37 protein-coding genes (1 of these 37 running past the window's edge) are annotated in these 57671 nt (G+C 35.2%); 21 read left to right on the top strand and 16 right to left on the bottom strand.

Annotated elements, in window-relative coordinates:
• The 3 genes from IC221_RS22815 to IC221_RS22805 all read left to right on the top strand — a co-directional run.
• Positions 1-610: the 3' portion of a hypothetical protein gene (locus IC221_RS22815; protein ID WP_188171162.1), read on the top strand. It extends 137 nt beyond the left edge of the window; 610 of the gene's 747 nt are visible here — the last part of the coding sequence; its start codon lies off the left edge, out of view; its stop codon occupies positions 608-610.
• Complete coding sequence (locus tag IC221_RS22810; protein ID WP_188171161.1) at positions 597-1412, top strand: hypothetical protein; 816 nt, start codon at positions 597-599, stop codon at positions 1410-1412. Before IC221_RS22815 ends, IC221_RS22810 begins: the two co-directional genes overlap by 14 nt.
• A 352-nt stretch (positions 1413-1764) precedes the next feature.
• Positions 1765-2715: a hypothetical protein gene (locus IC221_RS22805; RefSeq protein WP_188171160.1), complete on the top strand. Its 951-nt coding sequence runs from the start codon at positions 1765-1767 to the stop codon at positions 2713-2715.
• A gap of 279 nt (positions 2716-2994) precedes the next feature.
• Here IC221_RS22805 and IC221_RS22800 read toward each other — a convergent pair whose 3' ends face one another.
• Positions 2995-4335: a hypothetical protein gene (locus tag IC221_RS22800; protein WP_188171159.1), complete on the bottom strand. Its 1341-nt coding sequence runs from the start codon at positions 4333-4335 to the stop codon at positions 2995-2997.
• Between the two features lie 633 nt (positions 4336-4968).
• Here IC221_RS22800 and IC221_RS22795 point away from each other — a divergent pair.
• The 13 genes from IC221_RS22795 (at position 4969) to IC221_RS22735 (ending at position 16687) form a co-directional block, all read left to right on the top strand.
• Positions 4969-5478, top strand: a complete 510-nt coding sequence (locus IC221_RS22795) for a hypothetical protein (protein WP_188171158.1) — start codon at positions 4969-4971, stop codon at positions 5476-5478.
• 1 nt (position 5479) lies between these two features.
• Positions 5480-6403, top strand: a complete 924-nt coding sequence (locus IC221_RS22790) for an AraC family transcriptional regulator (RefSeq protein ID WP_188171157.1) — start codon at positions 5480-5482, stop codon at positions 6401-6403.
• Between the two features lie 425 nt (positions 6404-6828).
• On the top strand, positions 6829-7482 hold the full coding sequence (tenA, locus tag IC221_RS22785; protein WP_188171156.1) for a thiaminase II: 654 nt from the start codon (positions 6829-6831) through the stop codon (positions 7480-7482).
• Entirely contained in the window at positions 7470-8279 is an 810-nt protein-coding gene (gene thiD / locus IC221_RS22780; RefSeq protein ID WP_188171155.1) for a bifunctional hydroxymethylpyrimidine kinase/phosphomethylpyrimidine kinase, read from the top strand. The genes tenA and thiD overlap by 13 nt, the downstream gene beginning before the upstream one ends.
• 150 nt (positions 8280-8429) lie before the next feature.
• Entirely contained in the window at positions 8430-9149 is a 720-nt protein-coding gene (locus tag IC221_RS22775) for an MbnP family protein (RefSeq protein ID WP_188171154.1), read from the top strand.
• Complete coding sequence (locus IC221_RS22770) at positions 9142-10176, top strand: cytochrome-c peroxidase (protein WP_188171153.1); 1035 nt, start codon at positions 9142-9144, stop codon at positions 10174-10176. Before IC221_RS22775 ends, IC221_RS22770 begins: the two co-directional genes overlap by 8 nt.
• 206 nt (positions 10177-10382) lie before the next feature.
• A complete protein-coding gene (locus IC221_RS22765) occupies positions 10383-11234 on the top strand; it encodes a patatin family protein (protein WP_188171152.1) in 852 nt (283 codons plus the stop codon).
• Positions 11235-11308: 74 nt separating this feature from the next.
• Entirely contained in the window at positions 11309-11875 is a 567-nt protein-coding gene (locus IC221_RS22760; RefSeq protein WP_188171151.1) for a Crp/Fnr family transcriptional regulator, read from the top strand.
• Positions 11876-12022: 147 nt separating this feature from the next.
• Positions 12023-12337, top strand: a complete 315-nt coding sequence (locus IC221_RS22755) for a multidrug efflux SMR transporter (RefSeq protein WP_188171150.1) — start codon at positions 12023-12025, stop codon at positions 12335-12337.
• Between the two features lie 10 nt (positions 12338-12347).
• A complete protein-coding gene (locus IC221_RS22750) occupies positions 12348-13217 on the top strand; it encodes an SDR family oxidoreductase (RefSeq protein ID WP_188171149.1) in 870 nt (289 codons plus the stop codon).
• 285 nt (positions 13218-13502) lie between these two features.
• On the top strand, positions 13503-13976 hold the full coding sequence (locus IC221_RS22745) for a hypothetical protein (RefSeq protein WP_188171148.1): 474 nt from the start codon (positions 13503-13505) through the stop codon (positions 13974-13976).
• Between the two features lie 403 nt (positions 13977-14379).
• Positions 14380-15588 carry a GTP-binding protein gene (locus IC221_RS22740; protein ID WP_188171147.1) on the top strand — a complete coding sequence of 403 codons (1209 nt, stop codon included), beginning with the start codon at positions 14380-14382 and terminating at the stop codon, positions 15586-15588.
• A 496-nt stretch (positions 15589-16084) separates the two neighbouring features.
• Complete coding sequence (locus tag IC221_RS22735; RefSeq protein ID WP_188171146.1) at positions 16085-16687, top strand: HupE/UreJ family protein; 603 nt, start codon at positions 16085-16087, stop codon at positions 16685-16687.
• A gap of 106 nt (positions 16688-16793) precedes the next feature.
• Here the strand turns inward: IC221_RS22735 and IC221_RS22730 are convergent, their stop codons facing one another.
• The 10 genes from IC221_RS22730 to IC221_RS22685 form a co-directional block, all read right to left on the bottom strand.
• Positions 16794-20825, bottom strand: coding sequence for a helix-turn-helix domain-containing protein (locus IC221_RS22730; protein WP_188171145.1), 4032 nt, complete (start codon positions 20823-20825; stop codon positions 16794-16796).
• A 536-nt stretch (positions 20826-21361) separates the two neighbouring features.
• Entirely contained in the window at positions 21362-24868 is a 3507-nt protein-coding gene (locus tag IC221_RS22725) for a two-component regulator propeller domain-containing protein (RefSeq protein WP_188171144.1), read from the bottom strand.
• 183 nt (positions 24869-25051) lie between these two features.
• Positions 25052-26119, bottom strand: coding sequence for a cellulase family glycosylhydrolase (locus IC221_RS22720; protein WP_188171143.1), 1068 nt, complete (start codon positions 26117-26119; stop codon positions 25052-25054).
• Positions 26120-26458: 339 nt separating this feature from the next.
• Positions 26459-28231: an arylsulfatase gene (locus tag IC221_RS22715; RefSeq protein ID WP_188171142.1), complete on the bottom strand. Its 1773-nt coding sequence runs from the start codon at positions 28229-28231 to the stop codon at positions 26459-26461.
• On the bottom strand, positions 28231-29568 hold the full coding sequence (locus IC221_RS22710; RefSeq protein WP_188171141.1) for a cellulase family glycosylhydrolase: 1338 nt from the start codon (positions 29566-29568) through the stop codon (positions 28231-28233). Before IC221_RS22710 ends, IC221_RS22715 begins: the two co-directional genes overlap by 1 nt.
• Positions 29569-29655: 87 nt before the next feature.
• Positions 29656-30870 carry an AGE family epimerase/isomerase gene (locus IC221_RS22705; protein WP_188171140.1) on the bottom strand — a complete coding sequence of 405 codons (1215 nt, stop codon included), beginning with the start codon at positions 30868-30870 and terminating at the stop codon, positions 29656-29658.
• Between the two features lie 164 nt (positions 30871-31034).
• The gene (locus IC221_RS22700; protein WP_188171139.1) at positions 31035-32240 is read right to left on the bottom strand and encodes a glycosidase; all 1206 of its coding nucleotides are present in this window, start codon (positions 32238-32240) and stop codon (positions 31035-31037) included.
• A gap of 414 nt (positions 32241-32654) precedes the next feature.
• Positions 32655-34538 carry a sodium:solute symporter family protein gene (locus IC221_RS22695; protein ID WP_188171138.1) on the bottom strand — a complete coding sequence of 628 codons (1884 nt, stop codon included), beginning with the start codon at positions 34536-34538 and terminating at the stop codon, positions 32655-32657.
• A 15-nt stretch (positions 34539-34553) separates the two neighbouring features.
• Positions 34554-35678: a glycoside hydrolase family 26 protein gene (locus IC221_RS22690; RefSeq protein WP_188171137.1), complete on the bottom strand. Its 1125-nt coding sequence runs from the start codon at positions 35676-35678 to the stop codon at positions 34554-34556.
• Between the two features lie 158 nt (positions 35679-35836).
• The gene (locus IC221_RS22685; protein ID WP_188171136.1) at positions 35837-36865 is read right to left on the bottom strand and encodes a nucleoside hydrolase-like domain-containing protein; all 1029 of its coding nucleotides are present in this window, start codon (positions 36863-36865) and stop codon (positions 35837-35839) included.
• Positions 36866-37653: 788 nt separating this feature from the next.
• Between IC221_RS22685 and IC221_RS22680 the strand changes: the two genes are divergently transcribed.
• From IC221_RS22680 to IC221_RS22670, 3 genes are read left to right on the top strand one after another with little or no spacing between them, the layout of a single operon-like run.
• Positions 37654-40842: a TonB-dependent receptor gene (locus IC221_RS22680; protein WP_188171135.1), complete on the top strand. Its 3189-nt coding sequence runs from the start codon at positions 37654-37656 to the stop codon at positions 40840-40842.
• Between the two features lie 11 nt (positions 40843-40853).
• A complete protein-coding gene (locus tag IC221_RS22675; RefSeq protein ID WP_188171134.1) occupies positions 40854-42482 on the top strand; it encodes a RagB/SusD family nutrient uptake outer membrane protein in 1629 nt (542 codons plus the stop codon).
• Positions 42483-42503: 21 nt separating this feature from the next.
• On the top strand, positions 42504-44417 hold the full coding sequence (locus tag IC221_RS22670) for a hypothetical protein (RefSeq protein WP_188171133.1): 1914 nt from the start codon (positions 42504-42506) through the stop codon (positions 44415-44417).
• A gap of 234 nt (positions 44418-44651) precedes the next feature.
• Here the strand turns inward: IC221_RS22670 and IC221_RS22665 are convergent, their stop codons facing one another.
• From IC221_RS22665 to IC221_RS22645, 5 genes are all read right to left on the bottom strand, one after another.
• Complete coding sequence (locus IC221_RS22665) at positions 44652-46313, bottom strand: hypothetical protein (protein ID WP_188171132.1); 1662 nt, start codon at positions 46311-46313, stop codon at positions 44652-44654.
• Complete coding sequence (locus IC221_RS22660; RefSeq protein WP_188171131.1) at positions 46285-48159, bottom strand: hypothetical protein; 1875 nt, start codon at positions 48157-48159, stop codon at positions 46285-46287. The genes IC221_RS22665 and IC221_RS22660 overlap by 29 nt, the downstream gene beginning before the upstream one ends.
• A 96-nt stretch (positions 48160-48255) precedes the next feature.
• Positions 48256-52242 (bottom strand): hybrid sensor histidine kinase/response regulator transcription factor, encoded by a 3987-nt coding sequence (locus IC221_RS22655; protein ID WP_188171130.1) that lies wholly within the window; start codon positions 52240-52242, stop codon positions 48256-48258.
• A 313-nt stretch (positions 52243-52555) separates the two neighbouring features.
• A complete protein-coding gene (locus IC221_RS22650; RefSeq protein WP_188171129.1) occupies positions 52556-53623 on the bottom strand; it encodes a glycoside hydrolase family 26 protein in 1068 nt (355 codons plus the stop codon).
• 81 nt (positions 53624-53704) lie between these two features.
• Positions 53705-55249 carry a sulfatase gene (locus IC221_RS22645; protein WP_188171128.1) on the bottom strand — a complete coding sequence of 515 codons (1545 nt, stop codon included), beginning with the start codon at positions 55247-55249 and terminating at the stop codon, positions 53705-53707.
• Positions 55250-55604: 355 nt separating this feature from the next.
• On the opposite strand from IC221_RS22645, the gene IC221_RS22640 reads away from it, so the two are divergent.
• Together IC221_RS22640 and IC221_RS22635 are read left to right on the top strand one after the other, a co-directional pair.
• On the top strand, positions 55605-55751 hold the full coding sequence (locus tag IC221_RS22640; protein ID WP_188171127.1) for a hypothetical protein: 147 nt from the start codon (positions 55605-55607) through the stop codon (positions 55749-55751).
• 51 nt (positions 55752-55802) lie between these two features.
• Positions 55803-57422 (top strand): sulfatase, encoded by a 1620-nt coding sequence (locus IC221_RS22635; protein ID WP_188171126.1) that lies wholly within the window; start codon positions 55803-55805, stop codon positions 57420-57422.
• The last annotated feature ends 249 nt before the right edge of the window (positions 57423-57671 follow it).

Here is a 57671-nt window from a genome sequence, read left to right as displayed (position 1 = left end):
AGTTGTAATTGCTAAAAGTAATGTAAGTAATATTCTCCTTTCTAATTCTACATTCCCAATTGCAATACAAACTGAAACCAGAAGTCCTAAACTAGGTTTTACAATTGCAAAACATGAAAATATCAATAAAAGCATATATTATAGAGAAACATATCGACAATTAAAAATTGCTTTGGAGAAACAGGGAAACAAAAACTTAGCATTACAATTTAAAGCTAAAGAAATGTATTATCTCAGGAAAGAACTTAACTTCGGTACAGATAAGATATTATTGTATCTTAACTTCATCTCAAATAACCATGGAATTAGCTGGATTCGTGGAGTAGCCTTTACATTAATTATTAGCTTTTTATTTTTTTGTATTTACAATTCAACACTGTCTCCTCAATATTTTTATTGGGGTTTTGACTTTTCATTTGAAGAGACAAAAGAAGGTTTTTTAATTGGGTTAAATCACTTTACAAACTTTATTACCTCTTTTCCAAAATTAAGATTAGATGATAACTCAAACACATGGCAAACCAATATCACTGTTCTTTTGTCTAGGATCTTCATTGGATACGGAATCTACCAAACAATAATATCATTTAGAAAATATGGAGGCAAGTAAACTACATTTCAAACACAAAAAAATAAATGTACATATCTTCCTATACTCGCTCATCCTCCTATCATTTACGCAAAACACAAGCTATGGAACTCCTCAATTTCCAGATTATTTAATCTATCAAGAAGATACATTTGCTATTCATTGTCATCCTTTAGAAAGTTATTTTGAAGGGAAAGAAAGGCCTGAATTTGAATTCTTGTCTACAGCATGTTGGAGAGGTTATATTGCTTTTTGGGAGATTATTGATGACAAATTGTATCTCATCAAACTGGAAAATGAAATTGGGGGAGAGTTAGACTTATCTTCAGTTTTTACTGATTGGAGTTACAATGATATAATCCTTGCAGACTGGGTAAATTTTTCCATATTGGCACCTTATGGGAAACAATTATTTTATGATTACAGCAGTTATTCAACGGTCTGTGAGTACGAAAAGGAATTTTTCTTTAAAGAAGGTGTCCTATTGGAAGTAAAAGACTATGATAATTCGAAATCAAAAAGAAGTAAATACACTACCCAGCTTAACTTATTGTATCAATTCTTTGATGAAAATATAGATTACAACAATATTAATTTGGCTGTATTTGATTCAGTTTCCAAGATAAAGGTTTATGTAAGAGTCACTGATGTTTCAGAGGAGGGAAAGGTCAAAGAAGTGGAAATTCTTCATGGGACTGATTCTCTCATCAACCTTGAAGCCATAAGAGTACTTAAATCTATTCCAGAATGGGATGTTATATATCGAAGGGGAAAAGCAACTCCTCCCAATTATGTTTATCCTATTTTTTTCAAAAAGCAATGAAACTAGACTACAATTATAAATCATTGATTTAATTTTCATTTCTAATTAAAAATTAATGATGCAAACTATTACGACGAAAAGGATTTGAAAGAAATCAGTGGGGATTATATTTCACCCCTAAATACATTAATTTTTTTCTATAATGAGGAAGAAATAATTCCTTATTTGTTCATGAATTCTAAGAGGGAAAAGACTTGTTTTTTAAACCTGTCATCCGATCTTTGAGTTTTCTAATAATTTTATTTAAAGCAAACTTCATCTACATGTGATGATGAGTTGAAAAACTTGAACTAACATTCCTCTTTTATTTTCAATGAATTGCTCTAAATGTTATTAAACATCAAATTAAAAAATGTCATACCACTTACCAAAAAAAAACTTCATTTCTAATGAAAAAGTATTTAATCATTTTACTCTTTTTGCACAAGATGAAGCCATCATTGTCAACACTAAAAGAAATGATGATAATAGTGTTGAAATCAATTTTGAGAAAAACGTTCCTGGGAGTTATTATATCAGTCTAAACTTCAAGAGCTATACTAATTGTAATACCCCGCCTACAGGCAAAGTGGTAAGAGGCATGAGTGGTACTTTAGTTAGACTACGTCCTATTGATGAAAATAAATCGGTGAATTGCAGCTATTCTTACAGTTATTTTATGGGTAATCCAAATGCAAAACCTGATACTACTTTTATTTATATGCTTCCGTTTAAGAAAGGGTTTAATGTAAGATGTCAGACACTTACTCATCTTGGTGCCAAATATTTCAACCAAAAAGAGGCTAAGAATTTCACGGCATACAGTTTTAATTGTGAGAGTGCAGAGGTAGTCTACAGCATGCGTAAAGGAATAGTCGTAAAAGTAGAAAAAGATAATGAATCCGACCGAAGTAAATCTCTTTCTTATAAAAGTGAAGTCAATTCTATACTGATCGAACATGAAGACGATACCTTTGCGAACTATAAAGGCTTTGACGGTGATGAGGTTTATGTCGAGCCCGGAGATATGGTTAATCCTGATGATCAACTAGGACGTTTGACACACTATGATCGAAGCGATCGGTACCAACTTAGAATTTCAGTATTTTACCGGGAGGTATTTGAGATCATGCCTCAAGCCAAAACCTTAAAAGATCAAACTACTCCGTATGCTTATATTCATCCCTATTTCTTTACTGAAAACGGTAATGAACATTTGGTCAGAGGAAATTACTATACTACGCAAAAATCAGAAGAACTTATCACAAAAGAATTTTCAAGAAGAGAGTTGAAAAAATGGAATAAAAAGAAAAAAGATCTATAGATTAATCTCTATAATGACTTACCCCTCTTTACTATTGGTATAAGGATCAATAATAAAGAGGGGTATTTTTATTTCCATGATTCTGGTGTAAACTAAGTTTTCGTTAGCTTTCAATTCCTATTTTACTAGACTCTATAGGATATATTTCCAAGCTTCCTTCTTCTTAATTTTTGTCTTGAAACAAAAACGAAGAAAAAAAGAAATGCAGTTCTGTAGGTCACAAATGACACTAATGCTTAACATTCGCTCCATTAGCAATAAATAAGCATCATTTTCTACTTATTCAATATTTAAAGTTGACCTAGGAATTTCATATTCCATTACTACTGCAGCATTTTTTGTACGGTGTTCATCATCAAGAAAATCAGATTTCCATTTTGCCCATACTTTCCATCTATCACCTGAGGGAGCATTTTCTGCCGTCAATATCTTTTTGTCATTATTGTATTTAAAACCCTCCATCGTTACATTTTCAACAGTAACAGTATACGTCTCCGCATGATTGTTTACAGCACTTATAGATGGGCCTGTTAAGAATTTATTATCAGGCCACAACTTTAAATCATTATAATATTCCTCAGGTACATAATGAATAGACTGATTTTTAACTTGAGCATTTTTGCCAAAAATAGCGTGAATGTTTGTCACCTTCGAATCATTTGAGAAATGACCTGGTGTTTGATCCGGCGCATCATGTTTTACACCAGCTTGTCCAATGTTCACTGCATAAGTACTACTTTTACTCACTACTCCATCCACTACAACTTTTCCATTTTTAGCAGAGTGAGGTCCCATCATTAAAGCACTTCTTCCGTTTTCATTGTAAATATTTTTCCCCGTAATATTATAAACCCCTACGTGAGGATTATTCGCCCCTGTTTCTAATCTTAATGTAACACCACCCAATGAGTATAGATTTTCGAAGTGTACACCATCCGCACCATGAATCTGTACTAAACCATAGCCAGGGCTAGCATTAAAATGTCTACAGTTACGAACTGTACCTTTCGTAGCTCTTGAAATTTTCCAAGACTTCGTAGCCTCAACTGTCAATTTCTTATGCTGTTTTACAGGACTGATGACCATTCCACAATAAGTAGTAAAATTGTCTTTCACATCCATATCCTGAACTAAGAAATTTTTAACCATACTAATTATGATTGCTCTACAGCCTTCTCCTTTTTTGCGTATACGGTTGCTATAATCTACCACAAAACGACCTTTTACTCCTCTTATACTTACATTTTCTATATAAGCAGACGGTTTTTTAGCACTGAATTTTGATGTGAAATTAAATAAGCTCGCCTTTGTTCCTTCTGGCCAATAGGGTCTTAATACCGTCCCTGCCTCAACCAAAATATGGATATTGGACTTAAGGTATACATCTCCGAAAAGATATTCCCCTTTAGGTATAACCAAATTACCACCCCCCAGTTCAGCTAATGCATCAATGGCATTTTGCACAGACTGACTCTGATTTAAATCGGGTTTATTAGGCTTTACACCAAAATCTTTTGCTAGATTTTTGGTTAATCCTTTAGGGTTCATCGTTTCGGTATATTGTGCATGAACACTATATACTGACAAAAATACTAGTAGTAATAGAATAACTTTTTTCATACTTCTTTTTTCTTGTCCATAACAAATGGAACATTCTTAAATTAATCATCAAATCATTTCAATAACAAGGTTTATTTATATAAGTAGTCTAAAAAAATTGATTGATGATTTTAATTGATGTTGCAAATTATTAGAAATACTATTCTTAGTTGTAGCTATGGGTAACATTTACGTATTGACATGTCCTATTCAAAACAACTTTACAGATTCATTTGTGACGAAACTGTACTTGTGGGTACTTTGGCTCTGTAATTCAGCACAAAACATTTCATGCTATTCAGTGTTTCGGCCCATTTATTAACTTGTAAAACCCTTTAAATTAACGACTTACCAAAATGTTCACATTAGATGCCAAAATGTATAAGCGATAAAGCCCACTCATCAACGACCTTTGTATTGTAATCATTTGAATCACCTAAATAGGAATTATCATGGCTAGTCAATTTGGAAAAAAAGGATGGACTCCAGAGAAAATTAAAAAGGATCTACTGGACGGGTCCTGTCGGTGAATGTAAATTGGAACCTCACGCATTGGACAAAGAAGTGATGAGCAAACTATGAACTTTATCGGAAAAAGAGACAAATTGTAAGTGGAACTTCTAGAAAGTTAAAAACGAATTAAAATATAAAACAATGGATATATTAAAAGCAGCGACAGATTGGGGACGTGCAGAAGCATTTTCAATTTCATTTTTCATCCTCTTTGGGGTACTCTTCATTATTTTTGGAATAGGGTTTTGGCAATTAGGGAAAACTGAATTTGCGAGAGCATTTATCTACCCTGTTTCCATTGCTGGAATTTTCCTTCTAGCATCGGGGTTAGGTTTATTTTTCTCCAATAAAGCAAGAGTGGGTGGTTTTGAATCTGCTTACACACAAGATGCTCCCTCTTTTGTGGCATCAGAGATAGAACGTGTAGACAAAACTATCGCTACGTATCAAACTGCTGCTTTTAAAGTATTCCCTGCCATTGCTATATTGGGTGCTTTGATGGTGATGTTTATGCAAAAACCAGTTTGGCAAGCGACAGGCATAGCGGTAATGGCCACTATGATTGTCTTTACGGTGATTGATAGTAACGCTAAGTCAAGGTTGGAAAACTATAAAGTAACCTTAGATTCCTATACTTCTAATCAAGAATAAGATGGAAAAAATCGTTTTTAATAACATCACAGAATTCAATAAAGCTCAAAATTTACCTGCACCTGAAAACCCTCTTTTTACGGTGGGGTGTAAGGTATTGAGTGAGGAAGAAATTCAGAATTGTGTGTCTTCCCAGACTGAGATGAGTTTTACCAACCGGTTTTATATTATCAGTCTAAAGAATATTGTTTCAGGAGAATTGCTATACGGTAGAACAAAATATGATTCAGAAACAGGAACGATGTTTTTCTCTTCCCCTGACCAAACGTATACTCTAAAAGATATTACCGTCAGTTCTGAATCTTGGTTTATTGCCTTTCATGAGGATTTTATTGCAGGTACTGATATTCGAAAACGCATCAAAAATTACAACTTCTTTAATTATAATGTGAATGAGGCACTTCACCTTTCACCGAAAGAAGAAAATACCATAAAGACCATTTTTAAAACGATAGAAACAGAGTATCAAAATAATCAAGATGAGTTCAGTAAAGACATCATTTTGACTCATATGGAGGCTTTACTTCGCTACGCAGACCGTTTTTACAAACGTCAGTTCTTAAATCGGAAAGAAATCAATAAAGCATTGTTTACCCGTTTTAAAGACATTTTAGATGATTATTTCGAATCCAATCAGTTAGAAGAAAATGGCATTCCAACTGCCGAATGGATCGCCAATCAATTAGGAGTAAGTCACCGCTATATGCGTGATACTATTAAAACTGAAACTGGAAAAACGGCAGTAGATCAAATCAATTTGTATTTAGTGGAGGAAGCGAAAAATTTACTCCTTGCTCCAAATGCTTCCATTTCAGAAACTGCCTATAAATTGGGGTTTGAATACCCACAGTATTTTTCTCGATTGTTCAAGAAGAAAACGGGTTTGAGTCCTAAAGAGTATATTGAGACTGCTAATATGAATTAGTATTTCTTTAATAAAGTATCAATGCCTATCAATAATTTAAAATGTTGATAGGTATTGCTGTTTTCTGGATTATTGATTTAAATTTTCTAAAATCACACATTAAGTTTAAAACACTTTTCCTTCTTAAATGTAGATATGTGAATGGGAAATTGTATATAAAAAAATAAACTGGTTCAAGTCTTAAGCTGAAAGCGTGACTTGGACCTATCGTTGAAAAAAGTCTGTAGACTTTTAGTCACATTATGATGTTCCTATAAGTCTACAGACTTATCATAAATACCAGCACAAGTCACGCCTACGGCTTAAGACTTGCGCTAGTTAATTATTTTTTTGTGTAAAAGTCCTTTGTTAAATAATTGTTTAGATTTGTTCTTTGTAAGCCAAATACGGCTGATCTAACAAGCAACCAAAACTGAAAACATCTTATGACAAATTGGTATGAAGCAATCAGTGAAAAAACTGATTACATTTTACAAGAGATATATAAACAACCTTTCATCAAAGATTTAATGGAAGGTACACTTTCGAAGGAAGTATTTAATTTTTATATCAATCAAGACTCTATCTATTTAGCGGAATATAAAAAGATTTTAGCCGAAACGGGGATTAGATGTGAGGATGATCAAGACACTCAGTTTTTTCTAGGTTCAGCAACAGGAATCATTCATGTGGAAGATGCTTTGCATGAAAATTTTCTGAAAGGGGAAGAGAAAACAAGCGTTGCTTCTCCCACGTGTGAGCTTTATATCAGCTATTTATCTCGAATTGTACACACCAAATCATTAGAAGAAGCTCTTGCAGCAGTACTTCCATGTTTTACGATTTATAAAGAAGTGGGTGATTATATTTTAGCTAATCAGAGTAACAAAGGTGAGAATCCATATCAAGATTGGATTGACACTTATGGAGGTGAGGACTTTGCTAACTCTGTAAAACAAGCAGTGGATATTACCAATAAATTGGCGAGTGAAGCTTCTCCTGAAAGAATTGAAAAGATGAATGAAGCATTTGAAAAAGCATCGAAGTTGGAATGGATGTTTTGGGACAGTGCATACAACAAAGAAGGATGGAAAGTATAAAAACAACTTATAAAAGTGTATTGACTATTGCTGGAAGTGATTCTGGTGGTTGTGCAGGTATTCAAGCTGATATTAAAAGTATCTCTGCTTGTGGTGCTTATGCGGCAAGTGTGATTACGGCAACTACGGCCCAAAATACGCAAGGAGTAACAGATATTTACGCTCTTCCGGTTGCTCACCTTGAAAAGCAATTGGAAGCAGTCTTTAGTGATATTGATTTTAGTGCTATTAAAATCGGCATGCTTCATTCTTGCGAAGTGATTGAAACAATTGCCTCTAAACTTTCAGAATATAATGCCAAAAACATTGTACTTGATCCAGTAATGGTGGCCACTTCTGGTGATGTTTTGATTACAGAAGATGCTATTGAATGTTTAAAGAAGTTATTTCCTCAAGTCGCCATCATTACACCAAATCATAAAGAAGCGGAACTATTGATTGGTCACTCCATTAATCAGGAAAATGTTGAAGCAACAGCCAAAGAAATTGGTTCACAATTCAATACTTCCGTATTGCTGAAAGGAGGTCATTTTGGAACTTCTGAGATGCATGATGTACTATTCGAGTTGAAAACGGGAAAAACAACTGTGATCAAAAACCCGAGAGTAGATACAAATAATACGCACGGTACAGGCTGTAGCTTATCATCAAGTATTGCTACTTTTTTAGGTCTCGGTGATGACTTGGAAAATGCGGTGAAGAAAGGCTGTAGCTATGTCAATAATGCCATTGCTGAAGGGAAAGATAAGGTACTAGGAAAAGGAAATGGTCCGATTAATCATTTTGGGTTAAAGTAGATTTTCAAAAGATGGATACTGAACTGTTTGAATCACTCTTTAGACAGTTCAGTATTTCACATAATTCATTACCTCAACTTTAATCATTATTGAATGGCTTATTTTTTGTCATACAATGTGAAAAATAATAAAAGATTAGACATTCTAACTATGATTAGCCTTACAAAAATCAGGTCCTTAATTTTATTTATTTTTATAGCAAATTTAAGCACCCTTACCTCTTATGGTAAAGATCTAAAACTTGATTTCAATCTTCTTTTTGAACGACAGAAAATAGCACTAAATCAACCCTATTATTCTCAACAACATTCAGATTCTATTCATTTCAAAACCGTCAAGATCTATGTTTCAAATATTCAGATAGAGTTTGAAGATGGCTCCTATTATGATGATCCGACAACTCATCACTTGATAAATTTTGAGGATAAATTAACAACAAAAATAAGATTAGAAGACATCGGGAAGAAGGCCGTTAAAAATCTACATTTTCTAATTGGTACTGATAGAATTACCAACGAAAGTACGGCCTTTGATGGAGATCTTGACCCTGTAAACGGAATGTATTGGGCTTGGAACACTGGTTATATTAATTTTAAACTTGAGGGAGAAATAGGAAGTTCTGATCATGGAAAAAATGATTTCACTTATCACATTGGTGGCTTTTTACCCCCTTACTCTACAGTACAACGAAAAGAGTTTTCGCTTTTAAAAAATGATTCAAAACTGAATATTGGCATTGATCTTAATACTATTCTTAAACGCAAAGATTTAAAAACCACTAATGCTATTCTTATTCCAGGAAAAGAAGCCTCTGATTTTGCAAAAAATGAGTTATACAATAGTATCAAACTAATCAAAAAAGATGAATAGAATATTATTTTCGACCTTGTTGATCATTCCTATGCTATTTCTTTTCAGTTTAAAAGAAAATGACCCAGAGGATGAAAAAGTACAATTCTTTGTGCCTCAAGGTTGGCCGGCTCCTCATTATGATTTTTCTAAAAACCCTTTGACAAAAACTGGTATTCATCTTGGGCGAAAACTCTTTTATGATGAAAAATTGTCTAGGGATAGTACGATCTCTTGTGCAAGCTGTCATTTGTCGTATACAGGTTTTACACATATTGATCATTTACTTAGCCATGGCATTGAAGGACGAATTGGTTACAGAAATACTCAAACTATTGTAAACCCTGCTTGGCAGAAAACGTTTATGTGGGATGGAAGTATCAACCACCTAGATATGCAACCTTTAGCTCCGCTTCAAAATGAATCGGAAATGGATAATTCTTTGGAGAATATCATTACTTACCTTAAATCATCATCAGAATATAGAACTTTATTTGCTAAAGTCTTTCAGACAGAAGATCCTATCACTGTAACTAATATGCAAAAATCCATGTCGCAATTTATGCTTCAATTTAACTCTTACAATTCAAAATATGATCAAGTGATGAGAGGTGAAAAAGGTGCAAAGTTTACAAAAAAAGAGGAACAGGGCTTAGAGGTATTTAGAAACCAATGTGAAAGTTGTCACAAAGAACCTCTATTTACTGACTTTAGCTACAGAAATAATGGTTTAAGTGTTATACCCAAATTACAAGATTACGGAAGGTATACTGTTACTGGTCAAAGTGAAGATTCATTGATGTTCAAAGTTCCCTCATTAAGAAATGTGGAGGTGACTTTCCCATACATGCATGATGGTCGATACCTCACTTTGGATATGGCAATCCATCATTATGATTATTATATTGAAGATAACCCTACGTTATCAAAAGAGATAAAATCCATTCATCTTACTGAAAAGGATAAAAAGAGCCTTATGGCTTTTCTTAAAACATTAACGGACAAGTCATTTCTTAGAAATAGAGCATTAGCATATCCTAGAAAATAATTTTCTAGTCGTTAAATGATATTGTATTGGAACTACTGTTTCTGTATTTTGAATACAAAATACCTCTCTTTATTATTTTAATTTTGAAAGGTTTCCCTTCATTTCAATTAATACAATGGTTAAACATAAACCTTTAGATTAGCCCATTAAGAATAATGTAAATCATAAGTATATTTATGGTTTCTATAGTAATCAAAAAACTAACCATGAAAAACAAAGTAGCATTAGTTCTTGAAGGAGGTGGTTCTAGAGGGATGTTTACCGCAGGAATCCTCGAATCATTTCTGATCAATAATATAAATTTCGATTCCATATTTGGTATCTCTGCTGGTGCATTATATGGTGCTTCTTTTGCTTCCAAACAATTTGAACGTAATAAAAACTTGAACACTTATATTGAGGATAAGCGATATGGGGGATTCAAACATTTACTTCTCAATGGTTCTTACTTTTCGTGGGATTTTATTATGGGAGATATTGCTCATCGTCTGCTTCCTTATGATTATGACACACTCCGTTGTTCGCCTGATTTTTATGTTGGGGTCAGTAATTGTAATACCGGAAAGTCTGAGTTTTTTGTCATTAATAAATTAGACAAACCGGATATCGTCAGTATCCTTACAGCCAGTGGTTCCCTGCCTTTTGTATCTCCAATTGTAAAATATAAAGGGGAAGAATATTTGGATGGTGGATTAACGAATTCTATTCCATATGATGTTGCTTTTGAAAATGGTGCAGACAAAATAGTAGTTGTGCTCACAAGACCGGAAGGGTATGTAAAACCAGAGATGAAATTCACTTCCTTTTCAAAATGGTATTACAGAAAACACCCTAAAGTGCATACCAATTTGATCAATAGAGCACATCAATATAATGAGTCCATTAAAAAACTTAAAGAACTAGAACAGCAAGGAAAAGCTTATCTTATTTATCCTCAAAACGAGTTGAATGTAGGTAGAATAGAACGTAAAGTGCATAAAACTCAAGCCATTTATCATGAAGCGATTGAATTTAGTAAACGTTTTATTCCTGAGATGGTACAATGGATGAAGGAGTAAAACCTTCTATTCTTCACTAAGAAAAAAGTACCTTTTATCTTTATCACCCATTACAATAGTTGACCATTAAGAAAATGAATTCCATTAAAGAACTTTTTATCAATAGATACGGTTTATCTCCTGAAAACTTTGACCTTTTTTATTCGAATATCACTGAGGTGACAAGATCAAAAGGTGAAGAAATTATTAGTAAAGGAGAAATTCATCATTCGGTGTATTTTATAAAAAAAGGAGCAGTAAGAAGCTACTATATTAATGCTGATGGAAAAGAAATCACCTATTGGTTTGGTTTTGAAGGAGACGTCATCGCCTCATTGGGAAACTTTGTAGAGTCCAAACCTTCTCTTGAAACCATAGAGTTATTGGAAGATGTTGAACTATGGAAAATAGATCGAAGTAAATTATTAGATCTTTATAATACCAATATTGAATTAGCGAATTTCGGAAGACAACTTGCTGAAATAGGGTTACTGGAAATGGAACAGCAAATACTCTTGAATCAAGTGACGGATGCTAAGACAAGGTACCTTTCTTTGATTGAAAAGCATCCTCAAATTCTTCAAAGGGTGAAGCTAGGGCAAATTGCTTCTTATTTGGGTATAACTCAGGTGACTTTGAGCCGTATTAGGGCACAGAAATAGCTTCCTTAAACCATCTCTGAATTCATTTCATATTTTTTGTGATCCTTCGGGCAATCACATAGGATTGCCCCTACAATTTAACATATGTAAAAAGAATCCTCATTGACCTCCCCTACTTTTGTTCTGTCATCAAAAAAACACAAAACTATGGGTTGGATTTATTTATTATTATCCGGTTTGTTTGAAGTTGCATTTACAACTTCCATGAAAATGTCAGAAGGTTTTTCCAATTGGAAAGGTATAGTAGGTTTCTTCGTTTTTGGAGCACTAAGTTTTGGCTTGTTACTAAAATCAATGCAAAGCATTGAGATGGGAACCGCCTATGCTGTATGGGCTGGAATTGGAGCTAGCGGAACTATATTAATGGGTTTTCTTTTCTTCGATAATCCCTTCAATTGGAGTAAACTTCTCTTTCTCTCACTTATCGTTATCGGAATAATAGGAATTAAACTCAGTCACTAAAATTATTACTATGAAAAATATCACAATTATTGGGGCAACAGGAGCTCTTGGTTCATCTATTACTAAGGAATTAATAAAAAAAGGAGTCGAGGTTAAAGTCATTGCTAGAGATGTGGAAAAAGCAAAATCACTTTTACCGGAAAAGGCGGAAATAGTCTATGGAGATGTTTCTGACAAAGATAGCTTAAGAACCGCATTAGCGGATACAGAAACCATTTACTTGAATTTAAACACCACTTCTTGGAATGAAAATGCCACTTTCTACCCGGAGCGAGAGGGCATCATCAATGTCGTGGATGTGAGTACAGAATTAGGTGTGAAACATATCATGCAAATTGTAGGAATTGATTCTTCTAACCCAGAATTTGCTACTACAGGTATGATTTATAAAACCAACCTTATCCGAAAACCGGCCATGGATCACCTGAAAAAATCAGGTCTGAATTATACCTATTTCCATTGTTCCGTTTTCTTAGACTCTTTCCCAACATTTATTCAAGGTGAAGAGTTTGCTATTATTGGGCATCATCAATATCCTGTTTTCTTCACAAATACCATAGACTTGTCTGAAAATATCTTTAATGCAATTGGCAATGAAAATACCTACAATCAATCTTTTACCGTTCAAGGTACAGAAGGAATAAGCTTTCCTGTTGCAGCACAACGTTTCTTAAATGCCTATAACCCTAATATAAAAGTCACTGAATACCCTATGGATATTATTCAACATATTGGTTTACCAAGTAAGGAAGATGAAGACTTTATGGAACATCTACTCACCTATGTTGAGCAATTAAAAGAAGAACAGGTTTCTGAACCAACTTGGGATTTATTGGGTAAACCTCAGCTTTCTATTGAAGATTTTGTGAAAACACTATAAAAGTATAAAACTCTCGAAGCTTTGAATAAAAGACTAGGGAATTTTTCATTTATACTTCATACATATAAACTAAGCTTTTGTAACTTCCAATCGATCTTTCTAAATGATTTTTTTGGACCTACTTTAAAACTACCTTCTTCTTCTTTTATCATCATTTTTTTTTGAAAGTATTGAATTCTGCTGTACAATTTAGATATTAGAAAAAATATTTTTTTTTAATAAAGTAAACTTAAAGTGAGCACTCTAATGAAAAGCAAACATTGTCAGTTATGCGAACATAAAAATATGCATATACTTACAGGTACCACATGTAAACTAACTGAAAAGAAACCGAACTTCAATTATAAATGTAAAGACATTAAATGGGGAAAGAACTTAAAAGTCTCAATCTCGAATTTGTATATCGACCTCAAGAAAAATGAATTGCAAACCAATTTAGTGTACTTGAATTTTGTTGTTTTCTTCGTTTTATCTTTAGCTGCATTCTATTATTCCTATTACCTTTTTGTGAGAAGTTACAATAATGATTTTGTACTTTTTAGACTTCCTCTTCTTGTTTTTGTCGCAGGTACTATTTTATTAGGGTACTCTTTCAATCCTCTATTACGCTATATAAGAGATAGAAACGACCTCAAAGGAAAGAAAAAAGAATTAGATCAACTTCTTGAGCTATACAGAGTTGATTTTTCCATAGATGTAGATTATGAAAAAGATGCACATGGTAACAAGACTTTTCATTATGATTTGAAGGTCTTTTAATCGATACAGCTTTCTAGTTCAAACACACCGTCAACTAAGTTTCCGTTAATTGCAGCAATTCTTTTTATGAAGAATAAATGGTAATGTATTGTGGTCCGCGAGGTCGTTGCAATGCAACGACCCTACAGCACTGCACTTTAGAAGATTATTATCAAACACTTTTCATTTAATCTGTAATCAGATGTAAACCCCTCGGTCTTGAAAGGAAAAGATAGCTCAGTTTACATTGTATTAAATAATGATTCAAATACTTATATTCAAATTAACAAACTTGCAACCTCCTACAGATTAAAGTATCTTTGGGAATTTAATTCATCATTATTTTTTATGTATAAATACGGTAAGATAATGGTGGGTTAGAGTTGATAAGTGAAGTATTAACTATCATTCCAAAATACTATAAATGGAGACATCAAAAAAGATTCCTGCTGTTATACTTAATGGTTTCTTGGGTTCGGGTAAAACGACCCTATTTAGAAACTTATTAGGTCAATCCAATACGAAAGATATTCCTGTTTGTGCCATCGTCAATGATATGAGCGAACTGGATGTTGATGGTGAATTATTGGGTACTACAGATGCTGTAGAAGAAAATAGCAGTATTATGGAGTCTATCCACAACTGCTTATTGAGTAGTGATAAAGGGATTGAAAAATTAGATCAAGCCATCGAAAGGCTATTAGCAAAACATCAACCCAAGTTAATTATCATTGAAACATCAGGTAGTTGTCACCCAATGCCACTTGTGGAATACTTTAAGGAGCAAAATGAGGTACAATTGATTGGAGTATTTGCCCTAATTGATAGTTTAATGCTCAGTCATGATTTTAATTATGGAGAGCAACTTATTCCTAGACTTCAACAAAACTTAAGTACTGGTAAGAGAGATACTGTTAATTTGTTGGTGGAACAGGTGATGTTTTGTAGTCATCTTTTTTTAACAAAAAGTGATCGAATCGAGAAAGATAAACTCCCACATATTGCATCGTATATTCAACAAATCAACCCTTATGCTTCTACTCATTCACTTAGTTTTGGAAGGCTAGAAATTGAAGCTTTGTTTGATCTTCCAGAATACGACTACTTTAAAGTGGCTCAGCTTGTTCAAGAATTAAAACCTGTTTTGGAAGCCGAATCCAAAGATGATCGTCCCTATAATATGGCAACGAGAGTGATCAAAGATGATCGCCCTTTTCATCCTCAACGCCTTTGGAATATTTGTCATGAATACTTAGATCAAAGAATTTATAGAAGCAAAGGCTTTTTCTGGTTAGCAAGCAGAGATAAACATTCATTACTTTGGAATCAGGTTGCAGGTGGAATTAGTCTAGAAATCATTGGGTCTTGGCGATCTGGGATTTTAGAAGATCCAGATAATGGTCTTATAGAAGAAGAGATTGTAAAGCTCAAAGAAATCGTTGCCCAAGAACCAGGACGTTTTGGTGACCGTCATTGTGACCTTACAGTCATCGGCGATGAATCACAAGTGGATCGATTTACTGATGCATTAAAATCTTGTTTCCTTACAGATAAAGAAATTGAACTTTGGAAAAATGGATTTTCATTTGAAGATCCGTGGCCTAAAAATATCGTCAGAATTAAAAATGTATAAGTGCTATTCGCTTTTCAACAGCATCTTAATTTAATAGCAAAATATCATCAAATTGGGTTGCAATGCTTTTTATACTAGAATTCACTTTTTTCAGTAAAACATGGATTTATCACATATATTAAGCACTGCAATTCAATTACTTACAAAAAATAAAAACTTTCACTTTCTTCTAATAATACAATAATCGTATTTTTCACATATTAATGAAACAGTTGTACATATCTAATATTCAAGCAACTGATAATAAAAATATTACTACATTTACGTTAACAATATTTAAATACTATTTTGCTATTTTAAACTGCTCAAAAGTCAATGAGACACAAAATTATGAATGAACTTTTTTAGTAAGAAAAAGGTTAGCTGTAATATTAAAGATGTAGTTACACATTATTAAGAAAACCTGAAACAGGTCAACAATCAATTATTCTATTACTTATTACTATTTTGGTAATTGTTCTTTACACTAGAAGGGCAATATTTTAAATGTAAAATTATGTATAACAATAAATTATTCAAGAAGATTTTATTCTTATTATTAATTTTCACCCCGTTTTTTATCATTAATGCGAACGCACGTGGTGTCAATGTAAATGACATAGATGCTGATCATTACATTATTGATTTTACGCATTTCTTATTCTTCTCTACAATAGGAATTATTTTTACAAAGAAAAACTGTAGGGCAGTTTGGTTTCTACCAGCTGTATTTCTAGTCAGTGTTTTCTGTGGTTATTTTGTTTCCTTGGATCATTTGTTTCTTGTTCCATACATTGAACAACTGATCATCTTGTCATTAATCATACCGGGAGTTCTACTCTTTTTCCTCAATAAAGTTTCTGCCAATATGGTGGCTGCTGCACTCGTTTTAATCGGGTTTATTCAAGGTTATTCTGCTCCACATGTAGAATCTCCATTCTTAAATGAAACAGAATACGGTATTAGTTTCCTTGTATCGACACTTGGTATTCTGATGGTCGGATACGCACTCGGAAACATCTTTATTGAAAATGATAAGAAAAGAGGTTTCAACTTACGTCTTGGAGGTACAATTGCACTTATCATTAACTCTATCCTTTGGTTAAATGCTGTCATTTAATTAAAAGACTACTCTCCAAAATTTTAATCCCCAACTATGCGATTTAGAATCGTATAATTGGGGATTTTTTTAGTAAAACTTCACTACTGGATACACAATCTTATGATCATTTAATCGGCTTCCTATACTGCGAAGGCGTCTGCCCAAATTGTTTTTTGAATGATCTTCTGAAATATTGAGGGTCATTGAATCCAACCTCATAAGCAATTTCTGAGATGTTTAAGTCAGAGGTTTTCAGAAGTTCTAAAGCTCTTTGGAAGCGAATATTTCTTACAAATTCAACAGGAGGCATTCCCGTTTCCGTTTTTATTTTTCTGTAGAATTGAATATTACTCATGTTCATTTCCTTGGCCAATTCTGGTACTGAAAATTCGACTTCAGTGATATTCTTTTCTACAATTCTTCGGACTTGATCTTCAAAAGAAAGGTTGGCTTTTGATGTCCTTTTGGAAGGTTTTTTCGGCTCAACGTTTAATAGACTTGTTCGAGCTTTTAATAATTGATTGACCCTCACTTCTATATGTTTTGGAGCAAAAGGTTTCGCAATAAAGGAATCCGCCCCTGCCTCCAATGCTTTGATGCGCTCTTGTGTGTCAGGATTTGGTGAAAGTAAGACAATTGGAATTTGCTTGGTTTGTTCACCGGATTTAATTTTTTCTGAAAGTTGTAATCCATCGATTCCCTCCACATACATTTCCGAGATGATCAATGAAGGGAAATACTTCAAGACTTTCTCATAGGCATCTAAGCCATTTTCTGCAAAAATGATTTTATATTCTTGCTCTAAAATACTGCCTAGGTACTCACGCAATTCTCTAGACTTTTCAACGATAAGAATCAAATCATCCTTATCTGTTGTATCATCTTCTTTATTGAAGGATTGTGTTTTAGGGAACTTTAATTTTTCCGTTTCAGAGTAAAGCAGTTTAGAGATGACATCTTGTTCTTTCTCCTCTTTCTCAGACGAAGAGTAATAATCATTATCAGATGGAATAAGTACCGTGAATTTTGAACCCAAAGAAGGTGTACTTTCCACTTCGATGATGCCGTTCATTACTTCTATAATTGATTTGGTAAAGGCTAAACCTAAACCCGAACCCGTGTCTTTCTTTCCTTGAATTTTATAAAAACGGTCAAAAATGATTTCAAGGTCTTCTTTATTAATTCCAACACCTGAGTCTTTCACTTCGACTTTTAAGTAATGCTTTGATTTCTTCTGAGGCACTTTGCCCTTATAGCTCATTAGTTGTTGCTGAACATCCTCATGGGAAATGGTGGAAACATCTACCCAAACTCCTCCATTGTCTACATTATATTTGAAGGCATTTGAAAGTAAGTTATACATCACTGCCTCAAACATAAAACGATCGATAAACACACTTTTCTGAAGTTTATCATCCGTAGAAATATTATAGCTGACCTTTTTTCGTTTTGCAGTATGTTTAAATGCTTCCGTGATCTCTTTTACCACTAATTCCGTTGTCTCTTCTTTGATATTTAGTTTCAACTGACCATGCTGACTTTTGGTCAAAAACATAATCTGATCTGTTAATCTTAATAACCTTTGTGCATTTCTATACGCCACTGTTAGCGTACCTTGATACTTTTCCTCTACCACACAATTTTGGGCAATTTGCTCAATAGGACCTAACACCAAAGTAAGCGGAGTTCTTAACTCGTGAGAAAGATTGGTAAAGAAGTTGACTTTTCTTTCATATTCTATTTTCTCCTCCAAGACTTTAAGGTGCTCATATTTTTCTTGATTGGCTTTGAGGTCTTTCTTTTTCCTCCATCTCATAATAACCACCGTTACTCCTACAAAAAAGCATAAGTAAAAGAGAAAGGCGATTGGAGATTTGTACCAAACAGGAATGATCTTAATCTTCAATGTCTTCACCTGATCGCTCCACTGCCCATCCACGTTTGAAGCCATTAATGTAAACTCGTAGTTGCCGGGCATCAAACCATTATAAGTGACGACATGATTATTGTCCGTTGTTTCAATCCAATCTTTATCCAAACCATCAAGTTTGTATCTAAATATTTTCCCATCCCCTTTGGAATAATTTAAAGTGGATAAATAAAATGAAAATGTATTCTGATCATGAGCCAATTCAATGGATGATACATTTTGAATTACATCATCTAAGATCACTTTAGCATTGACTTTTTCCTTGGAGTGAATTTCCTTCTTTTTCAAATAAAATTTTGTGATAACAGGGGCCCATGCATTCGGGTTTTTCTTGAAAGAAGAAACCTCCAAAAAGTCTACTCCTTTATCACCTCCCAATAATATATCGCCTTTTGTAGTGAGTTTTTTGGAAGCATTGTAATACCTGTTATTTGACAATCCATCATCTATACTATAGGTCAAAAGTCGATCTTCATTCCATTCAAAGACGTTGGTCAAAGTGGTACCCCAAATTTCATTTTCTTTGGTTTTCACGATACTTGTGATGATCACTTTCAACAGTTTCTCGGGAATATTTTTCTGGCTGAAATGATGCTTGTTTTTGATAAATTCAAACAAACCATTTTCGGTAGAAATCAATAAGGTATTGGCATCTTTTTCTATAATGTCAGATACTAAAGAGGTGTTCATCGTAGGCGTTTGAACGTTGTATTGTTCAATTTCAATAATGGAGAAACTTTTGTCGTATACCATTTTCCAAAGTCCCTCTCCCCTTGTTCCTATCCAAAGTACACTGTCATTTTCAGGGTAGATTTTTACAATAGGAGTTTCTAACAATTTTCTTCCTTTCCCCTTATTTAAAGCTACAAATTTGTTATTCGCTTTGTCATAATACCCTATGCCTGATTCCCAAAAACCTAACCACAAACTATTATCATGAGGGTTATTGGCAATGGACATGACATGTCTATTCGGGATTTGATTCCAAAGCTCGTATTGCTCTTGAATCTTGGTAGAGGAATTATCAATTTTAAAAACGCCTTTCCCTGCCGTACTCACCCAAGTGACCCCTTCATATTCTTCGATCCCAGTGATTTGACCAAACTTATCTTTGTGTTGCACAAAACGATTTGAAGAATCTGAATCTATGGATGCATTATAATATAAATCACCTGTAATGGTACCTATCCATATCTTATCCTCAATTTTTTCTACGGAAGTGACCGCGTTAATGTCATTATCCAAAAGAGTACGAATAGGCTTTTTAAATAGATCATAGAAATAAACTCCATAATGGGTGCCTAACCATAAAACTCCTGCTCTATCTTCATAAATTGCTGAAAAACCTTTTCCTTCAAATGTTTCAATTTTTTGAGTCGAAAGGTCAATAGAATAAATCTTTTTCGCGGTCATAAACCACAATCTATTTTTATGAGATGGAGAATATTGGAGATAGGATTTATTATTACTTGTAAGCTGATCTATTATTTTTCCTTCAAGTTTATTTTTATTACTATTTACAGTAAAAACACCCTTAGTATTCGAACACCATATTTCATTATTGTCCGTTTTAACAATACTATATACACCAGAGAAAGATTTGCCTGATAGGATTGTAGCTTCTCTAGATGCGATATTCATACGACCAAGCCCCTGCATTGTCCCAAACCATATAAAACCTCTATCATCATAGTGAACTGATAAAACTAAGTCTTGCTTGTATATTTTCGAGTCAAATTCTTCTCCTAAGTCTTTGATTTTATAGGATGTAAATATCTTTTCATTTTTGTGATAAAGCACTAAACCATTTTCTTTGGTGCCTATCCAAACGTTTCCATTGCCATCTTCTGTAAAAGAGTTAATTCGACTGATATCTTGAGATCTTGCGGATTCAGACAATTGGGTTAAATGGGTAAAACTATCTTCCTTTTTATCATAAATAAAAATGCCATTATTAGCCGTTCCAATCCATATTTGACCGTTGGAATGCTCCAATAGAGCAGATATTTTCTTTTCTAATAACGGTTGGTAATTTCTTTCGCTGAAACTAGTTATTTCATACCCATCATATTTGTACAATCCATCCCATGAAGATATCCAAAGGTATCCTTCTTTATCCTGAATAATATTGGTTACTGCTCCTGCAAAATTGGGCAATTTTAAAGGAGTGGACCATATTTGAAATGGAATACAAACGAATAGTAATAATTTAAAAAATAGTTTCATCGAATCTTATTTACTCTCTAAAAATAATACTGTAAAACTAACTAAAATTTAGGTTAAGTACATTGCAAACCAAATTTCGTCAACTTTCATTCAAGCTTTCTACAAGCATTTATAGGGTCAACTTTCAAACTTCCTTCTTCTTCATTTTTGTCTTAACACAAAAACGAAGCAAAAAAGTCAAGGCTTAGAAGTCAAAAGCTAAATTTCATTACTCTCGCCTAAATGATTTTAAACTCGCTAAAGCTCAAACAGGAAAATCATTTTTACGGCTCAATACATGAAATTCTTAACGCTTTTCCCTTCAAGGCCACTAAGGCACCGCCAAACTAATAAAGTAGTAATTCTACTGGCGCGAATGTTAAGCGATAGCGTCATTCGTGTCCTAAAGATCAGCAGAAATCTCCCGATTTCTAAATCTTATAAATAGTCGAAAACGTAGTTTACAATCTTTTAGTACATGGAAAGAAGAAAAAGGATATTTTTTAGGGAAATCATTTCTCTTACCTAAAAAAGTTCCATAACCTTTTTCCTAGTACTTACAATTCAAAACCCAAAATAGTTATATCATCCCGTTGTTCTTCTTTTCCTTGATGTATTCTTAATACGTCCAATAACAACTTGTACTGTTTATCAAAAGACATCATGGACGTTTGTGAAAGAATCTTCTCAAATTTTACCGTTCCAAATTTTTTCCTGTCGATATCACATTGATCAATATAGCCATCGGTCAACATATAAAATCGATCTCCTTTTTGAAGTTGAAAATACTGATCCGTAAATTCTTTCTTTTGTTTCCTCTGTTTTCCACCAATCGATTTCTTATCTCCTATCACCCTTTTCAAGTTCTGATCAGAGGTGTTATACAAAAACATAGATCCTTTAGCTGATGCAAAACATAATTCATTCTTTTCATTTTTATCAATTCTGACAATGCTCAAGTCCATTCCATCTGTATTCTTGGATTGCTCTTGCTTCAAAGCCTTTCGAATTCCCTCATCTAAATATTGAAGGATTTCTGATGGAGTTTCAATGTTATATTCATTGACAATTTTATTGAGTAAAGAAACGCCAATCATAGACATAAATGCACCCGGCACACCATGACCTGTACAATCCACCACTGCTACAAAAAGTCTATTTTGATCGTCTTTTGTACTGACCCAATAAAAATCTCCTGAAACAATATCCTTAGGTTTGAAAATAATAAAGTGATTTTGAAAGAAAAAATCATACGACTCTTTTATGGGTAAAATTGCCTCTTGCATGGTTTGGGCATAACGGATAGAATCTGTTATGTGTCTATTTTTTGATACGATTTCTCCATTGGCCTTTTGTAATTGGTCTACAAGATTTGAAATCTTATCATTCTTATCTTTCAAGTCCTTATTGGTCATTGTCAAATCATCTCTCTGCTTTTCCAACTTTTCAGCTTGTTGGTGTACTTCATTGTTGATCTCAATAAGGTCATTGTTCTTTTCAGCCAACTCATGCGTTCGATCTTGCACTATCTTTTCCAATGCTTGTTGTTCTCTTTTATAAGAGCGTACTTTCCATCGATATCCCACAACAATTGTCATTAAAAGAATCACCAAAACGAGGAATCTAAACCACCACGTTTGCCAAAATGGAGGTTGGATAATCAATAAGACTTCTTGGCCTTTCTCATTCCAAAGGCCATCATTGTTCGTTCCTTTCACCCTAAAAATATATTGTCCAGGGTCCAAGTTGGTATAGATAGCCTCCCTTTTTTTGCCTACATAGTTCCAATCTTTATCAAAACCTTCCATGATATAAGCATATTCATTTTTTTCAGGGTTGATCATGTTCAAAGACACAAAACTAAAAGTGATGACATTTTGAAAATAGTCCAATAGAATTTCAGAAGTATTGGTGATGCTCTTTTTCAAGATTGTGCCACTTGAATCAGGGAGAACTTCTCGGTTAAAAATTGAAAAGTTGGTCAAAATCACATTAGGCTTATAGAGGTTGGTTCTGATCTCTTTTGGAAAAAAGGCATTGGCTCCATTGGTTCCCCCAAAGATCAATTCTCCCGCTCGCGTTTTGCAATAGGCCATAGGATTAAACTGATTTCCTTGTAAACCGTCCTCTTTTGTGAAGTGTTTGAAAGTCTCTTCTTGAATATTAAACTTCGAAATTCCGGTATTAGAACTGATCCAAAGGTTATTACTTTCATCTTCCAATAGACCATGAACCGCATTACTCACGAGTCCTTCTTTTTCGGAATATCTCTTCATCAAACCATCGTAATAGTTGGTGATCGGATGTTTCAATTTATCTTTTGCTATTTTATTTAAACCTCCTGCAGAACCAATCCACATCGACCCATCTCTACTTTCGGTGATGGAATAAATCCAGTTATGTGCTAATGAGTTTTTATCTTTTTTTCGATTGACAAAACTTACCCAGCTATTTTGCTCAGGGTAATAAATTGAAAGCCCACCATAAGTTCCTACCCAAAGCCAACCTCTTGAGTCTTCAAAAACATTGAGCACCCAATTACTCGCCAATGGATTATTACCTTTTGTATTTTCTCTAGTAAAAGTACGAAACGTCTCGTTTTCTCTATCGAATAATGCTAACCCACCTCCATTTGTGGCCACCCAAAGTTGTTTTTTGCTGTCTTCAAAAATAAATCGCACATCATCATGAGGAAGACTTTCACTATCCAATGGGTTGTTTTTGTAGGTTTTTACAGTCTTTGTTTTGGGGTTCAATTTTGATAATCCACCTAAGTAGGATCCAATCCAGATTGTACCTTTATGATCTTCTGAGATAGCTAAAACTGATCGCTTTTGTAGTTTATGAGGGTTTCCATCTTCAGGTTTGAAGTGTTCATAGCGGTTTGTTTTCTGATTCAATTTCGAAATACTCCCCTCTCTTGTTCCAAACCAAATGTTGCCCTTGCTATCTTCCAAGATAGATTGCACCGTTTCGTGATTTAAACTATTGTAGTTCATTACCTCCCTTCTGAAGGTTCTGAACTTTTTATAATTCGGTTCTAAATAATCGACCCCTTCTCCATAAAATCCACACCACAAAATATTTTGCTGATCATAATGCAACGATAATAATCCATTGGAAGCGATGCTCGTTTCTTTCAAATCACTATTTCTAAACACACTAATCACTTGGTAATTGAAAGAGGATAATAGGTGTAATCCGTCAGAAGTTGCCACCCAAATATTTTGGAAATGATCAATCACAATGTCTTTTACACTTGGATGTTTTAAAGCCTTGTTGGTCTGAAGTAAATAATTGACTTTTTTGTTGTTAGGGTCGATCAAAAACAAACCGTTATGTAGTGTTCCTGCTAGTATTTTTTTATTCTCAGTCAAAGCTAATGTTGTGATATTACTCGCCTTGTTACCTGCATAAAATGAAGCCTCTTTATCAAGGTAAACATTAGAGAATGTGTTTGCTTTTTTGTTATAAACGGTCAATTGAAGGTCATCATGCCCAATCCAAAGATTGCCATCGTGATCTTTAACTAATGCAGTAATAGTTCCCAAATAAGGGTTTTCTTCTGAACCTAAAATGTTTTGAATGATGTTGCCATTTCGATCCAATTCAAACAGACCTGCTCTTTTGGTGCCTACCCAAATTTGCCCTTCTTTGGTTTGAAGAATAGATGTGATTTCAAATGAAAAGTTAGAATTGTTTAAAGGTGATTTTGAAAAGACTCTTGTAAAAGATTCTCCATCATCATTCAGTCGGTGTAGGTTCGTTGTTGTCCCCACCCACAAATGTTCTTGATCGTCTTCAAAAATCACGTTAATGTCATTGCTTGATAGGGTATTATTGTGATCTGATTTGGAACGATAGACTTTCATTTGGTACCCGTCATAACGGTGTAAGCCATTTTGTGTTCCGAGCCACAAAAAGCCTTTCTTATCTCTGTAAATATTTTTGACCACTTTGTTGGTTAGCCCTGATAATTCTGAGATATGATGAAACTCTTTTTCTAGTGCAAATGAGTGAAAAGTAAAAAATAGTAATGTAAGTGTTGTTAATATGTATTTCATTTCAATATTTAAATGTGTGCTAGTTATTTATATAGTTTGTGCACCATGACTGAAGTCATGGGCAGGTGATACAAACTCCACCAACACTAAAGTGTTGCTTTCGTTTTCAACCTTCAAGACTTTAGTCTTGATAAGGTTGTGTATCACTTGCCCATAGTTTTAACTATGGTGCACGAAACATTTCTATTGCATCACCGATGCCTTTTTTGAAGTATTTCGAAGTCCGTTTTTATCATTGACAATGGCATCTCCCCATTCCGATAATTGCTTTCCTTCCCAATCTTTAGAGAGGTCTAAGTATTCCACTCCTTTTGAATTTCCTTTCCATGACCAAGCATACCAACCGATCCCTAAACGTTCGCATTCAGATAAAATATGTTTGAAAGGAATTGGGTAAGGCTTCTTTTCTTCGTCTTCGCCATGCTGAAAACCAAACTCACCAACGATCAATGGTAATTTCATGTTGGACGCTTTTTCAAGTCGCTCAGTAATGATTTTCTTTTCCTTATACATTTCGTACATGTGCACTGAAAAGAGGATGTTTTTTTGAGGATCTGAATCCAAAATCTCTTGACCATATTCAAAGATGGAATCTATATTTTGTCCCCATCCGTTTCCATCAATTACAATCGTATGGTTTAATCCAGCTTCTCTCATGATCTCAATCGCTTCTTTATAAGCATCTCTGTAAACCTCCTTTTTTCCACTCCATTCGTTTGCGATATTGATTATCAATGTCTCTTCAAATTCCATCAACACTTTTTTGATTTCAGGTCTGATATAGAACTTTGCCAATGACAATAATTTCTCTGCCTCTTCATTGCCTGTCGCATCATGTAGCTCAAGCATAGGAATCATACCGTTATTCAAACAAGTTTTGATCATGGTTTTTAATTGCTTTTTCTCCGCAACATTATTCCATTTCTTACGATCGTAGTTCGTTTGCCAAACTAACCTTACCGAATTGGAATGATGATCAGCGATTGCACTTAATGCACCCAAAGCCCAATTTCGATCTCTGTTATCAAACCAAAAGTGGCTGTTATTGACGCCTCTTGGAATAAACTCTACTCCATTGGCATCATATAGCTTTCCGTCTTTGATAAAAAAGCCTTTTGAAGTATTGTATTCAGGGCGAGTAACCGCATCCACAATAACTTCATTCTTCTGTTTTCCCTTGTCAGCATCTGATGATTCTACTGGTAAACAGCTTGTGATTCCGATTAAAAGAAAAATTAAATATTTATACATGATTTCTTCAATTTATAGGTAATACCAATTTCAAAATAAAATGTCGCATAACCCCTTCTTTATCCTTCCAACCTATTGCCTTCTTCATTTTTTCCATTGATGAAAAAACGAAGCAAAAAAATCTAGGCTGTGAATGCAAAAGCTAAATTTTATTCCATAAGCCTAAAATCTTCAAAACTCGCTTCGCTCAAACAAGGGAAGATTTTTAAACGGCTTATTACATAAAATTCTTAACGCTTTTCCATTCAATGCCACCGTAGATGTAGTGCAAGGATAAGATTAGTGAATTAGGAGTTTCATTCTATACTACATTTTACAAGTGATTTTGGTAAAATTTATTTATAAAGTCTTTTCTAACCTTGTGATAATCTCTTTTACTTCTAAAACTCCCTTCCCTTTTTTGTAGACCTTTAGAATACAAGTAGAAGCTTCACCTTTTTGGAGTTGCACTTTTCCTAAGTCCAACATTCCCCAAGTTTGTTCCTTCGCTTCTTGTTCTCTCATGACTCTATCGGGAGTAGGAAGAGCCGTTGGGATAAAGTTCTTTTTGATCTTTTTCTTGATTACTTGATCCCCAAACTTGATTTCAATAATATCTCCTTTTACTGCTTCTCCTGCATATTTTAATGACAGTTTGAAGGTAGAAGTTGTTTGTACCTCGATAGGCCATTGGATCGTTGCATCACCATTGATTAAATACCAATCATGCGCCCATCCATTTTTATTGGCCTTAAATTTTAAGTCTCCCTCACCTGAGCTTTCATGAACGGCTAAAACTACTCTAGGGCTTTCTTTATATCCCATCGGGATTCTTAAGTCAGAAAATCCTGCAGAAGTCACATCAGTATACCATGCCTCAAAAGCCTCTTTCATTTCCTTAGCTTTCTCTGGTAGTTGCGATTGTAAATCGTGCTTTTGTGATGGATCATCTTTTAGATTATATAAACCCGTTTCATCATATTCCTTCGTATATCTAAAATCACCTTCTCTTACAGCTCCTCTGTCAGCGGTGATTTCAAAGCCCGTCATATGAGTGTACAACTTTCTTGATGCAGGTGTTTTATTTTCCAATAAATAATCACTCAAATCCACACCATCAAACTCCACTGCTTTTGGTTTTTCGATACCTGTCAATCCTAAAAGTGTTGGCATCAAATCGATATGAGCGGTTAAGGCTTGTTTTTTATCCGTTGGGATTTTTCCTTTCCACTGAATAGTACAAGGTACCAACGAACCACCTTCATGGATGGAAGCTTTACCACCTCTCCAAGGTCCATTGTAACGTTCACCTTGAGGGCCGTTGTCTGTTAAGAACAATAGAATGGTATTTTCTTCTAGATCACTTTCTTTAAGGTATTGACGAATTCTGCCTAGATTATCATCTACATTTTTACACATTCCGTAGATGGTAGCGATCTTTTTATTTTGCTTTTCACCATAGCCAAAATCAATGTCCTTGTACATATCGTAGTATTTGTCTGGCACCTGATAGGGAGTGTGGGGAGCATTGAAAGGGACAAAAGCGAAGAAAGGTTTGTCTTTATTTTTCTCGATAAAATCTAATGTCGCATCCGTCAAAACATCTGTGATGTATCCTTCTGTTGGAATCATTTCACCATTGTATTCCAATTCCGTATCAAAGTAGTTACTCCAATGCCCTGATGTAAAACCAAGGAAAGTATCAAAGCCCTGCCCTTGTGGATTTTCTGGGTAATGTGCTCCATTGTGCCATTTGCCAAAACAACCCGTCATATATCCTGCCGTTTTGAAAGCTTCTGCAATCGTCACTTCCTCCGACCTCATGTTTTCTCTGCCTCTTGTCACAAATGAAACGCCGGTTCTGAGATGATACCTTCCTGTCAATACACTCGCACGTGTTGGAGCACAAACGGGACTGACATAAAAGCGATTCAAAACTGCACTTTCACTCGCCATTTGATCAAACTGAGGTGTAGATAAATACTCGTTTCCTGTATGTGAGAAATCGCCCCAACCTTGATCATCAGTCAAAATTAAGATTACATTTGGAGGTCTATTTTCTTGAGCAAAAACAAAAGAAGTTACTGCAAAAAGATAAACCGTAAGTACGCTAATTATTCTTCTATTCATCATTACTGTAGTGTTTCAGCTACTTGAACTGTGGTCAATCCATTCATTTTCTTCGCGTACTCTTTGATCACTGCTTGAGTACTTACATCTTTGTCATACACTCCGTACCAACCTTGAGGTTCATGTGGAGGGTCACCGATAAAATCATCTCCTTTTTTCCAATATTCTTTCGGTCGAGCAGGTCTTCCTTCACCTGAATAAGCCCAAAAGTTCATTCCATAAATTGGTGCTTTTTTCTCGGCATATTGATACACCAAATCAAACACATATTGATAATATTTGTCTCTCCAAACTGTAGTCGCCTCTGGAGAATAATCATTATTATCTCTTGCAATACCAAACTCCTCTAAGATGGCCGGTTTCCCTAATCTTTGTGCATCTTTGATATGTTTATCAAGGTATTTTTTGACTTTCATCTTTGTATCCTCAATCGTTTTTTCTGGCTCATCAGGATTGTACCAACGCCAGTTCTGAGCCCAAATATGAACGGTCAAATAATCGATTTCTTTGATGTCATTATCTCCCAAAAGATTAATCCCCGCATTAGGTCCTGGAGAATCTCCTTCAGATCCCAAGGAAACTAAATGGTTTGTATCTAAGGCTTTAATATATTTCGCTGTTCTGCTGATCCATTGTCTATATTCATTCACTTTCTTATATCCTCTTGGCTCGTTACTCAACTGCCAAGACATGATTGTGGGATCTTCTTTATAGGGTACACCTGAAATGCTGTTAGTCCTACCAATCAAAACTTTCAAATGGGCTTCAAACATTTGGTTGGCCTCCTCATTGGTATAAAATTGAGTAGTAAAATCGGTAAATTTCTCCCACTCTTTTGATATCTGAGGGTATGGAACTTCGCCCTTTCCGGCCCATTGAAGGTATTGTGGCATTCCTCCCGACCATGTCCAGAAATTGTTTAATACCATCACCGCTTTCATCTCTCTTTTTTTCATTTCAGTAAGAAGAAAGTCAAGTCCTTCAAATACTTCTTCATTGTATTTTCCAGGGGCACTTTGCATGGTAGGATGCACTTGGAATGATTGATTTTCGTCTCCTTCTGATGAAGCTAAAATTCTAAGATTCGTAATTCCCATCGCTTTCATTTGATCTAATTCGTTGATCAAACGTTGACGGTTACCTTCCTTTTCCATTCCTATGTTCATGCCGTACCAATAGTTGGCACCCATGAAATAGTAGGGACTTTCGTTCAACACCAAAGCCCCATTTTGGATAGTCACAAAATCATTTAATGTGGAATTCCCTTGTTCCTTGGTTTGCTTCACGCATGAAGCTCCAACAAGGAAGAGGAACAGTAATAATATATTTCGTTTTTTCATTTCTTTTCTATGCGTTTATAGATTTCCACTGTTTCAAGTGTTAAGCGATAATATCTTGATTTTAATAGCTTCTCAAAAGCCCACGACTTAAGTCGTGGGTATTTGAGGAGTTATTTTCTCAAATCGTTTCACCCCCTCAATACACGCTCTACCATTATGATAAGGTGCTTTCCAAGGGCCTACTTTATCTTCCTCTAGGTTTGGAATGTTGTTCTCATCCACTCTCCACCACCATTCACCATGTTCCTTATTGATGATGTGCTCTTGAGTGTACTGCCATAGTCCATGTGCTACTTTGAGGTATTTTTCGTCCTGCGTATTTTCATAAGCATTGATAAAGCCTACCATCGCCTCCACTTGTGGCCACCAATGTCTGTCTGTATCTGTAATGCCCGAAGGATCTCCTTCATTGACAATCGCTCCATCATCGGCAATACCTTCAGCTAAAGTTACATCCGCAATTTTTACAGCTACTGCTTTTACTTTTTCCAATAATGCTTCATCCCCTAAAGCAACTGCCGCTTCCTGCATCAACCATGCTCCTTCTATATCATGACCGTAGCTGATTTCATCGGATTTCAGTTGCCAATTTTCATCAAAAAACAGCTTGAAGTGATAAGTATCTTGGTCTAAGATTTTATCTAAAAAGATGATAATCAAGTTTCGTAATTGTTGACCGACTTTAGCACTTTTAGAAGCGCTATACAAAGTTGTATAGGCTTCCAAAATATGCAGATGAGTATTATTCGTCTTTTTCTCATTTTTGTCTTTATCGCTCAACCTGAGGTCTTCCATCAATTCCCATTCCTCAGAAAAGGCTTCAAAATATCCGTTTAATTCGTGATCAAAAGCATGTTTTTCAATAGAATCAAATAACGTTAACGCTAATTCTAACGCCTCCTTTGAATCTTTTGCCAAGGCATATTCTGAAAAGGCATAAATCATAAATGCTATGGCATAAACCTGCTTTTTCCCATCCACTTTATTTCCTAAGTAGTCCAACATCCAATAAACACCACCATTTTTATGGTCGATAAAATGCTTGATGATATAATCATAAGCGTAGTCACACATCTCTAAGTAATGCTTTTCTTTACTTTGGTTATAAGCAGAAGCAAAAGTCCATAAGATTCTAGCGTGCATAATTGATCCCTTATCCGCTTTTTCATTGACTTGATTGTCGTAAGAGATCTGCCCGAAGAATCCACCGTGATTAAGGTCTTTTGTGTTTTCCAACCAATAGTTAAGTATTCCTTCTTTTAGTTCTTTTTCTAGTGATATTTTGAATGCCTCTATATTCATGGGAGTTGCCTTATTTTAAAGAGAAGTGAGAGGAAAATAAATTTCCCCCTTTCTCACTCTCTTAATTCTAAACTATACTATAAACCTTTTATTTGATGTCTTTTGGTTCCCGAGGACGTCGCAATGCAACGTCCTTTCAGGATATCCAAAATTGGTAAAACAACCTATCCTCTTACTTCTTCCATCATACCTTTTACCTCATCCAACACCTTCTCATTTCTGTCTACCATATCATGGATAGTTTGAACTGATGTTACTGAACGGTAACCGTCTTCTGGTGTGTTTTTGCAGTAATCTACCAATTGATCAATTGTTGATGTCGCTACGTGCATTCTTGTATCTGATGATGCATAGTAAATTTTCACTTCACCGTTTTCATCGGCAATCCATCCATTGGCAAAAGCTACGTTAGAAACGTCACCTACTCTTTCGTCACCTAGTGGAGCAATGAAATGACCTGCTGGACGATGTGTTACTTTTGTTGGATCTTCTAGTGAAGTCATGAACATATACAATACATAACGGAGACCTGCCGCTGTATTTCTTACACCGTGAGCTAAGTGCAACCAACCCTCAGAAGTTTTGATTGGTGCTGGACCTTGACCGTTTTTCACCTCTTTGATCGTATGGTAAATTTTTGGCTCGATCACTCTCTCCTCTTTCACTTCTGCTTTCTCCATTGAGTCCGTCAATCCCCAAGCGATTCCTCCGCCAGAACCTGTATCGATAAACCCGTCTTGTGGTCTTGTATATAAAGCATATTTTCCGTCTACAAATTCTGGGTGCAATACCACGTTTCTTTGTTGACCTGAATAAGAAATCAAATCAGGAAGGCGTTCGAAATTCACTAAATCTTTGGTACGAACAATTCCTGCCGCCGCTACAGCTGAAGAAGTATCATTTGCTGGCGCATTAGGATCTTTTCTTTCTGTACAGAAAATACCGTAGATCCAACCGTCTTCATGTTGTGTTAGACGCATGTCATATACGTTTGTATCAGGCTCCTCTGTTTCCGGCATTAATACAGGCTTATCCCAAAAACGGAAGTTGTCAATACCATTATCGCTTTCTGCTACTGCAAAAAATGACTTTCTATCCACACCTTCTACTCTTACCATCAATACATATTTGCCATTAAAACGAATGGCTCCGGCATTAAAAGTAGCATTCATACCGATACGCTCTTGAAGGAAAGGATTTGTTTCTTCATTTAAATCAAATCTCCATGCAATTGGTGTATGAGTTGCCGTTAAAATTGGATTTTCATATTTTGTAAAAATGCCATTATAAGCTGCTGTTGGTTTATTTTCTTGGCTTAATAATGCTTCCTGTTTTTCAATCAATCCGATTACTTGCTCTCTAAAATTCATTGTATTATTTTCTTTATTTCTTTTTTTTAATCATTTAATTGTTGGTACGTGCACCATAGTTAAAACTATGGGCAAGTGATAAACCAAACATTCAAGACTGAAGTCTTGAAGTTTGGCAACGTAGTCAACACTTCAGTGTTGATGGAGTAGATATTTCCAGCCCATGACTTCAGTCATGGGTCTACGTTGCCAGTTTGTAGTTCACCTAATTCTTTCATATCGCAAGTGTTAAGCCGTTAGGCGTCACTTGTGATTAGTCTTTGGCGAAGTCTCCCGACTTCGAACCAACAAACCAATATGTATTTCGAAGTCAGGAGACTTCGCCTATAATCTGTTCCAAGTGACGCTGTCGCTTAACACTTGAAACATGGATTTTCAACCCATGACTGAAGTCATGGGCTTATGAGGTAATACCTAATTCGCTTCTGCGAATTCTTTATCTTCAATAGATTCAGGTACTTCTTGATGATCTTCTGGAAGCTTATCGTACCAGTTTTTCTTCAAGATCAATGTGGTGATGATCAAGATGGCAGCCGTTGACAAAATTCCCATTTCTTCCTTGATGACGATATAAAGTGGAAGTAATGTTAGCATTGACTGCCAAACGATACCAGTGACTACATTGAACATATCTTTTTTGAAATCCTTATTGACTTGGAAATTTGGATCTTTAGCAATCACCTTTTCTTTGATTGGCCCCCAGTATCCCCAAGGTTTTACCGACTTATAGAAGTTGATTAACGTTTCCTCTTCTGTAGGTTTTGTCAATAATGTACCGGCTACTGAACCGATTAATGATACTGCAAAAAGTACAGGGAAGTAATAAAGCTCCAAGGTTTCTTTAAACACAATCGGGAAGATCATTGAAGCGGCAATACCTGCTGCCATTCCCCAGAAGAAACCATGACCATTGAATCTCCACCAGTGCCATTTTAAGAAGTTGGCTGCGATATATCCACCGTATAATGCGGATACGATCCATTGTAATACCGAGTTGATATTTTCAACATATAAACCAATGATAGTACTAATAATCACTACGGCTGCAGAGATAATATAACTCGCTCTCATTTGTAGTTTACTACTTGCATTTGGATTAATATATCTAAGGTAAATATCATTGACCAAGTAAGCTGGTGCAGCGTTGACTGTCGAAGCAAAAGTAGACATAAATGCGGCTAATAAACCGGCCAATAATAATCCCATTAAGCCAGATGGCACAAACTCTTTAATAGCCATTGGTAAGATGTTTTCAAAATCAAAACCACTACCTGCCTGATTGATATCACCGCTGAAATAAACTACTGCCAAAATCGTGAATCCACCAATCATCAAATATCTTGGCAAGAACATTACTGCGGAAACAAAACCACTCATTTTAGCTGCGTCTTTTGGTGATTTAGTCGATAGCACTTTCTGCATATCAAAATTGGGTGCTGGCCCTGCCATTGAAGCAAAGAATCCTTTGAACAACATCATCATAAAGAAGATGGAGAAAGGTGAGAATCCATCACTTTCTATTTTGCTGTTTACGGATGGTATATACGCTGACCAATCCATTTGTAAATCAAAATTGAAGAAAGGAGAATTCCAGCCTTCGGGCACCATTCCAATTAGTGTATCTGAGTTGACTTGATACATCGCAATGCCTGCAATCACAATTGCTGAAACCGTCATGATTCCAAACTGCAAAACGTCAGTCCATACGATCGACAACATTCCGCCCATTACTACATAAAAAGTGGCGATTGTTGTGAATAAAATACCGTAAGCATAAGGCACCTGCTCTGCCGTTAAGTCCAATGGAATAAATTGACCGACATACGACCATGGAATGAAAATTTCGATGAACTTACCTATTCCAATAAATCCGTAAGATAGAAATCCTAAACAGCTTAGTAATGCAAAGAACACGACTACCATATGCGAAAGTTTTCCTCCAGGACCATCACCAAAACGGGTTCTGATCCATTCTGCTCCTGTCAATACATTGGACCTACGTAACCAAATCGATAAGTAAATCATCATAAAAATTTGGTTGAATGCTGGCCATAACCATGGAATCCAGACACTTTTCATCCCGTAGACAAAGCACAAGTACACCATCCACATTGTTCCTGAAATGTCAAACATTCCTGACGCATTGGATAAACCGAGTAAGTACCACGGTAATGAATTTCCTCCCAAGAAATAAGACTCCATATTTTTGGAAGCCTGTTTCTTCAGGTAAATTCCAATCACGACTGTAGACAATAAGTACAGCCCGATGATTACTAAATCAATAGTTTCTAATTGCATAATCCCCCCTACCGGTTATTTTGATTTCTTATTATTCAAGTCTGACTCTAAAAGAATGCTTTCATCTTCCGTAAACTTCTTAAAGTCAGGTGCTGAAGAGTGCCCTTTATAAGGTGCGTAGAAATGATCTCTTTGTTCCTTTTCGTAGTTAGCGTTTCTCCAAACCATTACATATGCTGCTTTTCTAGTCCATTCATTATGGTTTAGCATTGGTAAAAGTTTCTTTGTGAAAAAGTGATCATCTACCATGGCTTCAATTCCTGTTTCTGTAAAAGCACAAACTTTTCCTTTTTGATCTGCTAATTTTGCGATGATTTCCAGCTCGTTGATGATCCATTTTTCTCTCGCATCATCCGCATTTTTTCTGAAAGCACCGTAATCATCAAATCCTAAAATATCTACATATTCATCTCCAGGATAACGATCTAAATACATTTCTTCCGTTTCAAAAGAGTCTGTAGAATACACATAAACGACATGGTGAATTTTCTTCTTGTCTCTTAAATACTTCACCGTAAACTGCCATAACTTGATGTAATCTTCTTTGGAAACATTTTTTCCGCCCCACCAGAACCATGATCCGTTGTGTTCGTGCCAAGGTCTGAATAGCACTGGTATTTTCTCTCCATCTACTTCAAGATCATTTAAAAAGTCAGCTACTAAATCTAGCTTTTGGATGAACTCTTCATGATATTTCCCGCCTTTCAACATCTCATGTACCACGCTTGTTTTATCCCAAGCACTTGTCTTTGTTTTGAGATTGACCATGTGCCAGCTTAAAGTCGTGATACCGCCTCTGCCATGTGCTTCTTTAATGTATCTTTTGATGTCGGCAAAAGGAATACCGTCTAAGTTTTTCTCGTTTCCGATTTCTCCAATATCCCAACCGTAAAGGCCTGGGTAATCACCTGCTACTTGCTTTACATCTGAATTGTCACCCCACCAATGATAACCGTAAGCCAAGTCATCTTGATGTCCAAAAATGGTTTGATTTTTATTTGACACCTCATGTAATTGCTGGTATAATGCCTTGGTTGGTTTAGTTGCCTTTTTATCATTCAATTTCACACTATCTTGAGCTACACTAGAACCGATAGAAAAGAAAAAAGTTATAAAAGAAACTATTATAGTCTTTCTCATTACCTTGTTATTTAAAAAATTAATTGTTCCTATAAATACACTGAAACTAGGTTGTAATCATCTATCCACTAGCGCGAATGTTAAGCGTAAGCGTCATTCGTGCTTTGCAGATCAACAGAAATCTCCTGATTTCTAATAACCACCATCGAAAGCTCTGTTTACAGTGCCATAGAGTAAAGTTGATTTAGCTGATCCATCAAAGAGGAATACATTTGATCACGTCGTATTAATACGTTATTCTTTCTTTCGTTTAATACCTGAAATGCCAAATCCCACGACTTGCAAGGGTATTGATAATCCCATTGCTTTGTATCTGCTCTGTCTACCCAATAGTGTGGTCGCTCTACAGGAAAGGGTTTGATATAGTTTCCTGTCCAACCTCCAAACTCTGGATAATTAGGTTTGATTTGTGGGTCCACCAAAAACATGATGGGAATGGCTCCTTCTAGGTCGAAACGCGTTTTTTCGCTCTTTGATATAAAATCACCTAACTCACCATACTGAATTACTCCATTGTATATTTCTTGAGGTTTATCTCCTTCGGATAAACCTTTATAAGCCCAGTCATTCTCGATCCACCAAAGATTAGTGAAACGTTCAAATACTTCCGTTCTGCCCCATCCATTCCAATTCAGATTTCCACATACATCTTCATCTGGAGGTTTTACACCTGATCCTATGGAGATCAATCTGATGTTTTCGGAGATGTCTGGTGCCAACATTAAAGCCTCATTCACCACTTCCATTGTACCAAGTATTAAAACATACAAAGGAGAATCATTTTGGCTTCTTGCTTCTGTTATAATTTTTTGGACACCTGCTTTTCTGTCTTTCTGAAGACTTACTTTTAGACTGTCCGGCAATTGGAATTGGTGTTGACTAAAAGAAAAAGAGTCATTTAAAAAGTCTTTCTCATAACACTGAAAAATCTCCTTTACTTTATTTACACCAAAGGCATTGTATCGGTCTAAAACTACTCCTTGAACAGTCATCTTATTTAAGTACCACATCAGGTACGTTAGAGCCTGTTCGTCTTTCATTGAAAAGTCCGCATTATAAATATCGGTTGTAATAATCACTCTTGGCTTCACCTCCACAAGGTCACCTGAACCTCCTTTGACAGAGGAGCACCTTGTTTGTAATAAGAGTAATAAAATTGATACTATATGAACGTAATTTCTTTTCATGACAAAGTACTTTTCATTTCACTTTCCGATGTTGTTGATACAAAAGTACTTTAGGATACAGCTTACAGATATGGAGTTTTCTCTTTAAAATAGAACCAATACTAAAAGGTGAAGTTCTTTGCAATTTTTCATTTAGTTACTTTTTTATCAAAATAAGCCTCCTTGATATTAAAAATGCAGTTTTACCGTTACATTTTTTTACATTCCATTCTTTAAAAGAATGAATAATTAATCGAAAAAATAGACTTATTTATTACATATTTCCTCATTAATGTGGTCAGAACATCAAAAATCATTACTTAAAAACTAAAGATTTATTATCATTGCCTAAAGCGTAAATCATGAAGATTTACTCCACAAGTGAGAAGACTCTTGAGGAGTGGACTTTTTCATCACGAAAGTAATTTTTTTCACCTTTTTGAAATCTGAAATTGAGCATCATAAATCATATAAAGCAGTCAAATGAATAAAATCTGCATACCATCAATTAGTGTCCACCCTACATTTGTAATGTACTTCGACACTGTAGTCATTCATTATTACAAGGCTAAACTTATTGAAGTGAAATAAGCATAATGAAATGGAATAATCATCTAAAACATTATTACTTCAATGTTCAGAAAATTCAGATTTGACTATGACGGATTTACTTCAAGAAACCGTATTTATAAAACAGAAATGATAATTATTACTTCAGCGTAGTCGAGTACTTCTGGAGCATTAGTATTTGAAAGTGAAATGAACAATACCTCTGTTCCTCTAAAATTATTTTTTAAAATATTTTGAGTATGAGAAAAATTACTTCTTATCCGTTATCCCGCTTTGTGGGATTAGTTATTTTTCTTCTTCAAACAATTACCACAATAACGTTCGCCCAAGAACAAACTATATTGACAGGGGTTGTAATGAATGAAGAAGACAATTTTCCATTACCTGTCGCTTCCATTAAAATTAAAGGTACTACCAAAGGTACAGTTACAGATTTGGATGGTGCTTATTCTATACAGGTTGAAAAAGGCCAAGAATTGGTCATTTCATATTTAGGTATGGAAACACAAACATGGACTTACAATGGTGCAAGCAAACATGATTTCTATTTAAGAGCGGATGCCGCTATGTTAGATGATGTAGTGGTAGTGGGTTATGGGACAGTTCAAAAACGTGACTTAACAGGTTCTATTAGTAAAGTAAAAGAAGATGAAAACGTTGTAAGACAATACAATGACCTTGACCAAATGTTGCAAGGTAGAGTTTCTGGTGTTCAAGTGATCGGTAATGAGGGTGCCCAGGGTGGTGCTGTTTCTGTAAAGATCAGAGGGGTCAACTCACTGAGAGGGAATAACGAACCGCTTTATGTAGTCGATGGTATTATCATTAGTTCAGCTGGTGATACTCCAGTCAATGTGCAAGGTGGTAACTCTGCCCCTAGTGCTCAAAACGGTTTAGCAGGTATCAATCCAAAAGATATTGAGGACATTGAAGTATTAAAAGATGCTTCTGCCACTGCGATTTACGGTTCAAGAGGTGCCAACGGTGTGGTTTTAATCACTACTAAAAAAGGAACAAAGGGTGCCGCCAAGGTGAATTTCTTTGCCAATACTTCTATCTCAGAACCTTCAAAAACAATTGATGTGTTGGATGGATTTGAATACGCTCAGTTTATCAATGATGTGAACTTATCCAACAATCAAGTTCCTCTTTATCAATTAAACCCTGAAACTAGAGAGGTGTATCAATTGGCAAGTGGAAACCTATTACAGCAACACAATTGGCAAGACGAGATCTACAGAACGGGCGTTTCTTATAATGCAGGTGCTTCTATCAGTGGTGCCAATGAAACGACAGACTATTACATTTCGATGGGATACAACAACAAGCAAGGTGTGATCCCGAATTCATTCTCTCAAAGTGGTGACTTAAGAATTAATTTAGGTCAAAAGATTTCTGAGAAATTGCGTTTTGAAGCAAAAACTACTTTAAACATCTTGGATGGTTCTTATGCTCAGACGGGTGAAAGAGCAGGTGGTAGCCGTTCGTTGATTAATCAAATGGTTGGTAAATTGCCACTTACGGGGTTGAACATAGATGGTGAAGATGATGGTGATGCTGTTGAATTGACACCTTGGGACTTCATGAAAAATAATGATGATTTGACTAAACAATTCAGAACGATCATTGGAGGTAAATTGGAATATAAAATCGTCAAAGGACTTAAAGCTACCCTTAGAACGGGAGCCGATCTAAGAAATCAAGACCGAAGCATTTGGTTTGGTCCTGGTACCTTCCAAGGTAACCAATTGAATGGATACTTAAACACAATTCAACAAAAAAGAAGCTCTTACAATATTGATGGTATTGTAAACTTCAACAGAACTTTCAATAGAAAACATAGAGTGGGTGCTACGGCTGTAGTGACGTATGATTATATCAATTCGCAAAACACTACTTATGCGGTCAGCAACTTTATTGATCATAGCTTCAGAGGTGAAGCTCCTCAGTACGGACAAGACATTTTATCTCCTCAAAGAACACTGACTTACGAAGAATCTATCTTCTCTTACTTGGGAAGAGTAAATTATACTTTCAACAACAAATATATAATGACAGCCAACTTCAGAGCGGATAAATCATCCAAATTTGAGGAAGGAAAACAGTGGGGCTTCTTCCCTTCTGCTTCAGTCGCTTGGTATATTTCAGAGGAAGATTTCTTAAAAACCTCAAGCAGTCTATCGGACTTAAAATTGAGAGCAGGATGGGGACGTACAGGTAACCAAGCCATTCAACCTTTCCAAACATTATCCAACTATACCAACAACCTTTATCCTGATGGCAATAATGGTAACCAAGTGGGCTTAATTCCTGGTAACTTGGCCAACACCAACCTAACGTGGGAAACTACAGATCAGATCAACGTTGGTTTAGATTTTGGGTTCTTGAAATCAAGAATTACAGGTACGGTAGATTTGTACTCTAAACATACTATGGACCTGCTTCAAAGACTTCAAGCTCCTACTTCTACAGGTTTTAAAAACTACTATATCAACAGAGGTGAAATGTACAACCGAGGTGTTGAACTCAACTTGAATACGGTGATTGTAGATAATGATACATGGGGTGTAAATATTGGTGGTTCATTGACCAAAAACATCACGGAGATTGGAGAGTTAGGTATTCCAGAGTCAACTATTTATATCGATGGTCAACCTCAGCAAGTACAAGGATATTTAGGCAACGAAGTATCAAGTGGTGGTACTCTAAATGGCCCTGCCAATATCTTTGTCAAAGGAATGCCAGTAGGTGTTTTCTATGGATACAAAACCAATGGAATTTATGCTACTGAAGAAGCTGCTAAAAGTGGTCCTACTTTTAATGGTAACGCTAACCAAGCGGGAGATGTCATTTTTGTAGATCAAAACGGTGACGGAAATATCACTTCAGATGATAAAACGATAATTGGTGATCCTAACCCTGACTTCATGTACTCCATTAATATGGAATTCAGATATAAAATTTTCAGATTGAGTATGCTATGGAATGGTGTTTACGGCAATGATGTCTTGAATGCAGACTTGGTTTGGACAGGTTACCCTTCACCGGTTTACAATAGCTGGAATGTAAGACCTGAGACGTATTACAATGCGTGGACTCCTCAAAATACCAATACGGACACTCCAAGAATCGGATACGGTTATGGCAACTCAATGGGTAGTCATATTACAGACCGAATGATTGAGGATGGAAGTTACCTAAGATTATCTAATGTGACATTTACAGTAGATCTTCCTACAGATAAATGGCAAAGTATAGGTGCTATCAGTATCTACTGTACAGTAAGAAACCCTATCACAATTACCAATTACTCAGGTTATGACCCAGAGGTGACTTCATTCCTTTATGATGGTACAATCATGGGAACAGATTGGGGCGCTTATGCCAACTTGAGAACTTACTTGATGGGTATTAATGTTACATTCTAATCAACGAACCAATGAAAAAAACGATTATAAATAAAATTGCCTTATTGATTCTAACAGCCTTTAGTTTGAGCTGTTCCAATGAGTTTCGCCCGCCCTTTCTAGATACTGAATCGACCTACAGTACACCCTCAGGGCAGTTTGCCGCTTTGAACGGTATGTACGGTACCATGATTAGTTTTCATGCCTATGCCAACCAAATGCAAGCATTAAACTTACATTCAGGTCTTTTTTACTCAGGAAGAGAATCAGATAACTTTGGTATTGCCGCTTTAAATCCGTTTTCAGACAATGATTACGTAGAAAGTATTTGGCAAGGTACTTACGGAACGATCAACAGTGCTAACGACTTTATTTACAACGTGAACAAAGTCTATGATAACAATGTTGATGTGATGTCAGATGATACTAAAAACTACCTTGGTCAAGCATATTTTGTAAGAGCATTCTCTTACTTCAATGCCGTGCAGATGTGGGGCGAAGTACCATTAAGAGTTGAGCCTACCAATGAAAATACGGTACATGTAGGAAGAACTGACAAGCAATTAATTTTTGATCAGATCATTGAAGATTTGAATTTTGCTAAAACATTAATGGCCAATGATACTCAAACATTGGGTTATCCTAAAAGCTATGCCGCTAACTTCTTACTTTCAAAAGTCTATGTTTACATCGCTTCTTGTACAAATGCAGGTGATGAGGCATTGAAAATTGAAGGGTATACCAACAGCGGTGATGATTATTGGTTGATGGCTTATGATGAAGCAAAAATTGTTGAGAATCAATACTCCTTAGTGCCTAACTATGAGGACCTTTGGCATGAACAATCGGGAAACAATACAGACGAGTCGATCTTTGAATTACAATTCAACATTACGGCAGTTAATAAAACATTCACGTTTTTCTATACTCCAAAAGTCTATACACAAGGATTTAGCCATAGTGGTAGAGTATTAACCAACCCTGCCGCTTACGATCTTATCTACAATGACTCTCCTAACGATCCTCGTCTGAAATCAACTTTTGTAACTTCGTTTGTTGGTTTTAGAGATCAAGGTGGAAATATAACTGAAAACCCTTACATAACTAAGTGTTATCCAGAATCTCCGGTTAGAACCAACAGAACAAATGGCTTTACACCACTCTTAAAACTGATGGAGAAGAACCAATATTCTACGACTATCACCAGCAATAAAAACTGGATTGTGTACAGATATGCAGATTTATTGTTGATGTTGGCGGAAATCCAAAACGAAAGAGGTTTGGGAGCGGATGCCTTACAATATGTCAATCTAGTACTTGATAGAGCGAGAAACAGCAATGAAGGATCGGCTGAACCTGCCAACTGGGACATGATGTCTATGGAAGAAATGAGACTGAAATTATTTACCCAAAGAAGAGCAGAATTGCTTGGTGAAGGGCAAGACTGGATGGATACCAGAAGAAGAGGTTATCAATTCTTCAAGACGAACGTCATTGATCCTCAAAATGCATTTAGAATGGGTGAAAATGGAAATACCAACTTAGATCCTGCTTTCCCTGATAATGCAAAAGCGTTACGCTTACCTATTCCTCAAGTGGAAATCAACACCAATCAGGCGGTTTCTGGTAGTGATCAAAACGAAGGATACGGTGCCTTATAAAAAACTAAAAAGAGCAACAACATGAAACGATATATATTTAATTCCTTAGTAGTATTCATCTTGGCCTTCTTTGCATTGAGTTGTGAAAAGGAAAAAATTCCGGGCCACTTGGAAGACAACGTAATGAACCCTCCTGTCAATTTGGTGTACAGTGAAACATCAGCAGGCTTTTTGGACACTATCCAAACTGAATTACCAACTTGGGATGGTACTACAAATGTGAAGTTTGAAATCGATACGATTACATCTAGTGATGAAGACTTCAACCTGTATGCTTTCTCTCAACTTGTATCAATTGACAATGCTACAGGTATGATTACAGTAGCAGATAAAACTCCGATTGAGTTGGTAGGTACTTATTACTTTGGTGTGAAAGTCTATTACTCAGGCGGTTTAGTCACTCACGACAGTGCTTCTATGATTGAGATTGTTGAGCTTCCTTTCGCCATCAATTATGAAGGGCAACCAACTTCTTTCAATTTCACTCATCAAGGTGTTATGGCATCTCCAACCATCACAGATTTGCAAGATCTTACGGTAGAAGGTTATGAATTACTTCCAGAAGTACCAGGCATTTCTATCAACAACGAAGGTAAAATCATCAAGGAAAATAACGACACACCTGACGGCGATTATGCTTTTGAAGTCGTGATGACTACCGACAAAGGTGTAAAACGATTTGATAGTGTGTATGTTACTACCATTCTTCCATTGGATATTGATTTAACTTACGCTCCAAAATCAGTTGATTTCAACTATATTGGAGAAATTGCGACACCAAATATCAGTACTGTTGAAAAACTTGACATCAATGATTTCACTTATACCATGACAGGTACTGACGGTAATGCAGTGGAAGGTTTAGTGATTGATGAGAACACAGGTGTTATTTCGAAAACGAACTACAATACACCTCCTGCTACACATCAATTGACAGTAACGGTACAAACACCAATCGGAGATAAAATATTTGCGGATGTAATGACCGTAACCGTTGGCGAAAGACCTGATTTAACGTACTCAGGTGCCACGCAAAGCGGAACAACATTAACTAAGGCTACCCTTTCACCATGGTCAGGCATGAGTGCTTCTATCAATGTTGACATTGCTACAATTGGTACAGACTTAGAATTCTCATTCTTGGATAATCAATTCACGGGTATCTCAATCGATGCCTCAACAGGTGTGATTACAGTAGCTGAAGATAGCAATATTCCGGAAGGGACTTACCCTATGAATATCAGCATTTTGGTAAAAGACCACGGCTTGAATGAAGTGATGAACTACGAAAACGTATTCAATGTCGTCTCTTCTCTTGAAGCAGGAATTGCTGAGGTAGTGATGGAAGACTTTATGGATGACACTACGTATCCAAACAACCACAAACTTGAAGTTGATACAAATGGTTTCCAAAATGCAGAATTCGGAGATAAAGCCTTTACAGCTGTTCCGTACTGGCAAATTAGAACACAAAAAGGAATAAAAGGTGCCCAAGGAACAGTCGAAGGTTCTAAGATCCCTGCAGGACAAGCCTACGCATCAACTGCATTAGTAAAATCCATTGATATTGACGCTGATGTAAGAGGACTTGCCATAAGTTTTGATGAGATGTATGGCTACAACGAGAGCAATGCAGGGCAAACTGAAAAAACATTGACGTATAACTACGATCAAGATATCGATGCCGAAATCATAGAAACAGGCTGGACAACAATTCCATTCACAAACGGTACCAACTTCTCCACTGTTGCAGGATGGGGGTCAGCTACACTCAATAACGTTAAAGGGGCATTATCTGCTGATAGCATGAGAAGTGGCCGTATCAATATCATGATCCGTTTCAACCTCTACGCTGGAGCCCCTGCCAAAAACCCTTGGCTTGTGGATAATTTTGAATACACGCTCTACAAAAAATCAGAAGCAGTATACGAATAATAAAAAAATAGAGAATTGAAATAAGATTCTAACCGACACAAAAAAAGCAGTCTGCTCAATTGAGTGGACTGCTTTTTTTGTTTCTCTTGTGTGATACAATGGGTTTTCTTCTCCCTGTTTCAAGTGTTAAGCCGATAGGCGTCACTTGGAACTGAATATGGAAGAAGTCTGTTGACTTCTAGACAAAAAATTATAAAATAACACACAAAACCAATTTAACTTGAATCAAAAGATTTATAATTTTAGTAACCAATCTTCTTGAAAAAAAGGGGTATCATAATAAACATGAGCCAATATTTTTAATGATCTAAAGCGTTCAAATGGTGTTTTATATTCTAAAGATTCAATACTCTCAGTGAGAACTTTATTGGAAAAATCAGAAAAATCGTCTTCTATTTGAATATTTGTTATCATCAAACCTTCTTTAATCTCTTTTTCAAAAAGAGTTATTTCAAAGTTAGGATATTCACTTATGTATGGTGTAAACAATTGAAGGTTTGTATCCTTGTCAAGCAATTTTTCTTTAATTATTTGATAATAATCCTCTCTCTTTAGCAACACTGAAAACTCAAGTAAGATATATAATAAACAAGTTGATGAATCACAATAATTTTCAGGTCGGTAATGATTAACTAAAAGATCTATAAGGTTATCTTCATTGTTAGAGTATTCGGGTAATACCGAATAATTTGCTTTGATAAATAATAAGTTCTCAATGATTATTTTAAGAAAATTAAGAGCATATTCCGTAGATTTATTTTCAATGAAAAAGGTAGCAACATTAACTAAAAAAATTGATTGATTATCTTTTAATAATATCAATCCATCTTCGTTATTATCAATAATCTCGTTAAGTATTTCGCAGTAATCTTTTGGATCTCCAATTGAATTTGAAAGGTTATTTCTAAAGTAAATACATAGATGGTTAACATAACTAATTAATCTTAGTGAATATCCTAATTTTTCAAATTGGCCAGTTCTCCCAAGAAAAAGTCCTCTCTTTTCTTTTGCCAAATCTAATGACTTCGAGAAATATTCATTTAACACACTATTAAATAATTGATAGAGGATTTCAAAACTATTTAGAATTGCTTCTTTTCTCTGAAGATTTTTTTTCAATACCCATGACCAAAGTTGTAAAACTTGAAATGAGATACATTTTTTCCCAGTTTCTAAATTATTGTTCTCTCTTGAATAACTGAAAATGATATTAGCTAACAATAATTGAGTTGCCAGGAATTTCTTAAGTTTTCTTCCATCTGTAGATGAAAACTTATCTATTTGATGATATATTAATTTCTCAAAATGTTCATAGTAACCCTCTCCCAAATCCAGAAGAACCAATACTCTCTTAAACAGCCGAATACTCTCTGAATCAGATAATAGATATTCATTAAACAAATAATCTGTAAATAAATCAGTCAAATGGTGTATATCCCAATTTGTAATTTCAATGCCTGGGTTTTTTTTCATCATTTCATCAATGAACCCTTCAAACTGGGGTTTAAAATTTCTTTTAACTTCTCCGTTGTGAACAATAATAATTGATGTATTCATATCTGAGAAACCCCCAAAGCTTCCATTTACAAAAGGAGTATCTATTGCCTCATAAATTGACTCTCTTATTCCATCATTCTTGTTAAAAGAAGACGATGTGATATCTCTATCACTATAACCCTTTAATTCAAAATAATACTTTCTATTATCCTTAACAGCAATTATATCTTTACCATATTGTGGCATCCCTTTAGAATCCTCAGCTGTCGCAATTATTCTAAACCCCATAGTTGATAGTAACAAAGGGAAAATTGCATCTAATTCTTTGTCTTCTTTTAGAGAGCCTAAATAATCTCTTACAATGTTTCTATTAAAATTGTTCATTAGTCCAGTCTTCATTTATAAAGTATGACAAATAATAATCTACAAGAGGCATATTCAATAATTCCATAGAAATGGATATTGATGAACTTATTTTACCCGGTTTTGATACTTGTTCATTTCTTTCTGACTTCCAATATGAACCTCTTCCTATCTGAACAGTTTGAATAATTTTTGCTAAACTATTTTTTTCATTATCTTTTTGATAACCTCTCATATCATTATTTAGTCTCTCGTTATTCTTCTCTTCAAATTTTTTGTGCAACTGAGGAAATAATGAATAGGATGAAAATTCTTTAATTTTATGTTTTTTATTTTCTAAGTTTTGAAACATTTTAGATTCCTCTTCTAACTCATTAAGAAAAGATAACGTTATTTTTTCTTCATCTAGATATCGATTAAGTTTATCAAATAAAGAAACCCCATAAAAAGTGATTGATTCTAAAAACTTAGTTTCTAGAAATAATTTCACTTTATCGTCATTACATTTGAATAATGGTAATAATAAATCAAAACCTTCAAGGTAATTCAAATAACAACTAAAATTTGAAATACATAATATAAACCTTATCTTATTTTGAGTGGTCAGTTCTTCAACATCAATTATAAACTCTTTATCCAAATCATGAATACTTTTCAATAAAAGGAAAGATCTAAATCTTGTCTGACCAATATTACCTAATAAAGTATCAATCAAAAGATTTTTAAATCGTACTTCTTCGCTTAAGGATAATAAAAATTGGATAAAATTATGATTGTTAGTTACCCCCAAATTAATAGATTCAAATAGGTTCTTTAATATCTCTATTTTTCTATCTACTGTAAAAGATTCCAAGACAACTCTCATTTGTACATTAAAGTTCGAAACCTTCAATTCTAAACTACAAAGTAGTTCATATTGTAAATCTTTATCATCACAATAATTTAGCAAAGCTTCAAAGACTGAATTACCAAATTCACTTTTTTTAGTTAATTCGAATAGTCGCTCTCTGACGATGGTTAAATGATTATCAGATGTGATTTTTGAATATAAGAATAAATAAAAGTAAGGTAAATAATCAACTAACAATCCGTGATCGAGTTTATTTTCAACTGTAGATTTGATATTCATAAAGTCAATATCCAATAAATTGGGTAATTTTATATAAGACTCTATCAAAACTTTTGGGTCCTTACTTTTAGGTAAGGCATCAACAATATCATTTTTGATATCATAATAATTCTCATTTACTACTATTTTACTTATTAAAAAAAATACATTTGGATATTTATCCATATTATCCCGTATGAAGACACAAAATTCTTGGACATCATTTTTCTCTAGAATCAATGAATTGATTTCATCTGAAATAATATTTGAGAAATGATCTCTATATGAATTAAGTAGGAATATTTCGTATAAGCTTGCTGAAACGTCTGTTGTTAAATTAATTCCTGTACCAATAACAAATTGTCTAATAAATATTTCTTTATCTTCTAATCGAATAAAGACAGAGTTAGTATCTAAAAACTCTTCAAAATAGTTAAAAAAGGAGCTTGATTCTGATTTATATAGTTCGCATAAATAAAACAGCTGAACTTGGGGTATCAGGATTTGAAAGACAGTTTTATTTAAATAATCAATTACAAACTTAAGAGCATCTAAATCCGAGAAGGATATATTTTCATTCTTGATAATTTCATTTTTCATCTCTAAATGAAATGCCAATACCGTTACAATAAAAGAGGTACTGATTTCCATTCCTTTTAAAGTTTGGTCTTTATTCTCAATAATCTCTTTTATTTGTGGATAATATAACTTTTTATTGATTAGTGAATGTTCAATTATTTTATCGTAGGAAAAGATTGAAGTTTGATTTGTCATTATAATAGAGCTTTAATTCTGGCTATGAAACAAATCTAACACTTTCCTTTACAAGATTTTAAGTTTAAATAAAGAATTACCGTTCTATTTCAAACATCACCCCTCCCCATTCTCCTTAATATAAACTGAAGGCGTCACACCAAACTGATCCTGAAAGCATTTTCTAAAGTATTTCAGATCGTTAAAGCCCACTTCATAAGTGACTTGTTTGATATTGAGTTCCCCCTCAAGAAGTAATTCACTGGCTTTTTCTAGCTTTATTTTTCTGATAAATTTACTAACAGAAAGGTCAGAAACTACCTTGAATTTTCGGTACAATTGTGTTCTGCTGAATCCGAGGTCTATTGCGAATTTATCTACATCGTAATCCTCGTTAGTGACGTTTTGTAAGATGACTTCCCTTGCACGAACAAGAAGTGGATGTTCTTCAGATGGAGAAGTTTCAACCTTGTTTTTCTCTGATGAAGAATATTTTGCGATGAGTTTTTTGCGAGAGTTCAAAAGCTTCTCTACACGTACCAAGAGGTGTTCCGGATTTAATGGTTTTGGGATATATGAATCGGCACCTACTTTTAAACCTTTCAAGCGGTCTTCATGTTCCGAGAGAACGGTGGTGAGAATGACAGGAATATGGTCCGTTATTTCGTCTTTTTTGATCAAATCACAAAAAGTAAAACCGTCCATTTCGGGCATCATCACATCAGAGATAATGATATCAGGAATACACTCCACGGCTTTATCATAGCCTTCCTTACCGTTGGTGGCTTCTATCACTTTGAATTGACCATTTAATACCGATTTCACAAACGTTCTGATATCAGGGTTATCATCAATCACCAAAGCGATGTTTTCATCCTTGGGATCCAGGTTTTCAGAAGTCAAAGTATCAATTTGCTGGAGGACTACATCATTTTTGTAGATGCCTACGGTGTCTTGACTACTAAGGTCTTTGATTACTTTTTCGTCAGCTTTATACACGTCATGAAGTGGTAACGATAGTATAAAAGTAGCTCCATTTTGGTTTTTATTGTTTTTGACTTCTAAATTCCCTTTGTGCAGAAGTGCTAAACGCTTAGAGTAATTCAGCCCAATTCCTGTCGAATAAGACCTGTTTTTATCTCCATAATAACGATCAAATATTTTATCAATGGCAATAGGATTAATTCCTTTTCCTTGATCAATGACATGAATAGTAAGCCATTCTTTTTCCGTCTCTACTTTTAATTTTATGGTCCCTGAAGTTGGGGTATATTTTAAAGCATTTGACAGTAAATTAAACAGAATATCCTCTACAATAGCTTTATCAAAATAACACTCCAAAGGAACTGTCGCTTGTTCCAGTTCTAGCTGAATCTCTCTTCGGTTGGCTTCATAAACAAAAGCATTTCGCACCTCTTCGATAAAGACATTGAAATCTCTTTTTTCAACATTAAGGTGCTGTTTAGTTTGCTCAGAATTCCCAATATTGATCACTCTATTGACCAGTTTCAGCAATCGATCTGCATTATTATACATGATCAAATGTTGCTCGAAAAAAGGATCATTTTCCTTTTTCTGCTGAATCAAAGACGCTAATGGACCAAGAATCAAAGTAAGGGGTGTTTTGAATTCATGAGAGATATTGATATACAGTTTCGTTCTCAAATCATCCAATTCATTTTTCTTTTGCAAATCCAATCGGTCAATTTCCAACTGATGTAAATGATGAGCCTTGACCAACTTCCTTTGAGTGAAAAGGTAAATCAACCCCAATACCAAGCAGATATACAAAACAATCGCTACCGGATGTCTCCACAAAGGAACGGCAATGACCACTTGAAGATCCAAAGTATTTTCAGACCAAATACCTTCCCCATTGGTCGATTTGACTTGAATATTATATTCCCCTGAGGCAAGGTTATTCAATTCCAAATAACTCACCCCATCAGGCAATGTATGCCACTTCTTATTTAATCCCGACACTTTGTAAACGTATTGGATTTTATCTTGATTCAAATATTCCAGGTTACTGAATCCAAAAGCGATGGAATTTTTGGCATAAGGCAACTCCATTTTTGCCTTATTTTCTAATGCTGATTTTATATATTCATTGGAATGATAAAATACCTTCTCACCTCCAATCCACACCGTTTTGACAGTTGGAATGCCGTGATTTTTTTGAGTGTCTAACTGATTTGGAGAAAATAAATCAATGCCTTCTGTACCCCCAAACATCAATTGTCCTTCGGCTGTAATCCCCACCGCATTGCTGAAAAATTCTTTATTCTCTAAACCGTCATTTGTAGTAAAAATGCGAGAGTTCTTATTTTCGAATTGAGGATTAATGTTGACCAACCCTTTTGAGGTACCCAACCAAATATGTCCTTTTCGGTCTTCCGTGATAGATTCTACACTAAAGAAAGTATCATCTGTATTAAAATACTGTCTGAAGCTTTGATTATCATAAACCGTCAATCCATCATCTGCCCCAATCCAAAGTAAAGCATTTTTTCCTCGGAAAAGGGTTACACAAAAATTACTGGACAAGCCATCTTCTACCGTATAATTTTTCAAGTTGAGCACTGTATTGTCTTGATCCAAAACTGCCTTAAAAATCCCTGCTCCACTGGTAGAAATCCAAATTTGCTTCTCTTCTACTAAAATGGAGTGAATCGGTTTTCCTTTACAAAAAGGCTGATTGATAAATAATATCGATACAAACTGATCGGTATGAGCAATGTATTTGTAGACATCTCCAGTATAGGTTCCGAAATATACATTGCCAATTTTATCACTTGTAATCGTTGTGATCAATGGTGTCTTTCCCTTACCAAAAGGGTTCTTCAAGTGCCTAATCTTTTTGATTGTCTGATGCTCCAAATCAATGTCATCAAGGTCAAAGGTGTACACTCCTCCATTTCCTTTTTTGGAGAGCCAAACTTTATTGTATTTGTCTATTGTTAGCGTATTGAGCGTGGCATGATCGAATTTCTTTGTTTTTAGTTTAAAGTAATGGTCTTTTGATTTTTGATAATAATAAATGCCATCCGCCCAACGATGAAAGAGAAGATCCCCATTTTCTAATGGACAAAGGTTGGATACCGCAAATGAAAGTTGGTTTAATGCTGATTCCTCTTTTTTAACCAAGTTTTGAACATTGAATAATTGATGTAATCCTTTTCTTCGTGACCCTAACCATATCAAATTTTTGGTTTCCAAAGCACATGATATCGGCATTCCTATTGTCTCATTTTTGGGTTCGATAGAAGTGACTTCTTGGGTAAATATATTGATGCTTTTTAATCCATCATTGGTACTCAATAATACGTTTTCTTTGTTCTTCGATAAAGTCAATTGATAAGCTGAAGCTTCATACACTTTGGTGTATTTATTTTTCTGATTTGATGTCACATAAACACCATCTCGTTCTGAAACCCAAATCCTCCCCGAAGGGTCTTTAAGCATTGAGTAGACATATTGGTTAATGCCTTCAAAGACCTTTGAAAAATGTTGTTCTCCTTCTGCTTTAAATAGTATGCCGTTTCTAGTCCCTAAATAAATGCCTTTGGAGTTTGATTCGAGAAGGCATGTAATCGTATTATTGGTGAAAACTTTTTCTGATTTTTGATCATAAACTTTTATCGTATTGTTATCAAGGTTGAGTTGTGCTAGCCCGTCATTTTGTGTTCCTACCCAAACTTGATTTTCTTCTTGATCAAAAGAAATGCATAAGGAGTAATCAGTAATAAAATTGTCCCTTGATTTACTCCAATTATCATAACTGTAATCATTGAGGTTGATTCTGAAAATCCCATTGTTGTTCGTGGATACCCATAGGTCATTATCAAACAGATAAAGGTCATTAATTTTTAAAGCTAAAAATGCTTTGTTCAACTGCCTAAATGAAACCACTTCCTCCCCATCATATCTATACAATCCTTTCCATGAGGCAAACCAAATAAACCCTCTTTGATCTTCTACAATACTATTGATGGTAGAAAAAGGGGAGTTCTCCACTTGCTCTAATTGGTCAAGCTGTATAATGCTTTTCCCGTAGCTGAAATTGATGATAAAAAATGATATTACGAGTAGTAATTTCCGCATATTTAAGGGTTTCTGTCCTAATGGTTCAATTTAATAAAATGAGGGTTAGGGATGGGGGATTTAGGATTTTTTGATGAAAAAGAGAAGCAAATTTATGCTTCTCTCTTTGCTGTCCGTCTATAAGTAGTCACCCTATTTATTGTTATTTTTTTAGAAGTTAGAGACCTCTTGTGATCTTTAAAACACAAGAGACGCTGACGCTTAACTCTTGCGCTAGGTGATCCGTCCCGTTTCTTATAGATCTCCCAATTTCTAACACAATTTATTTTTCTTGCGGTTCGGTGGGTTGTCGCATAGTACCGCCCCTACGTGGTTATGGCTTTTTATAAATGTTGATCTTGTTGTCGATAAAAATGGTAGAGGGACTTTTGTGAAATTCGACGAAATCATCGTAATAAATATCTCCTTTGATCGGCACCCAATAGCCTCTTTCTTTGGAATTGTTTCGCCATGTGAGGGCAAATGTAATTTGTGAGGCTATGGGGTCATTAATAATCGGTTTTAAAATCATCTCTGTATAGAATTTTGGATTGTCACAATTCTGAATTCCATTTCTGTAGCCAAATTCTGTTAGCGCAGGAATCTTGTTGTGAGCATTGGCAAATTCTACTGTTTTTTTGATAGCAGTGATGAAATTATCTGGAAATTCTTCTACACCTCCATAGAAATCTACACCACAAATATCGACATAATCATCTCCGGGATATCTATCGTCATATTGTCCTTTTGAAGGAGAATAGGCGTAGAGAAAATTGTGTACTTTTTTAGCTTTGAGGTAATCGACTGTATATCTCCATACTGAAACGTACTCTTCTGGAGTACATGATTCATTTCCCCACCAAAACCAATTTCCGGTGTTCTCATGGAAAGGTCTAAAGATCACGGGAACTTTTACATTATGAGCAAAATCAGCAATCTTATCTAACCACTCGGTATACACTTTATGGGCCGATCCTCCTGGCATAATTTCCACCATGGCATTTCCTTCTGTATCATAAACTCTTCCACCTGTCACGGGATTTTTCGCATGCCAACTTACAGTGATGATCCCTCCCATTTTGTAGGCTTTTTTAATAATGCCTTCATATTTATGGAAATTATTGGGTCCAAAATCATAACCAAACAACATAGGATAAGTACCATAACCTGACTTTACATCAGACCTATTTTTGACATCTTTATGATCCACCCACGGTTCTGGATAACAACCTGCTAGTTCTGTAAAATGATGCCCAAAAATAAATCGATTATCCTTAAAAGATTGAAGGTTTTGATAAAGTCTTTTTGTTTCTTTTGTGGCTTTCTCATCAATTTGTGCTTCTAGATTAAGTATTCCTATACAGAAAAAAACAAAGGTGCCTATTATTGTTTTTATGTTCATATTTTGAATGCTATGTTTTTTTATGGTTTGTGAGGAGGTCAGGTGACGTTGGAGCACAACGTCACCGCAAAACACAATAATTTATTTCACTTGTTTCCCAAACTCCCCAAAAGCATGGGGGAAAGTAGAAACCACTTCTTTCATATACCCTTTCATCTCTTCTAATTTAGCTTGATAAGCTGGATCATATGCAAGATTATTTTGTTCTTTAGGATCTGCTTTTAGATCATACAACTGATCATCATCATAATACCCTGGGAACTTCGCCTGACCATTGTATCTGTCGTTTTCTTGTTTCCCTTCAATCGTAAATTCTTTTCTATTCTCCTTGGTAATTTTAGCTTGAACATCATTAGGAAAACGAGTTGCTAAATATTGAAAATCTTTTGTAATGATAGCTCTTTGATAGACTACTTCAGAATATAAATAATCTCTTCCCAATGTTTTTCCTTCCATCAAATGAGGCAATAAGTCAATACCATCCGCATGATAATCTTTTGGTAAAGTAATGCCTGCGGCCGAAAGTACAGTAGGCACAAAATCAACCTGAGAAGTTAACTCATTAATTTGCTGGGCTTTTTTGATTTTACTTGGCCATGAAATTCCTGCAGGTACCAAAGCGGCAGAAGTATAGCAAGTCATTTTTCCGGTTACACCATGATCGCTTGCAAAAACAATGATGGTATTTTCTGTCAAGTTTAGCTCATCCAGTTTCTTGTAAATAGCCCCAATTCCTTCATCCAACCATTTGATTACAGCATAATCTATAGAAAATCCCTCATCTAAAGTTTGTTGGATTAAATCGGCTCTCTTTGGCATATATTTTCCATCAATACTTTCCTCCAATAATCCGTGAGGTGTAATTCTAGAATCTGCCTCCATAGAATGATAAGGGCTTGGAACGTGTGGAATAGTGGTATTAAAAGATAAGAAGAAAGGCTTGTCTTTGTTTTGGTCGATAAAATCTAAACCTCCTTTAGTGATCCATTCTTGATTGTGAACTTGTGCTTCTTTTGGTAAAGCTAATGCATGAAGGTTATTACCATAAACGCTTTCGACATATTCAAAACCACTTGCTTTTTTAATGTAATTGACTTGCTTTGCATAAAGTTCTTTAAGCTGTTTTGCTACATCAGGATCAGTTATTTTTTTGTCTAAATTCAAATCCTCATATCTCCCTTCCACTTCAGGTTGGCCATTGTGCCATTTCCCCACAAAACCCGTAGCATATCCATTTTCTTTTAATAAATGAGCTACTGTTTTTTCAGAACCATGCTCTTCAAGGTCTCCATTCCAACGAATGAAAATAGGATTATCTGTTGGAAATTCTTTTAAGTAACTATTACATCTTGATGCATATCTACCCGTCAATTGTCCATACCTTGATGGTGTACAAACCGGCGCAGATACATAATTTAAGTTGAGCTTAGCCCCATCGTTTACAATCCTATCCATATGGGGAGTAGGCATATCACAACCAAAAGCACTCATCTGATTGAGCTCCATATCATCCACATAAATCATGACAATATTGGGCTGAATGCTTTTCACTTGTGTTTTTGTATGGGGTGAAGAGCAACCAAAAATGGAGATAATAAATAAGGTATATAAAAAAGTTTTCATCATTTCATTAAGATTAAAATACCACAAAATTTGATATCACAATACTAGTTTGTCTGTACGTTTTCGTAGGGGGAATTGGGTAGAAAAACAAGGGGATTATTGTACCAAATCCTTGATTGGTGGGAAGTAGGGTGGTATTTGATTAGAAAGCAGGACAAATCTCCCTCTCACTTTTTTATTTATAATAATTAGAAATCAGGAGATTTCTAGTGATCATTGGGTACGGATGTCGCTATCGCTTAACATCCGCGCCAGTGGTTTTGATTTTCCATAGCGCAAATGTTAAGCGTAAGCGTCATTTGTGCTTGACTGATCAAAAGAAGTCTCTGACTTCTAAAACAATTTATTAAAAATATTAATGGGTTTATATCATTATGCAGGAGTAGTAATTCATTTACCTCAAAGGGGAATTCCGTTCCATTTTAAAGGGGTTGGCAAACCAAACACTTTAAAAGCAGTTCGATCACTTTCTGAATTAATCGAGAATATCAAAATTGTATTATAGTTAGAAATTAAAGTTTCTGAATCCGATTTTATATTTCAATTCTGAATAAACATGAAACATCTTTTTAAAACTACAACTTCTATCTTTATTTTTTTGTGGAGTTGTTCAAAATTAACCCCTTCAACTGCTGAAAAGGATCCACCTAATATCATCTACATTTTTAGTGATGATCACTCTACGAAGGCAATCAGTGCTTATCAAAGTGGAATTCTAGCGAAACAATTTCCAGACCTTACTCCTAACATCGACCGATTAGCGAAAGAGGGAATGATCATGAATAATACGTTCTGTACAAATGCGATTTGTGGACCTTCACGAGCGGCAGTTTTGACGGGAAAGTTCTCTCATATAAATGGCTTTTTTAAGAATGAACATGGCGGCGATTTTGATGGTTCTCAGGTGACGTTTCCGAAGCTTTTGCAAAAGGAAGGGTATCAAACTGCAGTTGTAGGAAAATGGCATTTAGGGACGAAACCTACGGGTTTTGATTATTCGAAAGTGATGATCAATCATGGTGGTCAAGGGACTTATTTTAGTACCGTATTTTTAGAAAACGGAAGGGATACTTTGACTGAAACAAAATTCCATTCGACGAGACAGGTGTGGGAGGATGCTCACGCTTGGTTGGATCAAAAAAGAGATAAGTCAAAACCATTTATGTTGATGTATCAGTTTAAGGCTCCTCATCGACCTTGGGATCCTGCTCCTGAATTTGAGAATGAGTTTAATGACATTGAAATTGCCGAGCCTGAAACTTTTAATGATACTTATGAAGGTAGAATAGCAGCCTCTGATACTTGGCAAACGATTGAGAAAAACCTCAATAGAAGAGATCTTAAGGTACACCCTGAAATCCCAAATAATTTCACGAAAAAGGAACTAAAAAAATGGTATACTGAAGGAAATAATAATGAAGTGGTTTGGGCTCCAAATACAGAGGTAAAAATGGATGCTCAACAGTTGAAAAAGTGGAAGTATCAGCGATATATCAAAGATTATTTACGTTGTGTGAAAGGTGTTGATCACTACATTGGTGAGTTATTGGACTACCTTGATGAAAATGGATTGGCTGAGAATACGATTGTGATTTATTCTTCTGATCAAGGTTTCTATTTAGGCGAACATGGGTGGTTTGATAAGCGCATGATGTATGAAGAATCATTGAGAATGCCGTTTATTATTCGCTATCCTAATCATGTCCCTTCAGGAAAAGTTTCAAATAAATTATCTATGAATATTGATGTAGCTCCTACTCTCTTGGACTTTGCAGGGGCAGACATTCCAGAGGAAATTCAAGGGCAATCCATCAAACCTATTTTAGAAGGAAAAAAAGTGGCAAATTGGAGAGACGCTATTTATTATCATTATTACGAATTTCCTTATTGGCATCATGTCCAACCTCATTACGGAATCAGAACGGAGCGTTATAAGTTGATTCATTTTTATTACAATCCTGAAAAAAAGAAGGGGGAGTTTCAAGATAATTGGGAGTTATTTGATCTAGAAAAAGATCCTAATGAGTTGAATAATCTATATGGGAAAATGGGGTATGAAAAATTGACGGAAGACCTGAAAAATAGATTAGTAGTGCTTCAGAAAGAATACAATGAGGATACGCCAGAGGAAATGATGAGGAAGACGGATGTGCATATAAAAAGGGTGTATGAATAATCCCCACGTAGGGGCGGGTCCTATGTGACCGCCCGACGAACCACAAAACAAATCGATTAAAACATCAAAAAACTCCCTGAGGTATCATTTTTACCTCAGGGGGTTTTCTTTTGGTCTGGATATTATTAATTAATAGGGCAGAAGAAATGGGATGCTTCTTAATGAAGAATATAGAATAAATGGTAGTGTATTATGGTTCGCGGGGGCTGTCGCAAAACCATCAAAAATTCCAAATACTCTTCATTTTTA

Source organism: Flammeovirga sp. EKP202, from assembly GCF_014534745.1.
Lineage (GTDB): Bacteria > Bacteroidota > Bacteroidia > Cytophagales > Flammeovirgaceae > Flammeovirga.
The sequence above is the reverse complement of the archived record's forward strand: the minus strand, read 5'-3'. Positions and strand labels throughout refer to the sequence as shown.

Coding starts and splice junctions, on each gene's coding strand:
- IC221_RS22640 (WP_188171127.1), top strand. CDS start 55,605: ATGGGTTTATATCATTATGCAGGAGTAGTAATTCATTTACCTCAAAGG.
- IC221_RS22715 (WP_188171142.1), bottom strand. CDS start 28,231: ATGATGAATAGAAGAATAATTAGCGTACTTACGGTTTATCTTTTTGCA.
- IC221_RS22800 (WP_188171159.1), bottom strand. CDS start 4,335: ATGAAAAAAGTTATTCTATTACTACTAGTATTTTTGTCAGTATATAGT.
- IC221_RS22745 (WP_188171148.1), top strand. CDS start 13,503: ATGCATATACTTACAGGTACCACATGTAAACTAACTGAAAAGAAACCG.
- IC221_RS22725 (WP_188171144.1), bottom strand. CDS start 24,868: ATGAAATACATATTAACAACACTTACATTACTATTTTTTACTTTTCAC.
- IC221_RS22655 (WP_188171130.1), bottom strand. CDS start 52,242: ATGCGGAAATTACTACTCGTAATATCATTTTTTATCATCAATTTCAGC.
- tenA (WP_188171156.1), top strand. CDS start 6,829: ATGACAAATTGGTATGAAGCAATCAGTGAAAAAACTGATTACATTTTA.
- IC221_RS22645 (WP_188171128.1), bottom strand. CDS start 55,249: ATGATGAAAACTTTTTTATATACCTTATTTATTATCTCCATTTTTGGT.
- IC221_RS22735 (WP_188171146.1), top strand. CDS start 16,085: ATGTATAACAATAAATTATTCAAGAAGATTTTATTCTTATTATTAATT.
- IC221_RS22695 (WP_188171138.1), bottom strand. CDS start 34,538: ATGCAATTAGAAACTATTGATTTAGTAATCATCGGGCTGTACTTATTG.
- IC221_RS22650 (WP_188171129.1), bottom strand. CDS start 53,623: ATGAACATAAAAACAATAATAGGCACCTTTGTTTTTTTCTGTATAGGA.
- IC221_RS22675 (WP_188171134.1), top strand. CDS start 40,854: ATGAAAAAAACGATTATAAATAAAATTGCCTTATTGATTCTAACAGCC.
- IC221_RS22685 (WP_188171136.1), bottom strand. CDS start 36,865: ATGAAAAGAAATTACGTTCATATAGTATCAATTTTATTACTCTTATTA.
- IC221_RS22700 (WP_188171139.1), bottom strand. CDS start 32,240: ATGAATTTTAGAGAGCAAGTAATCGGATTGATTGAAAAACAGGAAGCA.
- IC221_RS22690 (WP_188171137.1), bottom strand. CDS start 35,678: ATGAGAAAGACTATAATAGTTTCTTTTATAACTTTTTTCTTTTCTATC.
- IC221_RS22660 (WP_188171131.1), bottom strand. CDS start 48,159: ATGACAAATCAAACTTCAATCTTTTCCTACGATAAAATAATTGAACAT.
- IC221_RS22770 (WP_188171153.1), top strand. CDS start 9,142: ATGAATAGAATATTATTTTCGACCTTGTTGATCATTCCTATGCTATTT.
- IC221_RS22805 (WP_188171160.1), top strand. CDS start 1,765: ATGTCATACCACTTACCAAAAAAAAACTTCATTTCTAATGAAAAAGTA.
- IC221_RS22740 (WP_188171147.1), top strand. CDS start 14,380: ATGGAGACATCAAAAAAGATTCCTGCTGTTATACTTAATGGTTTCTTG.
- IC221_RS22765 (WP_188171152.1), top strand. CDS start 10,383: ATGAAAAACAAAGTAGCATTAGTTCTTGAAGGAGGTGGTTCTAGAGGG.
- IC221_RS22670 (WP_188171133.1), top strand. CDS start 42,504: ATGAAACGATATATATTTAATTCCTTAGTAGTATTCATCTTGGCCTTC.
- thiD (WP_188171155.1), top strand. CDS start 7,470: ATGGAAAGTATAAAAACAACTTATAAAAGTGTATTGACTATTGCTGGA.
- IC221_RS22790 (WP_188171157.1), top strand. CDS start 5,480: ATGGAAAAAATCGTTTTTAATAACATCACAGAATTCAATAAAGCTCAA.
- IC221_RS22635 (WP_188171126.1), top strand. CDS start 55,803: ATGAAACATCTTTTTAAAACTACAACTTCTATCTTTATTTTTTTGTGG.
- IC221_RS22810 (WP_188171161.1), top strand. CDS start 597: ATGGAGGCAAGTAAACTACATTTCAAACACAAAAAAATAAATGTACAT.
- IC221_RS22750 (WP_188171149.1), top strand. CDS start 12,348: ATGAAAAATATCACAATTATTGGGGCAACAGGAGCTCTTGGTTCATCT.
- IC221_RS22775 (WP_188171154.1), top strand. CDS start 8,430: ATGATTAGCCTTACAAAAATCAGGTCCTTAATTTTATTTATTTTTATA.
- IC221_RS22680 (WP_188171135.1), top strand. CDS start 37,654: ATGAGAAAAATTACTTCTTATCCGTTATCCCGCTTTGTGGGATTAGTT.
- IC221_RS22720 (WP_188171143.1), bottom strand. CDS start 26,119: ATGTATAAATATTTAATTTTTCTTTTAATCGGAATCACAAGCTGTTTA.
- IC221_RS22730 (WP_188171145.1), bottom strand. CDS start 20,825: ATGAAACTATTTTTTAAATTATTACTATTCGTTTGTATTCCATTTCAA.
- IC221_RS22710 (WP_188171141.1), bottom strand. CDS start 29,568: ATGAAAAAACGAAATATATTATTACTGTTCCTCTTCCTTGTTGGAGCT.
- IC221_RS22665 (WP_188171132.1), bottom strand. CDS start 46,313: ATGAAGACTGGACTAATGAACAATTTTAATAGAAACATTGTAAGAGAT.
- IC221_RS22795 (WP_188171158.1), top strand. CDS start 4,969: ATGGATATATTAAAAGCAGCGACAGATTGGGGACGTGCAGAAGCATTT.
- IC221_RS22760 (WP_188171151.1), top strand. CDS start 11,309: ATGAATTCCATTAAAGAACTTTTTATCAATAGATACGGTTTATCTCCT.
- IC221_RS22755 (WP_188171150.1), top strand. CDS start 12,023: ATGGGTTGGATTTATTTATTATTATCCGGTTTGTTTGAAGTTGCATTT.
- IC221_RS22705 (WP_188171140.1), bottom strand. CDS start 30,870: ATGAATATAGAGGCATTCAAAATATCACTAGAAAAAGAACTAAAAGAA.